At 40.0% G+C, this 57,671-nt stretch carries 49 protein-coding genes (2 of these 49 cut by a window edge); 35 read left to right on the top strand and 14 right to left on the bottom strand.

The annotated features are described in order from the left end of the window. The 7 genes from AN393_RS08690 to AN393_RS08660 all read left to right on the top strand — a co-directional run. Positions 1–1,023 carry the 3' portion of an acyltransferase family protein gene (locus tag AN393_RS08690; protein ID WP_055017856.1) on the top strand. It extends 36 nt beyond the left edge of the window, so only the last 1,023 of its 1,059 coding nucleotides appear in the window; its start codon lies beyond the left edge, outside the window; its stop codon occupies positions 1,021–1,023. 186 nt (positions 1,024–1,209) lie between these two features. Further along, entirely contained in the window at positions 1,210–2,613 is a 1,404-nt protein-coding gene (locus AN393_RS08685; RefSeq protein WP_055017855.1) for an undecaprenyl-phosphate glucose phosphotransferase, read from the top strand. Beyond that, complete coding sequence (locus AN393_RS08680; protein WP_055017854.1) at positions 2,597–3,811, top strand: outer membrane beta-barrel protein; 1,215 nt, start codon at positions 2,597–2,599, stop codon at positions 3,809–3,811. Before AN393_RS08685 ends, AN393_RS08680 begins: the two co-directional genes overlap by 17 nt. Further along, entirely contained in the window at positions 3,811–4,329 is a 519-nt protein-coding gene (locus AN393_RS08675) for a polysaccharide biosynthesis/export family protein (protein ID WP_055017853.1), read from the top strand. The genes AN393_RS08680 and AN393_RS08675 overlap by 1 nt, the downstream gene beginning before the upstream one ends. 23 nt (positions 4,330–4,352) lie before the next feature. Next, complete coding sequence (locus tag AN393_RS08670; RefSeq protein ID WP_055017852.1) at positions 4,353–6,560, top strand: polysaccharide biosynthesis tyrosine autokinase; 2,208 nt, start codon at positions 4,353–4,355, stop codon at positions 6,558–6,560. A 12-nt stretch (positions 6,561–6,572) separates the two neighbouring features. After that, complete coding sequence (locus AN393_RS08665; RefSeq protein ID WP_055017870.1) at positions 6,573–7,301, top strand: tyrosine-protein phosphatase; 729 nt, start codon at positions 6,573–6,575, stop codon at positions 7,299–7,301. Next, positions 7,294–7,989 carry a VpsP family polysaccharide biosynthesis protein gene (locus AN393_RS08660; RefSeq protein ID WP_055017851.1) on the top strand — a complete coding sequence of 232 codons (696 nt, stop codon included), beginning with the start codon at positions 7,294–7,296 and terminating at the stop codon, positions 7,987–7,989. The genes AN393_RS08665 and AN393_RS08660 overlap by 8 nt, the downstream gene beginning before the upstream one ends. A gap of 1,149 nt (positions 7,990–9,138) precedes the next feature. On the opposite strand, the gene AN393_RS08650 is transcribed toward AN393_RS08660, so the two are convergent. Further along, on the bottom strand, positions 9,139–11,076 hold the full coding sequence (locus AN393_RS08650; RefSeq protein WP_055017849.1) for an acyltransferase family protein: 1,938 nt from the start codon (positions 11,074–11,076) through the stop codon (positions 9,139–9,141). Between the two features lie 87 nt (positions 11,077–11,163). After that, positions 11,164–12,615 (bottom strand): 16S rRNA (cytosine(1407)-C(5))-methyltransferase RsmF, encoded by a 1,452-nt coding sequence (rsmF, locus tag AN393_RS08645; RefSeq protein WP_055017848.1) that lies wholly within the window; start codon positions 12,613–12,615, stop codon positions 11,164–11,166. Between the two features lie 265 nt (positions 12,616–12,880). Here rsmF and AN393_RS08640 point away from each other — a divergent pair, with 265 nt between their 5' ends. From AN393_RS08640 to AN393_RS08605, 8 genes are all read left to right on the top strand, one after another. Then, positions 12,881–13,567, top strand: coding sequence for a GntR family transcriptional regulator (locus tag AN393_RS08640; protein WP_055015052.1), 687 nt, complete (start codon positions 12,881–12,883; stop codon positions 13,565–13,567). 353 nt (positions 13,568–13,920) lie between these two features. Further along, positions 13,921–14,799, top strand: coding sequence for a methylisocitrate lyase (prpB, locus tag AN393_RS08635; protein ID WP_055015051.1), 879 nt, complete (start codon positions 13,921–13,923; stop codon positions 14,797–14,799). Between the two features lie 42 nt (positions 14,800–14,841). Next, positions 14,842–15,969 carry a 2-methylcitrate synthase gene (gene prpC / locus AN393_RS08630; protein WP_055015050.1) on the top strand — a complete coding sequence of 376 codons (1,128 nt, stop codon included), beginning with the start codon at positions 14,842–14,844 and terminating at the stop codon, positions 15,967–15,969. A 76-nt stretch (positions 15,970–16,045) separates the two neighbouring features. Continuing rightward, positions 16,046–18,655 carry a Fe/S-dependent 2-methylisocitrate dehydratase AcnD gene (acnD, locus tag AN393_RS08625; RefSeq protein WP_055017847.1) on the top strand — a complete coding sequence of 870 codons (2,610 nt, stop codon included), beginning with the start codon at positions 16,046–16,048 and terminating at the stop codon, positions 18,653–18,655. A 12-nt stretch (positions 18,656–18,667) separates the two neighbouring features. Further along, the gene (gene prpF, locus AN393_RS08620; protein WP_055017846.1) at positions 18,668–19,834 is read left to right on the top strand and encodes a 2-methylaconitate cis-trans isomerase PrpF; all 1,167 of its coding nucleotides are present in this window, start codon (positions 18,668–18,670) and stop codon (positions 19,832–19,834) included. Positions 19,835–20,356: 522 nt separating this feature from the next. Further along, positions 20,357–23,383 carry a hypothetical protein gene (locus AN393_RS08615; protein ID WP_055017845.1) on the top strand — a complete coding sequence of 1,009 codons (3,027 nt, stop codon included), beginning with the start codon at positions 20,357–20,359 and terminating at the stop codon, positions 23,381–23,383. 64 nt (positions 23,384–23,447) lie between these two features. After that, positions 23,448–24,539, top strand: a complete 1,092-nt coding sequence (locus AN393_RS08610; RefSeq protein ID WP_055017844.1) for a hypothetical protein — start codon at positions 23,448–23,450, stop codon at positions 24,537–24,539. A 9-nt stretch (positions 24,540–24,548) separates the two neighbouring features. Beyond that, positions 24,549–26,426, top strand: coding sequence for a hypothetical protein (locus AN393_RS08605; protein ID WP_055017843.1), 1,878 nt, complete (start codon positions 24,549–24,551; stop codon positions 26,424–26,426). Positions 26,427–26,498: 72 nt separating this feature from the next. Here AN393_RS08605 and glp read toward each other — a convergent pair whose 3' ends face one another. After that, complete coding sequence (gene glp / locus AN393_RS08600) at positions 26,499–27,713, bottom strand: gephyrin-like molybdotransferase Glp (RefSeq protein ID WP_055017842.1); 1,215 nt, start codon at positions 27,711–27,713, stop codon at positions 26,499–26,501. An 80-nt stretch (positions 27,714–27,793) separates the two neighbouring features. On the opposite strand from glp, the gene modA reads away from it, so the two are divergent. The 3 genes from modA to AN393_RS08585 are packed head-to-tail and all read left to right on the top strand — an operon-like array spanning position 27,794 to position 30,219. Further along, a complete protein-coding gene (modA, locus tag AN393_RS08595) occupies positions 27,794–28,513 on the top strand; it encodes a molybdate ABC transporter substrate-binding protein (protein WP_235575951.1) in 720 nt (239 codons plus the stop codon). Continuing rightward, on the top strand, positions 28,500–29,186 hold the full coding sequence (gene modB / locus AN393_RS08590) for a molybdate ABC transporter permease subunit (RefSeq protein WP_055015044.1): 687 nt from the start codon (positions 28,500–28,502) through the stop codon (positions 29,184–29,186). The genes modA and modB overlap by 14 nt, the downstream gene beginning before the upstream one ends. After that, the gene (locus AN393_RS08585) at positions 29,179–30,219 is read left to right on the top strand and encodes an ATP-binding cassette domain-containing protein (RefSeq protein ID WP_055017840.1); all 1,041 of its coding nucleotides are present in this window, start codon (positions 29,179–29,181) and stop codon (positions 30,217–30,219) included. Before modB ends, AN393_RS08585 begins: the two co-directional genes overlap by 8 nt. A gap of 26 nt (positions 30,220–30,245) precedes the next feature. On the opposite strand, the gene AN393_RS08580 is transcribed toward AN393_RS08585, so the two are convergent. Beyond that, positions 30,246–31,004 (bottom strand): molybdopterin-synthase adenylyltransferase MoeB, encoded by a 759-nt coding sequence (locus AN393_RS08580; RefSeq protein WP_055017839.1) that lies wholly within the window; start codon positions 31,002–31,004, stop codon positions 30,246–30,248. Between the two features lie 286 nt (positions 31,005–31,290). Here AN393_RS08580 and AN393_RS08575 point away from each other — a divergent pair, with 286 nt between their 5' ends. From AN393_RS08575 to AN393_RS08520, 12 genes are all read left to right on the top strand, one after another. Then, the gene (locus AN393_RS08575) at positions 31,291–32,760 is read left to right on the top strand and encodes a NarK family nitrate/nitrite MFS transporter (protein ID WP_055017838.1); all 1,470 of its coding nucleotides are present in this window, start codon (positions 31,291–31,293) and stop codon (positions 32,758–32,760) included. Positions 32,761–32,773: 13 nt separating this feature from the next. After that, positions 32,774–34,513, top strand: a complete 1,740-nt coding sequence (locus AN393_RS08570; RefSeq protein WP_055017837.1) for a bifunctional protein-serine/threonine kinase/phosphatase — start codon at positions 32,774–32,776, stop codon at positions 34,511–34,513. A gap of 9 nt (positions 34,514–34,522) precedes the next feature. Then, the gene (locus AN393_RS08565; protein ID WP_055017836.1) at positions 34,523–35,716 is read left to right on the top strand and encodes an alginate export family protein; all 1,194 of its coding nucleotides are present in this window, start codon (positions 34,523–34,525) and stop codon (positions 35,714–35,716) included. Positions 35,717–35,943: 227 nt separating this feature from the next. Further along, complete coding sequence (locus tag AN393_RS08560; RefSeq protein ID WP_082422690.1) at positions 35,944–37,434, top strand: FAD-dependent oxidoreductase; 1,491 nt, start codon at positions 35,944–35,946, stop codon at positions 37,432–37,434. Between the two features lie 21 nt (positions 37,435–37,455). After that, entirely contained in the window at positions 37,456–40,146 is a 2,691-nt protein-coding gene (locus AN393_RS08555; protein ID WP_055017834.1) for a nitrate reductase, read from the top strand. Between the two features lie 40 nt (positions 40,147–40,186). Then, positions 40,187–41,158 carry a GTP 3',8-cyclase MoaA gene (gene moaA / locus AN393_RS08550; RefSeq protein WP_055017833.1) on the top strand — a complete coding sequence of 324 codons (972 nt, stop codon included), beginning with the start codon at positions 40,187–40,189 and terminating at the stop codon, positions 41,156–41,158. A 1-nt stretch (position 41,159) separates the two neighbouring features. Further along, complete coding sequence (locus tag AN393_RS08545) at positions 41,160–41,786, top strand: molybdenum cofactor guanylyltransferase (protein ID WP_055017832.1); 627 nt, start codon at positions 41,160–41,162, stop codon at positions 41,784–41,786. Next, a complete protein-coding gene (gene moaB / locus AN393_RS08540) occupies positions 41,783–42,322 on the top strand; it encodes a molybdenum cofactor biosynthesis protein B (protein ID WP_004587753.1) in 540 nt (179 codons plus the stop codon). The genes AN393_RS08545 and moaB overlap by 4 nt, the downstream gene beginning before the upstream one ends. A 1-nt stretch (position 42,323) precedes the next feature. Next, positions 42,324–42,794: a cyclic pyranopterin monophosphate synthase MoaC gene (gene moaC, locus AN393_RS08535; protein ID WP_055017831.1), complete on the top strand. Its 471-nt coding sequence runs from the start codon at positions 42,324–42,326 to the stop codon at positions 42,792–42,794. Next, positions 42,772–43,071, top strand: a complete 300-nt coding sequence (locus AN393_RS08530; protein ID WP_055017830.1) for a MoaD/ThiS family protein — start codon at positions 42,772–42,774, stop codon at positions 43,069–43,071. The genes moaC and AN393_RS08530 overlap by 23 nt, the downstream gene beginning before the upstream one ends. Next, entirely contained in the window at positions 43,071–43,550 is a 480-nt protein-coding gene (gene moaE / locus AN393_RS08525) for a molybdopterin synthase catalytic subunit MoaE (RefSeq protein ID WP_055015032.1), read from the top strand. The genes AN393_RS08530 and moaE overlap by 1 nt, the downstream gene beginning before the upstream one ends. Further along, positions 43,551–44,195, top strand: a complete 645-nt coding sequence (locus AN393_RS08520; RefSeq protein WP_055017829.1) for an MOSC domain-containing protein — start codon at positions 43,551–43,553, stop codon at positions 44,193–44,195. A 66-nt stretch (positions 44,196–44,261) separates the two neighbouring features. Here the strand turns inward: AN393_RS08520 and AN393_RS08515 are convergent, their stop codons facing one another. Continuing rightward, positions 44,262–44,906: a bifunctional 4-hydroxy-2-oxoglutarate aldolase/2-dehydro-3-deoxy-phosphogluconate aldolase gene (locus AN393_RS08515; RefSeq protein ID WP_055017828.1), complete on the bottom strand. Its 645-nt coding sequence runs from the start codon at positions 44,904–44,906 to the stop codon at positions 44,262–44,264. Between the two features lie 102 nt (positions 44,907–45,008). Then, positions 45,009–47,030 carry a methionine--tRNA ligase gene (gene metG, locus AN393_RS08510; RefSeq protein WP_055017827.1) on the bottom strand — a complete coding sequence of 674 codons (2,022 nt, stop codon included), beginning with the start codon at positions 47,028–47,030 and terminating at the stop codon, positions 45,009–45,011. A gap of 187 nt (positions 47,031–47,217) precedes the next feature. On the opposite strand from metG, the gene apbC reads away from it, so the two are divergent. Both apbC and dcd read left to right on the top strand, forming a co-directional pair. Then, positions 47,218–48,294 carry an iron-sulfur cluster carrier protein ApbC gene (apbC, locus tag AN393_RS08505; protein WP_055015028.1) on the top strand — a complete coding sequence of 359 codons (1,077 nt, stop codon included), beginning with the start codon at positions 47,218–47,220 and terminating at the stop codon, positions 48,292–48,294. A gap of 2 nt (positions 48,295–48,296) precedes the next feature. Continuing rightward, complete coding sequence (gene dcd / locus AN393_RS08500) at positions 48,297–48,884, top strand: dCTP deaminase (RefSeq protein ID WP_055015027.1); 588 nt, start codon at positions 48,297–48,299, stop codon at positions 48,882–48,884. Between the two features lie 81 nt (positions 48,885–48,965). Here dcd and AN393_RS08495 read toward each other — a convergent pair whose 3' ends face one another. From AN393_RS08495 to AN393_RS08485, 3 genes are all read right to left on the bottom strand, one after another. Continuing rightward, complete coding sequence (locus tag AN393_RS08495; protein ID WP_055015026.1) at positions 48,966–49,625, bottom strand: type IV pili methyl-accepting chemotaxis transducer N-terminal domain-containing protein; 660 nt, start codon at positions 49,623–49,625, stop codon at positions 48,966–48,968. A gap of 96 nt (positions 49,626–49,721) precedes the next feature. Continuing rightward, positions 49,722–50,504: a CLCA_X family protein gene (locus tag AN393_RS08490; RefSeq protein ID WP_055015025.1), complete on the bottom strand. Its 783-nt coding sequence runs from the start codon at positions 50,502–50,504 to the stop codon at positions 49,722–49,724. Positions 50,505–50,520: 16 nt separating this feature from the next. After that, positions 50,521–51,117, bottom strand: a complete 597-nt coding sequence (locus AN393_RS08485) for a tRNA-uridine aminocarboxypropyltransferase (RefSeq protein WP_055015024.1) — start codon at positions 51,115–51,117, stop codon at positions 50,521–50,523. 137 nt (positions 51,118–51,254) lie between these two features. On the opposite strand from AN393_RS08485, the gene AN393_RS08480 reads away from it, so the two are divergent. Beyond that, positions 51,255–51,599: an Hpt domain-containing protein gene (locus AN393_RS08480; protein ID WP_055015023.1), complete on the top strand. Its 345-nt coding sequence runs from the start codon at positions 51,255–51,257 to the stop codon at positions 51,597–51,599. Between the two features lie 240 nt (positions 51,600–51,839). Further along, the gene (locus AN393_RS08475; protein WP_055015022.1) at positions 51,840–53,057 is read left to right on the top strand and encodes a pyridoxal phosphate-dependent aminotransferase; all 1,218 of its coding nucleotides are present in this window, start codon (positions 51,840–51,842) and stop codon (positions 53,055–53,057) included. Between the two features lie 84 nt (positions 53,058–53,141). On the opposite strand, the gene AN393_RS08470 is transcribed toward AN393_RS08475, so the two are convergent. The 4 genes from AN393_RS08470 to AN393_RS08455 are packed head-to-tail and all read right to left on the bottom strand — an operon-like array spanning position 53,142 to position 56,093. Further along, positions 53,142–53,609, bottom strand: a complete 468-nt coding sequence (locus AN393_RS08470; protein ID WP_055017826.1) for a glycine zipper 2TM domain-containing protein — start codon at positions 53,607–53,609, stop codon at positions 53,142–53,144. A gap of 56 nt (positions 53,610–53,665) precedes the next feature. Then, entirely contained in the window at positions 53,666–54,283 is a 618-nt protein-coding gene (gene lpoB, locus AN393_RS08465) for a penicillin-binding protein activator LpoB (protein ID WP_055015020.1), read from the bottom strand. 11 nt (positions 54,284–54,294) lie between these two features. Then, positions 54,295–54,720, bottom strand: a complete 426-nt coding sequence (locus AN393_RS08460; protein ID WP_055015019.1) for a YcfL family protein — start codon at positions 54,718–54,720, stop codon at positions 54,295–54,297. Between the two features lie 8 nt (positions 54,721–54,728). Beyond that, the gene (locus tag AN393_RS08455) at positions 54,729–56,093 is read right to left on the bottom strand and encodes a COG3014 family protein (protein WP_055017825.1); all 1,365 of its coding nucleotides are present in this window, start codon (positions 56,091–56,093) and stop codon (positions 54,729–54,731) included. A 375-nt stretch (positions 56,094–56,468) separates the two neighbouring features. Here AN393_RS08455 and AN393_RS08450 point away from each other — a divergent pair, with 375 nt between their 5' ends. Then, positions 56,469–57,332: a DMT family transporter gene (locus AN393_RS08450; RefSeq protein WP_055017824.1), complete on the top strand. Its 864-nt coding sequence runs from the start codon at positions 56,469–56,471 to the stop codon at positions 57,330–57,332. 6 nt (positions 57,333–57,338) lie between these two features. Here AN393_RS08450 and AN393_RS08445 read toward each other — a convergent pair whose 3' ends face one another. Then, positions 57,339–57,671 carry the final stretch of a M15 family metallopeptidase gene (locus AN393_RS08445; protein ID WP_055017823.1) on the bottom strand. The gene runs 354 nt beyond the window's last position, so the window shows 333 of its 687 coding nt (coding positions 355–687); its start codon lies beyond the right edge, outside the window — the gene reads right to left on this strand; its stop codon occupies positions 57,339–57,341.

The following is a 57,671-nucleotide window of genomic DNA, read 5'->3' as shown; positions in this document are numbered from 1 at the left end:
TGCAGAGCTATATTTATGGTACTTGGGGTTTTCTATCATACAGCACTTATTTATGAAATTGAACAAAGCTGGCGTGTAAGCTCATCGTACACATCAGAATTTTTTTCAACTATAACGATGTTCATACATGATTTTAGGATGGAAGCTTTTTATGTGATTGCGGGTTTTTTCTTCATGTATATATATAAGAAAAACAGGAAAAATTTTTTAACTGAGAGAGTTGCTAGAGCAATCGTACCTTTACTATTTTGTGGCTTTACAATTAACTATGTAATGAATATATATAGCTATAATTTTGTATTCGACTGGGGTGAGATAAATTATTATTTACATGGTCAATGGTTAGGTCACTTATGGTTTCTGGGAAATCTTATAGTTTATTTCATAGTACTAAAGCCCTTCTGTAAACATATAGATAAGTTGAGGGATATAGGAAGTTTAAGTCTTATTATATTGTTTGTTGTAATGGCACCCGTTTTATCTATATTATTACTGGGTGTTTCAAAGTACACGATTTCTTCCCAATATTTTTTTATATCTTTTCATTCATTGCTTGGCTACTTCCCATACTTTCTTCTTGGTTGCGCCTGCTGCACTTGGAAAAAAAGCTTCTTAAGTATATTAAATGTAAAGGTATTTTTCATCTCCTTACTATTGTATTTTTCTATCCTGTTCATTACCAACTATGGTGTTGTTTCTCCCTTACTTCAAAAAGCGTTGGAAAGGCTTTCTCATGGTACTCTGGCTCTTGCAATGATATCGATTTTCTATAATTGCGGGATAAAGGAAGGTAAAGTAATAAAAGAAATATCTCTTTCAAGCTATACTATATACCTCTTGCATCAACCACTTGTAGTATTGATATATATATTTGTTTTTTCAAAAACGACTATCAATATCTATTTAGAATATTTTCTACTTGTTTCATTAGTATTGTTAGCCTCCTATTCAGTGCATAGATATTTGGTTAAACCCAGCAAAACATTTTCGTTACTATTTAATGGTACATATAAAAAAGCTTAATTTAAGCAACAGTAAACTTGCTTAAATATGTTTATTGTTGTTTATCTATGTTTCTTTTTTATATGTAAACCGCGCTATGGGCTAAAATTCAACTACGGATTTTATTATATTGAATTGGTTTATTAGGTAAGGTAAAATTTAAACTTATGGATGTTTTTTAATTAACTTTGATATGGACAACTCAGTATGAACTCCTCAAGGACGTTTAAGCCTACGAGCTCTTCAGATGCTAACTTTTATCGTTTGTTTGATATTTTTGCAATATTCTTAGCGTTTCAATCTTCTGCGCTTTTTTACGCATTCGAGCATAATCCTTATTATATGGTTGCAGTGCTTGGAATTGCATTAAGCTATTTATACAGTGCTGAACTTTTTTCGACCTACCGGTCGTGGCGTGCAGGCAAGTTTAGAACCATGGTGTTGTGTGCTTGGGCTAGCTTGTTAACAGCCTTTGCATTCCTAGTGTTTGTTTCGTTTGTATTTAAATTTTCTGAAAACCTTTCGCGTATAGGTATAGGCTTATGGTTTTTACTTAGTATCATATACTTGTATACTTGGCGTTTTATTGTTCAGTTGTATAAAAAGCAGAGGCGCAAGTTAGGACTAAATTTGCGTAATGTGGCGATTGTTGGTGCTACTGAGTCCGCAGTGTACTTATATGACGAAATATCAAAAAATGATGAGTTGGGCTTTAAGTTTTTAGGCTTTTATGATGATCGTCAGCCAGAGCGCTTATTTGAAAATTCAATAAAGCATGATGTTGCAGGTAAAATTCAAGATGCAGTTGATGCTGCGCGAAGTGGCCATATAAGTGTTTTATATATAGCCCTACCTATGAAAGCAGATAAACGCATAGCGGATATATTGCTGCAGTTAGGTGACACCACAGTTGATGTACATATTATTCCTGACTTTTTAATGTCTAACCTAATACATGCACGTATAGAACATGTTGGAGATGTTGATACGCTAAGCGTGTTTGAATCCCCCTTTATTGGTGCGCGAGAATTTATTAAACGAACGGAAGATATAATTGTTGCTAGTATCATTTTACTGTTGATCTCGCCTATTTTAATTGCCATTGCATTTGCTGTTAAATTTACATCTAAAGGGCCTGTTATTTTCAAACAAGACAGGTATGGCCTTGATGGGCGCAAAATTAAGGTATGGAAGTTTCGCTCAATGAGCGTTACTGAAAATAGCAATGTAGTAACACAAGCTAAAAAAAATGACGCCCGCATTACTCCACTAGGTGGTTTTTTACGCCGCACTAGCCTTGATGAATTACCGCAATTTATAAATGTTTTAAAAGGCGATATGTCGATTGTTGGGCCTAGACCACACGCTGTTGCCCATAATGAGGAATATCGTAAAAAGGTTGAGTTTTATATGCTGCGCCATAAAGCTAAACCAGGTATTACCGGGTGGGCACAAATTAACGGCTGGCGCGGCGAAACCGATACCTTAGATAAAATGGAAAAACGTGTAGAGTTTGACTTACATTATATTAAACATTGGTCGCTGTGGTTTGATATAAAAATTATTTTTATGACAATTTTTAAGGGATTTAAAAATGCAAATGCATACTAAAAAACTTGTACCGCTTAGCGCTTTATTGAGTGCCATGATCGCAGCACCTGCGACTGCTAATTTAAAGCCGGGTAGCGTTATGACTAAAGATGGGGCTGAAATTACCCCAACGTTACAAACTGGTATTAGTAGTAATAGTAACTTTTTTAGCACCCCGAACGATGAAGAGTCTCGATTAATTTGGACTATAACCCCAAATGTTAAAGCGGTTATTGAAGATGGCCCAGATATCTATAACTTAGACTTAGGCACTAGTAGCTCGCTACACAATAAAGATACTGCCGATAACTTTACCCAAGTTAATATAGGCGCGGGGGTACATAAAGAGTTTACCAGTCAGCATAGGTTAGATATTAACGGCGATGCTGATTGGTTATATGAACCTCGTGGTAGTGGTTTAACCGAAGGCTTAGGCGATGTTATTAATGAACTTGTAAAATATCAACAACAAAATGTTTTAGCGCGCTACGAATATGGTGCGCAAAGTTCAAAAGCACAAGTTGCTTTAAGTGCTGGTTTTTTTAGTAAAAAATATCAAAGTTTTAGAGAAGTATCGCAGTACCGTGACTACGATAAGTCACTATTAGCTGTTACTGGTTATTATAATACCCAAGCCGCAACACGCACCTTTTTAGAAATTAAACAAGAAAACTACCGATACGATGTGTTAGCGAGTAGTGGTATATCGCGTGACAGCGACGATATAAAAGTACTTGCAGGTATGGAGTGGGAGGCTACAGCGGTTACTTCTGGCTCGTTTAAAGTGGGTTATCAAAATAAAGACTTTGACTCGAGTGAGCGTGAAAATTTTAGTGGTTTAAGTTGGGAGGCAGCTATTAACTGGCAACCACTTACTTACTCTACCGTGCAGTTTATGACCAGTCGCGCAGCAAAAGACCCATTAGTGCAAGGCGATTACATTAAAGAAAGTGTTTACGGTGTAAATTGGACCCATAGTTGGAGCGATTATTTAAGCTCACTTGCAAGTGTTAATTATATTGACGAGCAATACACTGGTGACGTTGGCCGTAAAGATAAAACTAAAAACCTCCGTTTAGGTTTAAATTATGTAGCTAGCAATTTTGGCATGGTTTCTACGTATGTAGATTTTATGGATAAAAACTCTACAGTAAATGCTATAGAGTTTGACCGTGTAATTGTCGGTGTTAACTTTACTTTTGCGTTAAAGGCTAATTAATGAAGTTTATTTTTAGTTTAATGCTGCTTTTATTTAGCAGCATTTGTTTTGCTCAATCTGCACAAAATTATGTGTTAGGTGCGGGTGATAAGGTTGAAATTAAAGTGTTTGGTCAACCAGATTTAGAGGTTACCGCTTTATTAGGTAACAGTGGTGAGGTTAACTACCCATTTTTAGGAAAAGTTAAACTTTCAGGTTTAAACACCTCAGAGGTTGAGCAAATTATTACTGATGGTTTAAAACCCGATTATTTAGTAAACCCCAATGTGTATGTACAAGTTATAGAATATAGGCCTTTTTATATACATGGCGAGGTGGAACACCCGGGTGCCTACCCTTACCAACCGGCCATGACAGTTAACCAAGCAATAGCCCTTGCTGGCGGGTTAACCGAGCGCGCATCTATCGATAAAATTTATATTTTTAAAGAACAAACTAAACAGCAGCAACAAAAAGGCAGCTTAAATAGCCAGATTGCGGCAGGCGATACCATAAAAATAGAACAACGCTTGTTTTAAAGCAGTTTACAAGGCAGTAATTAATGAATTATCAAGATGAAAAAGAATTAACACATGGTCCTAGTGTAGATTTTTTGTATTACCTTAATGTTTTCTTAAGCGTGAAGTGGCGTATTTTAGGTTTTGCAGTTGTAGTTACCTTATTGAGTATCATGGTCACTTTAACTATAGTACCTAAATATATTGCAACTGCTACATTGCTGATAGAATCAGAACAAGCTCAAGCTATTTCATTTGATGAAGTCTATGGTTTAAGCTCTGCTAAAGAAGAATACTACCTCACTCAATTTGAGGTAATTAAATCGGATAGTATTGCACGAGAAGTAATTCAAAAATTAAATCTACAGTCGCATAAAGACTTCACTCAAAAGCCTTCGTTAGTTGATGAAATTAAAAATTCAGTTAAATCGTCAATACCTTTCTTAAACGTGAAAGATAAGACCACTTTCTCTGAAAAAGAAGTAGCAGATAGAAAAATGCTAGGGCTTTTGTCTACCTTTAAGTCAAAACTCTGGGTTACTCCTATACGCAAAACCCAGCTAGTTAGAATAAGCTTTGAATCAAGCGATCCGAAATTAGCCGCGCTTGTTGCGAATACAGTGAGCGAAGTATATATAGAAAGTCAAATGCGAGCCAAGATGGGCGTGACTCAAGAAGCCTCTAACTGGCTAAATTCAAGGCTATCAAAATTACGTTCCCAGTTAGATGACTCTGAGCTAAGGTTACAAAACTTTAGAGAAGATCAGCAGCTTGTTGATATTGAGGGTATAGCGGGCCTTGCAACGCAAGAGCTTGAGCAAATATCACAGCAACTAGTAGAAGCGCGAAACGAAAAAAACAACCTAGAAAGCATTAACCGCGTAATTAGTGAATATGGCAACAATAACTTAGAGTTATTAGGCAGTATGCCTGAGATAACATCGCATCAAGTGGTACAAAATGTTAAAAGGGAAGTTGTTATAGTTGAGCGTAAATTAAGTGATTTAAGCGAGGTATATGGCCCTAAACACCCTAAAATAATTTCTGCTAAGGCAGAACTTGCTACTGTAAAAAATAACTTAAATAAGCAAATTAAAGGCCTTGTTACCGGCATTGAAAAAGAGCTAAACCGAATAACACGTACTGTTAGTGCGCTTGAGCGCGATTTAGTTAAAATACGCGCTGAATACCAGGATATTACCCGTAAAGAAACCAAATATAACCAACTTAAGCGCGAAGTTGAGACTAACCGTAATATATTTAATACGTTTTTATCTCGCTCTAAAGAAACCGAGGTAACAAGCGATTTTAGCTCAGCTGCTGCACGATTTACCGACCGAGCCTACGCACCTAAAGATCCTGCTAAACCAAATAAAAAACTTATTGTTGTACTTGCTTTTGTTGCAAGTTTGGGTTTTGCAGTTGTGATGAGCTTTATATTTGATGCCTTAAACGATACCGTTAAAACCAAAAACGATGTTGAGGGTAAACTTGCTCAGCGTATGCTAGGTTTATTACCTAATGTACCAATGCCTAAAAAGAGCGTATTCCCCATACATGCTTACCTTGATGATAATTACAGGCGCTTTGCAGAGTCTGTGCGTACATTCCGTACAAGTTTATTGCTAACCCAATTAGATCGTGACCATAAGGTTATTGCAGTTACATCGAGCTCTCCGGGTGAGGGTAAAACAACTACCTCAGCTAATTTAGCAATGTCGCTTGCGCAAATGGGTAAAGTATTACTTATTGATGCCGATTTACGTAAACCAAGTATAGCAAAGCGCTTTGATATACCGGTATTTCACCCTGGGCTAAGTAATTTAATTATAGGCACCGAACAGTTTAGTGAATGTGTACATGTTGATGGACAGTCGGGTGTAGCTATTATGCCGAGTGGGCAAATTCCTGGTAACCCGTTGGAACTACTATCAAGCTCGCGCTTTAACGAAGTGCTCGATGTGCTAAAAACTAAGTACGATCATATTATTATTGATACACCGCCTACCCAAGCAGTGAGTGATGCACTTGTGATTTCGCAAAGTGCTGATTCGGTAATTTATGTAGTTAAATCGGACGTTACCCGCATTAAACCTATAAAAGCCGGCATTGAGCGACTTTTTGAGTCTAAAGCGCATGTTGCGGGTATTGTGTTAAATAAAGTTGATATGAGTAAAAACAAAGATGAGCATAGCCATGGTTATTACGATTATTACGACTACTCGCAAAAGCCTGAGCAACCAACCTCTTAATTGCTAAAAATTATGTTTGATATTCACTCTCATATTTTACCAGACATTGACGATGGCGCTAAAGATTTAAGCGAATCTTTAGCGCTATTAAAAATGGCGCAAAATGATGGGATAACACACATGGTGGCAACCCCGCATATTCATATAGGTCGATTTAATAACTCAGCAAAAGCACTTAATAATGACATTGATGTTTTAAAGCAAGAGGCTTTAAATACAGGTATTGATTTAAAGCTTGCAGTAGCTGCAGAGGTTAGGCTCGACATTGAATTAATGGCGATGGTTATGGCAGGGCAGTTACCTTTTATTGGTGCGTTAGATTCAGTTAATTATTTGTTGTTAGAGTTACCGCATTCCCACGTACCGCAAGGCTACGATAAGTTTATAAATTGGCTATCTAAGCAAAATATAAAAGCGATAATTCCTCACCCCGAACGCAACAGAGATATTCAAGCAAACCCATTTTATATTGAGCGTTTAAAGCAGTTAGGTTGTGATTTTCAGTTAACGGCCTCAAGCATAGAAGGGGCGTGGGGCGATACTGCTAAAGCAATTAGTATTGATATGTTACAAAAAGGCTTGGTTAGTTATGTTGCAAGCGATGCCCACTCAGTCAAACGAAGGCCTCCATTATTAAGTAATGCAAAAAGGCTCGTTACAGATTTAATAGGTGAGCTAGAAGCACAAAACTTGTTTGTTAACAATCCACAGCGTTTAACAGAGTCTTTGTTTGATGAGTAATTTAAAAAAACTAACTCAAATTACATTGCTTGCAATTATTACTTTGTTTATTAGTTTTGAAAGCATACAAAGTATGCGCGCTAATGCGTGGTATTTTAATGCATTAAATACGCTAAAACAGCCTCGTGATTTAATAACACCTCAAGAGCTTAATCTCGCAAACGAGGCAATAACACTCGCTACACAACTTGAGCCTCTCCAAGCGCATTATTGGCAGCTAAGTGCGTATATAAAAATGCTTAGCCTAACTAAAAATAATGTAAACGTTGAAAGCGCTCCTAAAGTATATAAGCAAATAGAGTCTTCCCTTTTAAATTCGTTAAAGTACAGAACGTCGTGGGCCGAAACATGGATGGACTTAGCTAAAGTAACAAGTTATCAAGAGGGACCAAGTGATCGTGTGTTTGGTTATATTCAGCAGGCTAAAAAAGTAGGTCCTTTTAAAATAGATGTTCATTTAGGTGTTATTGAAATAGCGCTTACTAACTGGCAGCAACTCCCTCCAAAATATAAAGCTTTGTATGTTAGCGAGCTTAGGCTTGCAGCGAAGCATGGTTATAAGTTTTCACGTGCGTTTGACATAGCTAAACAGACAGATACACTCCCTACTTTATGTTTGTCTCTTCAGTTTGGTGCACAATTTGAATCAGCCAGAAATAGCAGGATGTTTAAAAAATACTGTAAATAGGTTCCTTCTTTAGGAAACGATTTCAGCTATTAGTTATTTAACCTCACCTCCGTGAGTAAAGTGAAATTGCGTGTATTTACTTTAGGGCGTTGCTTCTCACGTTAGTAGCATAGCTTCTTTTTTAAAAGATCATGTGTACAAAGAAGCAAGTGAGAAGCCATTGGCCAAGCTGCTTAATAACTTTGTTCTTCAACCCTCTAAAGCGGAGCGTCTCTTAACCTCTTTGTGAATAGTTTTACTGTGAGTCTTCCTTGCTGGCGCTTTAATTTTCAAAACCGTTTGTTTTAAACAATGTTGCGTGAGCAATTTTTCACGCCTACGGGTTATATGTTTAAGCCGATTATGTAAACGTTGAGCTTGCTCACGTTAGAAGCGCAGCTTCTTATTAAAAGAACATGTGCACAAAGAGTAGCAAAAGAGGAGTAAATGAGAAGGCATGACCACTGGATACTTTTACTTTGTTGTTCACTTCTCTTAAGCGCAGCGTCTTTAAACCTCTTTGTGAGTAATTTTACTGTGAGCCTTTCGTATTGGCGCTTTATTTATAGGTATGTAAAAAGCACTGCTTTTGAACGCCAGCAAGCTGCGCGTCTACAGTGTAAGGTTTGGTATTTACTTGTAAACGTTGCGTTTTTGCACGTTAAAAGTGTAGCTTTTTTTAAAAAATCATGTGCACAAAGAGAAGCAAAAGAGGAGTAAATGAGAAGGCATGACCACTGGATACTTCTACTTTGTTGCTTACTTCTCTATAGCGCAGCGCCTCTAAACCTCTTTGTGAGTAATTTTACTGTAGGCGCCTTGCTTGCTGGTGCTTTATTTATAAATATGTAAAAGCGTTGCTTTTAAACGCCAGCAAGCTGCGCGTCTACAGAGGAAGGTTTGGTATGTACTTGTAGGCGTATAGTTTACTTATGTTAAAAGCGCAAAAGAACATATGCAGCCTATTTAAAAATCACTTAACTTAGTTGTATGAAAACGCCCAGAGCCATTGTAAATAGCTCTGGGCTATAAATGGCTCTTAGTTGAGCCTTGCGCTAACTAAATACACTTTCGTAATTCTTAGGGAGAAGAAGAAAGTTCTTATAAGTGTAGTCAGTGCTCCAAATCTTGCTAATTTAATACTGAAAAAATTTACAAGCATGCTACGGCCTATTTAGATTCTTTTACAATCGTTAAGAACATAGGGGTTAATAGTTTATTTCCGAACTCACTCAAATGATCACCGTCAAAGTAAATTGGCCTATTTTGTATTTCAGCTATACATTTATTATCACTGCATAAGATTTTGGCTGGATCCAAAATAACAGCGTCATTGGTGTAAGCTATTTTGTTTAATAAATTTCGTATCTTAGTATTTCTTTGGAGGTATAAACTTTCATCTATCGCGAATTCAGTAGATTTATTCTTAAGCAAATAGTTCTTAGCAATCGCTTTAGGAATATTTCTTCTCATTTCAGGTGTTGGTTGAACAATATATATAGGATGTTTTTTTCTTAATTTTGAGATGGTTTCATTTAAATTTTCTTCTAACTCAATGAAGAAATCTTCATTTGGTATATTATATTTTTCTTTAAAAAATATTGATGGTTGAGTATCTAGCTTATTGTTTATTCTTTTTTTATTGGATTGTCCATAAATATATACTCCAGTTCGAGCTGCCCATATCACGGGTATATTTTCGTAGTTATTTAGTAGGAATGCCTCTCTTTTTTGGTTTTCAATAAAGCACTCATTTCCAGATTTTGTTGATAGTGCGTTAATGATATAGGGACAGGCTGATTTGGTTAACGCTATTATTCCTTCTTTATTTAAGTTGAACACTGATGCTAAAGAGGTGGTCAGAGCATCGGCGTGACTATCACCTATTATGATTGCTTTAATATTTTCTTTATTTCCGATATAGCAAGGAAACTTATTCTCAACCATACATTTAAATGGGTTTTTGTTGGAGGATTCTCTATCAGCAATCAAAACATTTTCGTCATAATGTCCTGAAATACCATTGGTAATGTATATACTTGAAGAAAGTACGCAAGTAAAAAATGCGATATGAAGTGGCTTAGACTTAACTAGATCCATCGGTTTATGAAAAGTAGTTATAAAATTTATTCGCTCAATATACTTATAGCTTAAGTAACCTAATAGTATAGTTAAAGTAATTCCTGCGAAAACCGTATAAATGTTGTAAATAGAAAAGTATGCTAAACCAACTACTATAGGCCAGTGCCAAAGGTAGATAGAGTATGACCAACTACCAATTTTTTGAATGAAGATATTCTGAGATATAAAACTGTTACTGTTTTGTGCTTGTATGACTAAAAATGCCCCTAGCACTGGTACTATCGCCATATAGCCAGGCCACGGTACATCTTGAGTTATAAAGACACAAGAGGTAATAATTAGACAATTTCCAATTACCCCGATGTTCCTTTTTTGCTTTTCACTCATATTATTTAAAGAAAACAGGTAGGCTAGACCCCCAAACATCATTTCCCAAGCCCGAGTAGGAAATAAGTAGTATGACATATTGGGCCAAGTGAATGTTGCATAAATACAAAAAATAAAACCTACAAGAGTTAAGTGGATTATGCAATTTTTTAAAGCTGTCACTGACAACACTCGGCTTAGTAATACTAATGCTGCTGGGTATATAATGTAAAATTGCCATTCAACAGATAGAGACCAAGTATGTAGCAACCACTTTTCATGTGATGAAGAGTCGAAGTAACCAGATTCTGTCCAGTAAATTATGTTTGACAAGAAACTTGTGCTTGTTGCTGCGTGCTTAGCTAAAACTTTATAATCTGTTGGTATTAAATAAAACCATCCGAATACTAATAAGGTTAAACATAATACTCCAAGTGCTGGAATGATTCTGTTTACCCGAGCTATGTAGAATTTTGATATTGAAAAGTTTTTTTGCTCTATACCACGGAAGATTATACTGGTCATCAAGTAGCCAGAAATGACAAAAAACACATCTACACCCGCAAATCCTCCAGGTATCAAATTAGGATTAAAATGGAATAAAACTACTGCAATTACAGCAATAGCTCTTAGACCATTTATGTCTTTTCTAAATTTCACTAAAAGTCCTTTTCTATTTTTAATAAATTATACTAACTAAAATTATGAGTTATTATACTGCTTTTTTTGAATTATATATTAATTTTATTATAACCAATCAATTAACTGCGTATTTTGCACTAGATCGCGTGGCAAAGAGTTTTTGATCTTATTTTTTTGCCATTTACCCAGCCCAATAGGGCAGCCACACAAAGTTAATATTACTTCGCCGGTGGCTTTTGTAACGTCTTCTAGGCGCACATCTTTACCATTAAAGTAGTCGTTTGCTTGCTCGTTTGTTAAAGCATAGGTATTGCTTTTGCATTCATTACCAAACACGGTTGCAAATTCGTGAGTAAGCCTTACACCGTTTTTGTGAATAATACCTAGCTGAATACCTAAACGTGCGTATTTAATTTTACTTTGCACGGCTTCAAACCCATCAGGAAACAACCACAGTTCTTTATCACGTTGCATTAATTTACCTGGCAGCGCTTTTAAACCAAACTGCTTTTTAAGCTCGCTCATAAATAACGTGGTTTGCTTTTTATCAAACTCGTTAAACGGAAACGCACCTTTTTTAACTGTTTGGGCTGGGTTATTACAGCTTGCTCGTTTTTTAAATTTAGCAATAAAAAAGCCTTCACTGTCGTACGTCTGTGGCCACACATGTAAGTAGCCCTCGGCGGTGGTGGCTTTTTCTGCGCCTTCAAATAAATCACTAAGCGACTGCGGCTCAATGTAGTCGCCAAATTCACTGAGTAAATAATCACATACTTGTTGGTTTTCAAGAGGGGTGAGCGTACAGGTTGAATACACCAGCGTACCGCCTGGTTTTAATGCGTAAAAGGCGCTTTTAATTAAGTCTTTTTGTACTTGAGCAATTTCAATATTTGATTCTATTGACCAATTTTTAAGTGCGTCGGCATCTTTTCTTACTGTTCCTTCGCCTGAGCAAGGCGCGTCGAGCAAAATGCTATCAAAGCATTCAAACATGTAGTTACCAAATATAACACCATCAAAATGCGAAAGCGCACAGTTACCTACACCCATACGTTTAAGCGTTGCGCTCAGTACTTTTAAGCGAGACGACGAAAGTTCGTTGGCAACCAGTATGCCTTGGTTATTCATGAGTGCGGCAAGTTGTGAGGTTTTAGAGCCTGGGGCTGATGCCATATCTAGCACATAGTTATTATTTTCGTCTGTGTTTTCAATACTTTTCTTAAGTGCCATAGGCGGTAGCATTGAGCTTGCCTCTTGCACGTACATGGCACCGCTTAGGTGTAGGTCGGTATTGCCCAGTGCTAAATTTTGCTCTTCATCGCTTGGGCGCTCTAGCCAAAAACCCTCGCTACACCAAGGTATAGGGGTAAGTTGCCAGTTTTTTTGTTCTGCGCGCTTTAAAAATTCTTCAATCGAAATTTTTAATGTATTTACACGAATAGACTTTCTGAGCGGGCGACGACACGCGTTTATAAAGTCGTCTAAATTGAGGTGAGCAGGTAAATAGGTTTTTACGTCGTCAATAAAGTGCTCAGGAATATAAGTGTTGGCGTTCACGCAGTGGCTCGTACATTAAAAAATAAAGCGTGATATTAGCACTTTTAAAGTGTTTTTTCAGCGTTAAATAGCGGTTTTATAATTTGCTAGCATGTCGACATATTGTGTTTTTAGTTTAATTTTAAAACAGTTTTATACGACTTTAGATTAACAGTGTCGACAATAAGTGTGTTTTTTACTCATTTTCAACTTATTTGGGGTTGACATGTTTTTTTATTAAGCACATAGTTAGCTCATTAATTGTCGACAATTTATTTATAAAGCCATGACGCAACCTTTTTTAATCGATACACCAATTACTACAGCTTCTGATCAAGTGTTTGTAGATATGCGCCGTGAAATAGTAGAGGGCAGCATAGAGCAAGGTAGCAAAATTTCAGAGCCAGAACTTGCTAAGCGTTACGGTGTAAGCCGCGCCACGCTTAGAGAAGCACTAAACCGCTTAGAAAGCTGTTACTTAGTAGAGCGTAAAGCAAACGTGGGCTGCCGTGTAGTGGCACTCACTGCAGAGCGTTTAATTGAGGTTTATCAAGTACGCAGTTCTCTTGAAGGTTTAGCATGTAGGCTTGCTGCCGACAATATGGAACCCGATGAGGTTAAAGGTTTAAAGCAATTACTTAATCAACATTTGCAAACTCAACGCGTTAAAGAGGGCGAGTCCTACTATCAAGAAGCGGGCGATTTAGACTTTCATTATCGCATTATTAAAGGTAGTAAAAACGCGCACCTTATCCATTTGTTGTGTAATGGACTTTACCAGTTAATACGTATGTACCGCGTGCAAATGGGTATGGTGGGGCCGCGTGTATCTAAAGCGTTTGACGAGCATTTAGCCATTATAAACGCAATAGAAAACCACGATGGTGAACTTGCTGAAATGCTGATGAAACGCCACATTAGTGCATCGCAAGCTAATATTCAAACCAAATTTGATGTATACCAATCAATATGAGTATTCGAACAATTTAACTGATTAAATCGCTCTATAACGTCGTTAAGAATTTTTTATTTAGAACCACTAAACATAAAAATTATTGCCTAGTTACAGAACGATTTTCTTAGCGTTAAATAGACCTCATACACATACAGATTGGTATTTGTCATAAACAAAAACTTTATAAAAGCTAAAGGTTAAAAGTTAAAGGTTAAAGGTTAAAAGCTAACAGCTAACAGCTAACAGCTAATAGCTAATAGCTAATAGCTAATAGCTAATAGCTAAAAACTAAAAGCTAAAAAACAGTCACAATTTAAAATTAAAACACTAAGTTACTCCATGTAGCAACCGTTCAAAGTCAGGAGAAAGTAATGTCAGCAGGATTAAAATTTAAACAGGCTATTGCTAATAATCGCCCATTACAAGTTGTAGGTACTATTAATGCTTACACAGCGATGATGGCTGAAAAAATGGGTCACCAAGCTATTTACCTCTCAGGTGCCGGTGTGGCAAATGCCTCTTACGGTATGCCCGATTTAGGCATGACCAGCCTTGATAACGTACTTGAAGATATTCGCCGTATAACCGGTGCCAGCGATTTACCACTACTTGTAGATGCCGATACCGGGTGGGGCGGCGCGTTTAATATTGCGCGTACCGTTAAAGAAATGACTAAAGCCGGTGCGGCGGGTTTTCATATTGAAGACCAAGTAGCGCAAAAGCGTTGTGGACACCGCCCTAATAAAGAAATTGTAAGCCAAGGTGAAATGGTTGACCGCATTAAAGCGGCCGTTGATGCTAAAACCGATAGCGATTTTTACATTATGGCCCGCACCGATGCATTTCAAAAGGAAGGCTTAAATGCCGCAATTGACCGTGCCGCTGCCTGTGTAGAAGCGGGCGCAGACGCTATTTTTGCAGAAGCCGTGCACGACCTTGCCGATTACCAAGCGTTTTCGGATGCGTTAAACGTGCCTATTTTGGCTAACATTACAGAATTTGGCCAAACGCCTATTTACACCAAAGAGCAATTAAGTGAGGTAGGTGTTGAAATGGTGCTTTACCCACTTAGTGCGTTTAGAGCCATGAACAAAGCCGCGCTTAATGTGTACTCTGCCATTTTAAATGAAGGTTCGCAGCAAAGCCAAATTGAAAACATGCAAACACGCGCAGAGCTTTACGAATTTTTAGATTACCACACATACGAAAACACACTTGATAACCTTTTTTCATCAAAATCTGACAAATAATAATTATTAAAATCACACACAAATTTAAGATAGGAGAAGATCATGGTAGATAAAGCATTAGGCGGTGCAGGCTTACGCGGTCAAGTAGCAGGGCAAACAGCATTATGTACAGTAGGGCAATCAGGCTCGGGTTTAACGTATTGTGGTTACGATATTAGTGAACTTGCCGAAAAAGCGCAGTTTGAAGAGGTGTCTTTTTTACTTTCTCGTGGTGAGCTACCTACAGCCAATGAACTAGCTGACTATAAAGCTAAATTAAAAAGCCTACGTGGCCTGCCAGATGCACTAAAAACCGTGCTTGAAAATATTCCTAAAGACGCGCACCCAATGGATGTTATGCGTACCGGTTGCTCTATGCTCGGTAACCTAGAAATGGAACTTGATTTTAGCCAAGCAAACGATGCGATTGACCGTATGGTTGCAGTATTCCCAAGTATTATTTGTTATTGGTACCGCTTTACTCACGATGGTGTACGCATTGATACACAAACCGATGACGACTCAGTAGGCGCGCACTTTTTAACTTTATTGCACGACAAAGCACCGAGTGAGTTGTTTGCACAAGTAATGAATGTGTCGCTAATTTTATACGCAGAGCATGAGTTTAACGCCTCTACGTTTACGGGGCGCGTATGTGCATCTACTTTGTCTGATATTCATTCTTGTGTAACCGGTGCAATAGGCACACTGCGCGGGCCACTGCATGGTGGTGCAAACGAAGCAGCTATGGATATGATTCAAGGTTTTACAAGTGCAGATCATGCCGAGCAAGAAATTATGGGTATGCTAGAGCGTAAAGATAAAATTATGGGCTTTGGCCACGCTATTTACCGCGAGTCTGACCCACGTAACGTTATTATTAAAAAGTTCTCTGAAAAACTAGCTAAAGAGGTGGGCGATGATGTGCTTTACCCTGTGTCGGTTAGGTGTGAAGAGGTTATGTGGCGCGAGAAAAAACTGTTTTGTAATGCTGATTTTTTCCATGCATCGGCGTATCACTTTATGGGTATTCCCACTAAGTTATTTACGCCAATATTTGTGATGAGCCGTGTTACAGGCTGGACGGCACATGTTAAAGAGCAGCGCGCTAATAACCGTATTATTCGCCCAAGTGCAGATTACACAGGGCCAGAGGCACGCAGTTACACGCCAATTGAATCAAGAGGCTGATTAGTCAGTATGTAAGGTGAGCAATACGCTCACCTTTTGCCTTTTATTTCCCGTCACTTATTAGCGAACCTGTATTATGACCATAATTAATAACACCCAATACCGAAAACCCTTACCCGGCTCAAATGTAGATTACTACGATACGCAAGAAGCCGTTGATGCAATAAAGCCAGATGCGTATGCCACTTTGCCTTACACCTCACGCGTACTGGCCGAAAACCTAGTGCGCCGCTGTGAGCCTGATATGCTAACCGATGCGCTTACTCAGCTTATTGAGCGTAAACAAGATTTAGACTTTCCGTGGTACCCGGCGCGTGTAGTATGCCACGATATTTTAGGCCAAACCGCCTTGGTTGATTTAGCAGGCCTGCGCGACGCCATTGCTGCAAAAGGTGGGGATCCGGCAAAAGTGAATCCGGTGGTACCTACACAGCTTATTGTTGATCACTCTTTAGCGGTAGAGCACGCAGGTTTTGACCCTGACGCATTTGAAAAAAACCGTGCCATAGAAGATCGCCGTAACGATGACCGTTTTCATTTTATAAACTGGACTAAAACCGCCTTTAAAAATATTGATGTTATTCCGCCTGGTAACGGCATTATGCATCAAATTAACCTTGAAAAAATGTCGCCGGTTATTCAAAACCGCGATGGCATTGCATTTCCTGATACCTTAGTGGGTACCGACAGCCACACCCCTCATGTTGATGCTCTTGGCGTAATTGCTGTAGGTGTAGGCGGGCTTGAAGCCGAAAGCGTTATGCTTGGCCGCGCCTCTTACATGCGCTTGCCTGACATTGTTGGTGTTGAGCTAACAGGCACTCGCCAACCTGGTATTACTGCTACAGATATAGTATTGGCTATTACCGAGTTTTTACGCGAGCAGCGCGTGGTATCGACCTATTTAGAGTTTTACGGCGAAGGTGCAGATGCACTAACCCTAGGCGACAGAGCAACTATTTCAAACATGACGCCAGAATTTGGTGCCACTGCGGCCATGTTTTACATAGACGATAAAACAATAGACTATTTACGTTTAACAGGGCGTGATGAAGAGCAAATAGCGCTGGTAGAAAACTACGCTAAAACAGCTGGTCTTTGGAGCGAGAGCTTAAAAACAGCTAAATATGAGCGCGTGCTTAAATTTGATTTATCAAGTGTAGGGCGCAACATTGCTGGGCCTTCAAACCCGCACCGCCGAGTATCTACTAGCGATTTAGCCAAAGAAGGTATATCTGGCACGGTTGAAAACGAGGAAGGCTTAATGCCTGATGGCGCATGTATTATCGCGGCTATTACAAGTTGTACTAACACCAGTAACCCGCGCAATGTAATTGCTGCAGGCTTACTTGCGCGAAACGCAAATGCCAAAGGGTTAATGCGCAAACCCTGGGTTAAAACGTCATTAGCGCCAGGTTCTAAAGCGGTGCAATCATACCTAGAAGAGGCAAATTTACTCCCTGAACTTGAAAAGCTCGGCTTTGGTATTGTGGGCTTTGCTTGTACTACCTGTAACGGTATGAGCGGCGCACTTGACCCTGTAATTCAGCAAGAAGTAATTGATCGCGATTTATATGCAACAGCGGTACTTTCGGGCAATCGTAACTTTGACGGGCGTATACATCCGTATGCTAAGCAAGCGTTTTTAGCCTCACCGCCATTAGTGGTGGCTTACGCTATTGCCGGTACTATTCGTTTTGATATTGAAAAAGATAGTTTAGGGCAAGATCAAAACGGCAACGAAATAACCCTTAAAGATTTATGGCCAAGCGATGAAGAAATAGACGAGGTAATAAAGCAAAGCGTTAAGCCAGAGCAATTTAAAAAAGTGTACGAACCTATGTTTGATTTAACCGTAGATTACGGTGAAGAGAACGATCCCCTTTATAACTGGCGCGAGCAAAGTACGTATATTCGCCGCCCGCCATATTGGGAAGGTGCCCTTGCTGGTGAGCGCACTATGACGGGCATGCGCGCCCTTGCTGTACTTGGCGATAACATTACAACGGATCATTTATCGCCTTCAAACGCCATAATGGCAAGCAGTGCGGCGGGTGAATACTTAGCTAAAATGAACGTCCCTGAAGAGGATTTTAACTCGTACGCAACGCACCGAGGCGATCATTTAACAGCACAGCGTGCCACGTTTGCTAACCCTAAATTACTTAACGAAATGGTACGTGATGAAAACGGCGAGGTTAAACAAGGTTCATACGCACGTATAGAGCCTCAAGGTACTCATACCCGTATGTGGGAAGCAATCGAAACTTACATGCAACGTAAGCAGCCGCTTATAATTGTAGCGGGCGCAGATTACGGCCAAGGCTCGTCTCGCGACTGGGCTGCAAAAGGGGTAAGGCTTGCAGGCGTTGAAGTGATAGCCGCAGAGGGCTTTGAGCGTATTCACCGCACAAACTTAATAGGTATGGGTGTATTGCCGCTTGAATTTAAACCCGGCACTACCCGCAAAACGCTTAACATTGATGGCAGCGAAAGCTTTGATGTAAAAGGCGAACCTACACCTGGCGCTACCATTGATTTGGTGATTACGCGTAAAAATGGTGAGGTACTAACGGTACCTATGAAATGTAGATTGGATACCCAAGAAGAGCTTTCTATTTATGCTGCTGGTGGTGTATTACAGCGTTTTGCACAAGACTTTTTAGAAGCAACCCAATCAGCATAAGGAGTGTGCATTATGTTTAAACCACAAATAAAAGTACCGGCAACTTATATGCGCGGCGGCACGAGTAAAGGTGTATTTTTTAAATTAACCGACCTACCCAAACCTGCCCAAGTGGCAGGTGAGGCACGCGACAATTTATTGTTGCGCATAATTGGTAGTCCCGACCCATATGGCAAACAAACTGATGGTATGGGTGGTGCTACATCAAGTACCAGTAAAACGGTTATTTTAAGTAAAAGCGAGCAAAGCGATCACGATGTGGATTATTTATTTGGCCAAGTGGCCATTGATAAAGCCTTTATAGATTGGAGTGGTAATTGTGGTAATTTAACCAGCGCAGTGGGTGCGTTTGCAATAACGAATGGCCTAGTTGATAAAAGCAGAGTACCCGATAACGGTGTAGCCGTGGTGCGAGTGTGGCAAGCTAATATTAAAAAAAGCATTCTGGTTCACGTACCTATTACTAATGGCGAAGTGCAAGAAACAGGGGATTTTGAACTTGATGGCGTAACCTTCGCCGCTGCCGAGGTAAAGCTTGAGTTTTTAAACCCTGCCGACGGTGAAGGGGCGTTATTCCCTACAGGTAATGTAGTGGATGACTTAGAAGTACCAGGAATTGGTACCTTAAAAGCCACGATGATCAACGCGGGTATTCCTACTGTGTTTATTAACGCAAGCGATATTGGCTACAGCGGCACTGAGCTGCAAGATGACATAAATAATGATATCGACGCACTTAAAAAGCTTGAAACAATACGTGCCCATGGTGCGGTAAAAATGGGCCTGATCAGCAATATTAGTGAAGCACAAACACGACAGCATACACCTAAAGCCGCTTTTGTGGCAGCGCCATTAGACTATAACGCGTCCAGTGGTAAATTTATTGAAGCTAAAACAATTGATTTATTAGTACGTGCTATGTCTATGGGCAAGCTGCATCACGCTATGATGGGCACAGCTGCAGTGGCTATTGGCGCTGCCGCTGCTATTGAAGGTACACTTGTTAATGTGGCCGCAGGTGGCGGCTCATTGAACGAAATTAATTTTGGACACCCCTCTGGTACATTAAAAGTAGGAGCCGAAGCTCAACAGATAGACGGCGATTGGCAAGTAACAAAAGCGAGCATGAGCCGCAGTGCGCGCGTGCTGATGGAGGGCGTAGTGAGAGCACCTCAATAGTACTTTCAACATTTTTTATTGAGTCATTAACGGTGCATACTGCGCGTTAATGACTTTTTAGCGTTTAGTTTTAATATAAAGCTAAATAAACATCCTGTTTATATATTTCATTTCAAAACACCACCTAACCCCATCCTTTTTCATTATATTAGCTTTGGCGGGCGTTTTTTTTAGCGTATCTGTCGCAATTACTTGAAGAATATTATTAACAAACTAAATTAAATGTAATATTCACTTAATATTGTGGATATATGGTACGCCAGAGCGATGCTTCTTAATGGTTTTAACATATGTTATTGAAAATATAGTAAAGCCTATGAAGAAGCGTCGTTTAAAATTAGATAAAAACTTGTACTCAAAACGTATAAAAATGTAGCAAAAACTCGTTACTTAATGTTACTTTAATTTATAAGTAACAAAGGTTGTTATTGTGTGTCTGTTTATGTTGTTTTGTAAACTTTCGCACGTATATTTAATAAAATAATTTTCTGATACTCATTGCAGGCTATCAAGGAGAAATAAATGGCACAGCGTATGACTAAAATTACCCCGATTGCAGCATCTGTTGCACTTACACTAGGTTTGGCGGGTTGTGGTTCAGACAACGACAGAAACACTTATGTTCCTCCAGTTGAATCGGTTACATCATCTGATGACGCTCAATTTAACGTAGAAATAACAGGTAAAGCTGTTAAAGGTGCAATGAAAGGTGCCGTTGTTAGCGTAATGACACTTGACGAAACAGGTCAAAGTGTTCCGGTTGCATTTAGATTAGAGGCTTCAGCAGAGGCTGAAACATTTACCGGCGAAGCAACGTCTCAAGATGCGGCTGATGCAGCAGTAGAAGCAAGCAAAATAGCGGGCAACCCCGATGCGCTAGTAACTGGCGATAATGGTAGTTACAGCATTTACCTTGAAGATGACTTTACAGGCCCTGTGTATATTACAGTTGCAACTGCTGAAGAGGGTGACGATAGTTATTTACGTTGTGATGCATATGTTGGCTGTGGAACTTACGATGAAGCGCCAGAAGCAGACGATGTAAACGATGGCGACACTAACATTGAATTTGGTGAATGGTATAAAGCTGATCTAGAGCTTTCGGTTGTTAAATATATTGCTGCAGCGGACGCTGATTCGTCTGATACAAGTGGTGCAGCAGGCGATGCAAATGTTGCTCGTTCGTTTAAAGCCAATGTAACCTTTTTAACTACGTTGGTTGCTCAAGCACTACTTGAAGCTGAAGCTGACGTTGACGCAGGTGCAATTGCATCAACAAGCTTAAATACGGTTATTCAGGTAATGGGTCCTGATGCAGCAGTATTATTATCTGCACTGTTAGGTGATGTATCTAACGGCGGCGCTGTTGATTTAAGTGATGTAGACGGTGAAGAAGCACTTTCACAAGGTGTATTGGCAATTGCTCAGCTGTCGTCGTCTATTCAAGGCTTATCTTCAATTAGCGAAGTAATGACTAGCATTAAAGAGGGTATTAAAGCAGGTACTTTAAGCACAACCGACGTTGCAGCAACTTTACAAACAGCTGTTTCTAGTACGGCGAGTGTGTTTGTAGCAATTGCAACAGGTGATGAAGCAGCAATTAAAACAGCCCTTGAAGCGGCTTATGCGGCTAAAGTCCCAGCACCTTCGGCGGCAGAGATAGCTGCATTTGCTGAAAACTCAGCAGGCATTGCTACTAAAGCTAAAGAAGCAAAAGACAATGCAGTTAAAAACGGCGCTGCAAGTGATGCAGAGCTGGCTGAAATTGCAACGGCTGTTCAAACAGTGTTAGAAGAACTTGGTTGTACAGGCGATGAGTGTGTAGCGGGCGATGACTTTTATGCTGATTTAGCAGTTGCTCTAAATGCTCAACTTGATGCATCTTCTACTGAGCTTACAGAACTTCAAGCATCGGTAGATGCTGCTGAAGAAATGCTTGCTGATGTTCAAGCATTAGGTGGTGATGCAATTACCGATGCAGACTCTGCAATTGAATTTGTTGCTGCTGTTGCAGCGCTTGAAAACGAAGCAGAAGCTGCTGACTTATCAAATATGGCTGATATTTTATATGTTAAATCACAGGGCTATGTTAGCACAGCTTCTTTACTTGTAGAGCAAAGCTCTGACTATCAAGGTGTACTTGATACTGCAACTGATTTACAAGACGCAGCCTTAGTAGAGGTAGAAAACCTAAGCGATTACGATGCAGCAATTGCGCAATTAGTAACTGATGCACAAGACGCTATCACTGAGTACGAGATTGAAGTAGCCGCTGCTAAAGAAGTTGCTATGAACACTGCCGATGTTGCAGGTGAAAAGAAAACAGCTGCTAATACTGCAGAAGCTGCATCAACAAGTGCGCTTGCTGCTGCACAAGCTGCTGTTGACTCGGGTGACGATGCACAAGCAACGGTTGCTTTAGTTGATGCTGCGGTAACTGCTGCTTCTGATTTTTCTGCTGCTGTCGATGCGCTTGAGCTTGCGATTGAACAAGCCTTAGAAGCTGCAACTGAATATGAAGCTGTAGCAGTAACTGAAGCTGATATGGCTGAAGCCGCTGATTTAGTTGAAAGCGCAGAAATGATGGCCGAAGCTGCACAAACTCAGGCTGAACTTGCAAACGAGCAACTCGTAACAGCGCTTAGCTTACAAGCAGAAGCAGACCTTGCAGTGGCGACAGCATCAGTTAAAGAAACGTCAATGTCACTTTCTACAATGACGGTATTAACTAGCACGGGTGGCGATGCTCTATACAACACAGCCGAAGTGTTATTTGATGTGTTTGAAGAGCTTGCTGATATGGGTAACTCTGGCGAAGGTACTTCAACAACTCATCCTGAATGGGCATACGACTACAGCCTAGACAACTTGACGCTAATGCTTACAAACTCAGCGACCGGTAGCGAAATTACCGCTTCGGCAGCGTACCAAGATGATCAACTTGTTGTTGCTTGGGGTGGCATGCTAAATACACAAAGCGATGCAACTGTTGAGCTTGTTACAGGCGATGTAGCCGCGGATGCACTAGAAGAGTGTCAAGCATTTGCTGATGGTACTATTACCGATTCAACACAAATTGATTCGTGTTTAGTATTTACTTTTGACGGTGCTGTAAATGCAGATACCGTTGATGACGCAGAGCTTACTATGGCGCAAGCGTGGAACCGTGTTGAAATTATGGACGGTGACTCAGGCTTTATGGGTAACCTAAACTTAAGCGGCATGGATGAAACTGATTCTGCAATGTTAGAAGCTATGGGTATGTCTGGTGACTTAGACTTTAGCGTAATGTCTGAAGTGGATAGCAGTGGTGATGAAGATATGACCATGCTTGAAATTAAAGTTAACGGTGACGCAGCAATGGGTTACACGCTGTCTATGTCGGGTACCGAATCAGCTGGTTACACGGGTGATGTTAAAGCGATGTACGATGGCATGATGATGACCTTTGGTACCGCAACTAAAGTAACAAACGGTGTTTCGATTACTTACATTGATGATGAAGTAATTGAGTACACAGATGTGACTTTAATTGACTCATCTAACTAATACTTAAACTATAAAAGGGAAAAGCGGTGCGCTTTTCCCTTTTTTTATAGAAAGCGATTAAATTATGAAAAAAAAAATTCTCTTGTTAGGATTTTCAACTGCTCTACTTTCACCTCTAGCTTCTGCAAATAATCAATTTCAAATATTTACTCACTTTGACGCCGAAATCTACACTGAGGCACAGCCAGTACAGGCATTTGTAGATGACTTTGACGAGCCTATTAAATCTGGCGATAGTGCATTTACTTATAATATTTTTGAAATTGGTGTGGGCTATAATAATTTTAAAGTGGGCCTGCAGAGCCGTTATGATTATGTACTTAATTTTGACCCAGACACTGCACTTTATACTTATTTAGAAAAAAACGACTTACCCTTTGAAGAACGATTTTACACATATCAGTTAAATGCAAAGCAAGTGACCTCTAATGGGGTATTTGTTTCATACGATTTTAAATTTTTTGATAAAAACGCGCTCACTATTACGCCAAAAGTGTCTGTTTTTGCCAGTACACATTTTCAAGATGCTTCTGTAGATGGGCGAGTGTTTAGTGACGATGTTGAAGGCAGTATTACTGCTGATTATAATTTTTCGAAAGATATTCTATTCAAAAAGTTTACCCCTTCTGAAAACCCTGAAGGCCTAGGTTATAGTTTAGATATTTTTGCCGATTGGCAAATAAATGATGATTTAAAAGTAGGCCTAAGTGTAAAAGATTTAGTTTATAAAACTGACTTTGATGATACTGGCTCAGTAAAAGGGCAAACGACCGAAATTCCTTTCAGTGAAGATGAGAGTGGTAATGTTACCTCTACACCTACTGTATCTCTTCAAACCTCAGCTTTTGGGAACACCCAGTCACATACACTTGATATGGAAATGCGTATTACGGCTTTTGCCGATTACAGAATAAATAACCGCTACTCAACTGCTTTTACAGTAAAACAGTACGATAAAGATACCTTTAGTCAGTTAAAAGGGCGTATTCATTTTTGGGATCATTGGAAGGTACAAGCTGGCTATGAAACAAAAAGTGAAGCGTTTTTAGTTGGTATTGAAAACGAGTACTTTGGTCTTAATTTACAAACCGACAGCTTAGATTTAGATAAAGCTTATTATGCGAATGTAAATTGGTACATGAACATTAAGTTTTAAGGAATGAAGATGTTAAAAAAACTTTTACCTTTGTCAGTTGCTCTAGCACTTAGTGGCTGTGGTGGCTCTTCAAATGATAGTAGTGACGAAGCGATTGAAATAAGCGTAGCATCCACCTCTACCGTAAATTTTTATGTGCCTAAATGGCAATCAGTTAAAGGTACGCTTAATCAATTAGACGGCCAAGGCAATGTAGTAGAGTCTGTTGCAGTTGAAAACATAAATACTGCGAGCGTGAGCGTATCGCCTCTTAATTTTTATACATTTGAATTTATACCTGACGATAGTGCCTTGCCATGCCCACGCTTTACAGGTTGCGGCAGAACGCTTCGCGGCGATGTAAACGATATAAATGAAAACCGTTTAATTGATTTTGAAGAGATAACTGGCGTTAATTTAAACTATGCTGCTCGCGCTTATGTTGCACCGGGCGTTAATGAAGTATTTTTCTCGCCGTTAAGTACCGCAATTACGAATGCAAATGTTGACGCGACCCTTGCAAGCTTATCGGCAAGTCCTTTTTATCAGCTTACACACAGCAGCCTAAGTAATACACTAGAGGCAGAAATTGTGGCTGATGCATTTACTTATGGGGCTATTGTAGCTGGTGTGTCTGTTGAAGGGTTTGATTTAGCCACTGCATTTGATGATTTTATTACCGAGCAAGATGATACCAGTGCGTGGCAAACTTACAGTAATTTAGCTGATCAATACATTGCAGATAACCTTTACAGTGAGCTAGGTAATGGTTTAATTCAAAGTGTAGCAGGGCAGGTCAAGCAAACTATTGCGAGCGTGACTAGCTACACCAATTGGCAACAAAAGGTTGAAACTGAGCAAGCACTCGAGTCGCGCGAATTACTCGAAAATATAAGAGACGCACTGGGTGTTATTCGCTTACAGGACACAACCTACGCAGAGGATGTAGATGCTAAACTTGCGCAACTAGAAAGTGCATTTGATGATGATACTCAAAAAGCGATCACTGTGCTTGCTGAAGTACTTAACGAAGTGATCATAAATTATTCGCCCCTTGCGGAAGTTTCTGCAAGCGAAGGACAATACAGGTTACGCGATCTTGATATTAGCTATTCTACATCCCCTTACGAATGGCTAATTACGGGTACTTACGACGGTTTACCAGTTAGTATAGATATGTCTATTCCTACTTTTAGAATAAGTGGTGTACTGGGCGATAAAGTCGAAGGGGTCATGAGTGCTTCTGTTATCAACGACGATACTCGTTTAGATGTTGATGTGAGCGAATTACTAATTGAATTTGATGGGGTAAGTGAGCAAAGTGAGTTATTACCTGATGCGCAAACAGGCATAGCTAATATTATCACTGATGTTGTTATTGCTAAGCAGTCTGGCGAGCTAACAGGTGAGATATCATTAGATTTAAACCGTTTTGTATCTGCGTTTGCACAGGAAGTTACTTCTCTTTCTTCATTTGATTTTGAAGGGCAGTTTCAAAGCGATATTCAAACAACACCTTTTCATATTACCGCGCTTGAGGCTTCACCACTTAGTGGTGAGGAAAACGACGATTTAATGTTTGGCCTTGAGTTGTCGCTGCCCTTGGGTGGTGCGAGTGATTTTAGCCTGGCGTATGTAGGTGATGTTATTGATTTATCGCAGCTTACTAGTAGCGATGTCTTTATTAGCGTAAAACAAAAAGCCTTAGATTTACGCATTAGAGAAGTAAATAGCAATATTAGTTTAACTGCAAAAGGTGAAAACGGCCGTTGGCTCGACGTAAAACAAGCTGGCAGTAACTACAGCGGTGGCTTGTACTTAGGCGATACAAAAATTGCGGATGTAACTGCAGTACGTGGTATCCCCGGGGTGTTATTTCCTAATGGTGATTTTGAGTCGTTGTTTTAAACGCGACTTAACCCAATTTTAAGCCCAGCAAATTTAGTAAATGTGCTGGGCTTTTTTATGGACAAGGTTTTTTTATAATAGCTCTATTTCTACGGTTTCGTTTTTTTCAATATTGCCACTTTCTGCGGGCACTACAATAAGGCAATTTGCATGACTAAGCGATGAGAGTACCCCTGAGCCTTGCTTATTTATAGGCGTTACCAACAGGTTATTTTTTTCGTCGGTACTGGCAATACCGCGTTGAAAGTCGGTACGGCCGGGGCGCTTTTTAATCAGTGTGGTTGTAGTCGCTTTTAAACGTAACTTAGCAGTATGCTCATTTCCTGAAAGCTTTGTAAGGGCGGGTTTTACAAGTCGATCAAGCGTTACAGCCGCTGATACTGGGTTACCTGGTAAGCCAAAAAAGTAGCTGTTAGGTAATTGACCAAAAGCAAAAGGTTTGCCCGGTTTCATGGCAATTTTCCAAAAATGGATATCACCAATCTCATTTAATACTTCTTTGGTAAAATCGGCTTCACCAACCGATACGCCTCCAGAGCTTATTACAGCATCAGCTTGCTCATTTGCTTTTAAAAACGTGTTTTTAATCAGGCTTTTATCATCAGCGATAATGCCAAAATCAATAACTTCTATATTGCTATCATTAAGCTCGCTTAAAATAACAGCTCGATTACTTTCATAAATAGCGCCAGCAGGAAGCGCATTGCCCGGCTCTATAAGTTCATCTCCGGTAGAAAACACCGCAACTTTAAGTGTTTCATATACGCTTACTTGGCTAATGCCAATAGAGGCAAGTAAGCCTACATCGACTGCTTTTAGTTTTCTGCCAGCTTTAAAAACAACACTATTTTTTGCAATGTCTTCACCTGCAAAACGTACGTTAGCATTGAGTTCAATTTTGCCTGTAAATGTTATTTCGTCGTTATTTACAGTGGCGTTTTCTTGCATCACTACCGCATTAGCGCCAGAGGGCAGGGCTGCACCGGTCATAATTCTCACGCATTGCCCAGGGGTTAAGGTGCCCTCAAAGGTTTGCCCAGCAAATACACTGCCTACTTGCTGATAAGTTGTTAAGTCTTCACTTAGGCAAAGCGCATAGCCATCCATTGCCGAATTATCGTGACCAGGCACATTTATATCAGATTTAATATCGCGTGCTAGAACACGGCCCACACTGTGCATTATAGAAATGGTTTCTGCGGCTTTATTAAAGTTAATGGCGTTGAGCATATTACTTATTGCGGTATCTACTGGTAATAAACCAGGTGCATTGCATACATCGTTCATATATATTGTTTTTTATAATGTGTCTGATTTTTAAAACAATACTTATAATGTTAAAGCTTTACAATACATGGTGCGGTTATTTGTTGTTACTGTTCGTGCTATTTAGCAACTGCGTTAGCGCAAAAGAAACACTGCATATAGCCGTTGCGAGCAATTTTAAACCAGTGCTACAAAAGCTGATTACTGATCCTGCACTTAAAGATATAAATTTTAAAATATCGGCAGCATCTAGCGGTGTATTACACTCGCAAATTATGCATGGAGCGCCGTACGATGTTTTTTTATCTGCTGATGCGTCGCGTCCACAAGCACTTATAAAAGATGGTTTTGCAATTAAAGACAGTTTAACAACCTATGCAATAGGTTTATTAGCACTTTGGCAACCAAGTAGCAGCGTTATGAATAATAAATTAGCCATTGCGAACCCACGTTTTTCGCCTTATGGGAAATCATCAATGCATTATGCAAAAGCGTTTATAAAAACCCCCTATGAGTTTGTCTATGCAAATAATATTACTCATGCGTTTCAATTTGTTGAAACAGGCAATGCCGCTAAAGGTTTGGTTGCGTTATCTACGTTAAAGTCGGCTTATGGTAAAACTAAAAATAAAAAATATTTAAACTACACGCTTATCGACACTAAAAATTACCCTGAAATAACACAGCAAGGCGTTATTATTAGCGCGTCAAAGCATTTAACTGTTGCTAAAAAGTTTATGGCTTTTTTAAATGCCCCCGCAACCGCAAAAACATTATTAGCACTTGGCTACAAAGCAAAGGACAGTGATGCTAGCAAGTGATTTAACAGCGCTGTGGCTTACAATTAAACTTGCCTTTATAACAGCCGCTATCTTGTTAGTGATATGTATTCCGCTTGCGTGGCAACTTGCCAGTTACAAAGGTAAGTTAAAACCAATTTTAGAAGCACTTATAGCCATGCCTTTGGTACTGCCGCCTACGCTAATGGGTTTTTATTTATTGGTGCTGTTTTCACCTACGCATGCATTTGGCCAGTTTTGGTTTTGGCTTACTGGTACGCAGCTCGCATTTAGTTTTCAAGGGGTGGTTATTGGCTCATTATTTTATTCACTTCCGTTTGTGATGCAGCCGCTACTAGCGGGTTTTAAGCAAATAAATACCACCTATGACCAAGCAGCTATTGCTTTAGGAATAAGCCCATTTAAACGATTTATGTATTTAACGTTACCGCTATTAAAGCCAAGTATAGGCAGTGCCTTTGCGCTGGGCTTTGCCCATACATTGGGAGAATTTGGTTTAGTATTAATGATTGGTGGCAATATACAAGGCGAAACCCAAGTGGTGTCTATTGCACTTTACGATCATGTTGAGTCGCTTAATTATGGGGCTGCGCATCAATTATCGTTGGTGTTGCTCGCAATGGCGTTTGCGTGTTTAGTGTTGTTGTTTAAATTTAATAAAACCGTGATAAACGGAGCTGCTAATCGTGCTTAAAATACAATGCCATCAACGTTTGGACGATTTTGAACTCAATGTTGACTTAGCTATAAACCAATTTGATATTTTAGGGGTGTTTGGTCCTTCGGGCTCAGGTAAGTCGAGCTTATTAAAGGCGATAGCGGGGCTTACTACGGCGAAAAAGGTGTGTATAAATAATCATAATATTACCCATCTAAAGCCAGATAAACGCCTACTTACTTTACAGCTGCAGTCGTGCCCGTTATTTCCACATTTAAATGTGATGGGTAATTTACTGTTTACTCACACGCATTGTAAAAATAAAAGTCACAACCTAACGCCTGATCAGGTAATTGATTTGTTAGCACTAAATCCATTACTTAATCGTGATGTGGCGGGACTTTCGGGCGGTGAGCGTCAGCGTGTAATTTTTGCCAGAACACTGCTAAGTGGGCAATCTGTTGTTTTACTTGATGAGCCATTTAGTGCATTAGATTGGTCAACGCGTTTTACTATGTTGGCGGGAGTGCAACAACTTAATAAATCCCATGGTATTAAATTTATTATTGTTAGCCACTCTTTAAAAGAGCTGCTTTATTGTAGCGATACATTAATACATATGGCGAAAGGTAAGGTGCTTAAGTGCGGTGCCACACAAGACGTGGTGCACAGTATTTATACAAATAAGAGCCAAACACCACTGAGTGTACTTAGTTTTAGTAAGTCTGAATTTAATGATGCATTTGGGCTATGTAAGCTAACCCTTAGTAACAGCTTACAACATGTATATGCAGTGCCTTCGCTGGTAAAACAAAGTCATAGGTTAATTATAGAAAGCGGGCAAATAACTTACAGCAAAGTAAAACCGTCTAACCAGTGCAGTGCAAACGTGCTAATAGGTATGCTTGAAAATACCCAGCAGCTTGATGAGCAATGGCTACTTACTGTTAATGTAGATACGCAGTTGCTGTATTGCGCGGTATCTAAAAGGCAATGGCAACAAAGTAATGTGCAACTGGGTGAGCAGGTTTACCTAACAATAAATAATTTAGAAACGTCACATTATTAGTCGGTATACAGTTTAAGTGCATCAAATTAAGCACTGCAAACTGGGCAGTGCTTATTTTTAACAATGTTAAAACGGTTAAACTCCATACTCAAACCATCTACTAGTAATAGTTGCTCAGTGAGTTTACTGTTAAGTCCTGCAATAATTTTAAGGGCTTCAGTCGCTTGAATACTGCCAATAAGTCCTACAATAGGGGAGAGCACGCCTGACTCGGAGCAGCTTTGAGTTTGTTCGCCAAAGAGCTGTGACACACACCCATAGCAATGGCTATTAGGCGCCATTGTAAAGCAAGCAACTTGCCCCTCAAACCGAATAGCAGAGCCAGAAACCAAAGGCGTGCAGGTGTTATAGCAGGTGCTATTGAGTAAGTTACGCGTTGCTAAGTTATCAGAGCAATCAATAACAACATCCACTTTGCTAAGTAAGTGCTCAAGGCGCGCGCTTTCATCTAAAAATTCATCAATCGTGTGTATTTCTATTTCATTATTCAACTGAGTTAATTGTTTTTTTGCACTGTGGGTTTTTAAGCTGCCGATATCAGTGTGTTTGTAAAGCACCTGCCTTTGCAAGTTTGTCGCATCAACCACATCGTTATCGACAAGTGTTAATGTTCCTACTCCTGAGGCAGCCAAGTACTGTGCAACAGGGCAACCTAGTCCACCTAGCCCAACTATAAGCACATGGCTTTGCCATATTTTTTCTTGCCCATCGATATCCAGCTGAGGAAGCATAATATGGCGTGAATAGCGTAATTGCTGCTGATAGGTTAAAGGCGGTTTTTGCATTTATTTTTTCTCATAATTTTTTTAAACAATACCAATTAGTTAAATCTTAGAGCAAGTAAAGCTTAAAATTTCTTTGCACTGTTTACGCTCACAGTGGCTGCTTTAATAGTGCAAAGCAAAAAAAATAACATTTCCAAAAAATATAAGTGCATGAAAAGCCTAACTAATAATTATTGGCTTAGTAATTGCTGAAGGCGGTTAACGTTAATTTAACAATCGCCGCAGTGTTTTTACTACCAAAGTTGTATTCGCTGCGTAAAACAATAATCGTTACAAGGAAAAAAACATGCAACCGAGTACTGGGTTTAATCTCATATCGTTTAGCGGAAAAATGAAAATACTACATTTAAGCTGGATGGTGTTTTTTATCTCTTTTTTTGTATGGTTTAACCATGCGCCATTATTAGGTGCCATAGCGAGCTCCCTAGGAATATCCATGGCACAGGTTAAAACGCTACTAATTCTAAATGTCGCTTTGACCATTCCTGCACGTGTGGTGGTTGGCATGCTAACCGATAAATTTGGCCCGCGTATTGTTTATGCGGCTTTACTTATTTTATGTAGCATACCGTGTTTTATGTTTGCCATGGCGACCACGTTTGAACAAGCCGCTATTGCCCGTTTTGCACTTGGCTTTATTGGTGCGGGTTTTGTCGTGGGCATTCGTATGGTGAGCGAGTGGTTCCCAGCAAACGAATTAGGCACAGCAGAGGGTATTTATGGTGGCTGGGGTAACTTTGGCTCTGCAGCAGCTGCAATGCTGTTACCAGTATTAGCATTGATGTTTGGTGGCGAAGATGGCTGGCGTTATGCGATTGGCTTAACAGGTGTGTTAAGTGTCATATTTGGTGTTATTTGGTACTTAAATGTATCGGATACACCTAAGGGTGGCACGTACTTTAAGCCCAAAAAGGTTGGGGCAATGGAGGTAACCAGTAAAGGTGACTTTGTATTACTACTTATTATGAAACTGCCTATGTACGGCGCATTGGCGTTACTTACTTGGAAACTTTCGCCAGCGGGCGCCAGTTTACTGTCTGAAAACGTTGTAATTTGCACCTATGCCTTTTTAGTACTGCTTTATTTATACGAGGTATATAAAACCTACGATATAAACGGCCATATTTTTAAACAAGCAGTGCCAGAGTCGCACCGTTACGAATTTAAGCAAGTGGCAGTATTAAATATTCTTTATTTTACTACTTTTGGATCAGAGCTGGCTGTTGTATCTATGCTGCCATTATTTTTTAGTGAAGTGTTTGGCCTTGATATGGTGTACGCCGGTTTACTTGCATCTGCTTATGCATTTATGAACTTAGCCTCTCGCCCTGGTGGTGGTTGGATCTCAGATAGAATGGGTCGTCGTAAAACACTTATTGTACTAACTGCAGGTTTAGCTGTTGGTTACTTTGTAATGGGTTTAGTTGATGCTAGCTGGCCACTTTGGCTTGCGGTAGCAGCGGCTATGGCGTGTTCGTTCTTTGTGCAAGCAGGTGAAGGCGCTGTTTTTGCTGCTGTGCCACTCATTAAACGCCGTTTAACAGGGCAAATTGCAGGTATGACAGGCGCTTACGGTAACGTGGGAGCGGTTGTGTATTTAACGGCGTTATCGCTGGTGGACTACCAGACCTTCTTTATGATTATTGCAGCAAGTGCATTGTTAGGTTTGGCTGCATTATTTTTCATGAAAGAACCCGACGGTCATATCACAGAAGTTAACGAAGATGGCACCGTTGAACTTATTTCAGTGACTTAAGGTAGCGTTTAGTATGTTTGATGAAACCCAAAAAGCCAGCGCACTCACCAACGAACTTAACGTTGAGTTTGGTGGGCACAGCAGTAAAGGTATAAAAACCGAAAACCAAGATGCGTTTGCAGCCCTTAATACTCAAGCACAGGAAAAAGAGTCAAAAGGGGTGATTGCCTGCTTGGCCGATGGGTGTTCATCAGCAAAAAATGCTAAACAAGCGTCACAGTTATCGGTAACGCATTTTATAAATGAGTATTTAAATACACCACCCAGTTGGGCCGTTAAAAAGTCGGTATCTAAGGTATTGGCCAGTTTAAATCAGTGGCTGTATTCGCAATCGGTTAACTACAATCATGTTGGCCAACGCCAAGCTGATTGGATGACCACGTTTACAGCGCTTATTTTAAAATCGGCAACGGGTTATATTTTTCATTTAGGTGATACCCGAATTACGCGTTTACGTGAAAAAAATATGGAAGCAATAACACGCGACCATAAAGTAAACGATACCCTAACGAGGGCTTTAGGTGCGCAGCTTCATCAAGAAATTGATGTATACGAAGTTGAACTTAAAGCGGATGATATTTATATACTTACCTGCGATGGTGTACACGACGTGTTGCCATACAGTGATATACAAAAGCTAATTGATGAGCATACTAATTTAGAGCACGCAGCAAAAGCAGTGACAGAGCTTGCCATAGCAAGAGGCAGTGACGACAACGTAAGCTGCTTGCTTGTAAAAGTAAATAGTATTGCAAAACAAAATTTAGACGAGTTATATCACTCTTTAACGAGGCGGAAAATTCCGCCACCGTTAAAGGTTGGGCAAAAAATTGATGACTTTACTGTTATCCGCGAATTACACGCCAGTAGCCGTTCGCACATTTATTTAGTGCAACAAACACCCGATACGCCGCCAGTTGTATTAAAAGCGCCTTCGGTAAATTTTGAAGACGACGTGCACTACCTTCAAGGCTTTATAAGAGAAGGCTGGGTGGGGCAACGTATTAACCATCCCAACGTTATGAAGGTTTTAAATACCCAATCGCAAAGCCGATTTTTATATCATATTTGCGAATACATGGACGGGCAAACACTGAGTGATTGGAAGCATGATGTACCGCATCCTGAAATTACCCAAGTGCGCAGTATTATTGAACAAATAGTGCACGCACTGAGAGCATTTCAGCGTTTGGATATGGTGCATCGTGATTTAAAACTCGATAACGTGATGATAGACGCCCACGGCAAGGTAACATTAATTGATTACGGCACGGTAAGTGTTGCGGCAATGGATGAGTCAGTAAAGCAAATTGCTGATGATTGCCCACAAGGGACGGTAGATTACACCGCACCAGAGACACTTATTTCGCTGCATGCTGATTTTAAAAGCGATATGTTTTCGCTTGGGGTGATTGCTTATGAGCTACTGTGTTCAAAGCTGCCCTATAAAACATTGCCGATAAATCATACCCCTATTGATTACAGCCATTGGCAATACACAAGTATTCGTAAATACAGAGCCGATATCCCGTTTTGGTTAGATCAGGCTTTAATGAAAGCATTGGCGCCAAAACCAGAGCTCAGATACCACGCATTTTCTGAGTTTTTAGCAGATATTAATAAACCTAATCCACTTTTACAGAGTTCAGCCAATAAAATTTCAATAATGAAACGCGCTCCAGTATTAGTTTGGAAGAGCATTTCGCTGTGCTTATTTATCATTTTATTGTGCGTACTCATAATTAAAAATTAAGAGATAAACATGTTAAATTATAAAAATAACTTACCTATTATTTTAATGATAGGGTGCATTGCTGCGCCTTCAATAAGTCATGCAGCACAAACCGACCTTAACTTTAGACTGCGCTTTGAAAGTGCAGAGCAAGATAACGCGTTAAAAGATGCAAGTAGCTTAACGCTGCGCACACGCCTTACGCATAAAACAGATGAAGTGAACGGCTTTTCTGCCCTTATTGAAGTTGAAGACAGCCGAAGCCTGTTAGGTGTGGACGATTACAATAATACACTAGGTAAAAATACTGATTATTCAGTAATAGCCGACCCAGAAACCACAGAAGTAGATCAAGCTTTTGTTAAGTACGCTAAAGATGCGTTATCTATTAAAGTAGGCAGGCAAGTAATAGCGCTTGATGGACAACGATTTGTGGGTCACGTTGGCTTTAGGCAAGACAGACAAACCTTTGATGCAGCAACAGTCAATTACACATTTAATGATATTAACCTCCATTATAGTTACATAAGTAAACGCAACCGTATTTTTGCCGATAGCAAAGATATTGATGCATCCGATCACCTTATTAATGCACGTTTTAAAACAAGCGTAGGTAAAGTGGTTTTATACGGTTATTTATTAAGTAACGACGCAGTAGATGACGACAGCTTAGATACTTATGGTGTTTCATTTACTGGGAATAAAACGCTCAGCGACACAAAGGTTTACTATAAGGCAGAGTACGCCACGCAATCTGCTTCAACGAGCATGAGTGATTTTGATGCTGATTACTATGCCCTTGAGGGTGGCGTTGATTTAGGCGGTTTAGGTATTAAAAACGTGACATTAAAAGCCGGTATTGAGTCGTTAGGTTCTGATAATGGTGAGTATGGTTTTGCTACGCCGCTTGCCACAATGCATAAATTTAATGGTTGGGCTGATTCGTTTTTAGCAACCCCAGCACAAGGACTTGATGATATTTATGTAAGTTTAAATGGTAAAGCCTTTGACGGTAAATGGTTAGTGGCTTATCACAACTATGATACCAACGATAATGCGAATGGGGTTGATGATTTAGGCTCAGAGCTAAACGTGCAATACGTTAAGCCTATTAATAAAACCTATGCTGTTGGCGCTAAATATGCCGATTATTCAGCAGGTGATAGCGCTGCAGGCAAAGTTGACACTCAAAAACTATGGGTGTGGGTAAGCGCTAAATTTTAAACGCTTAGGCACAGTTTAATCCTCGTAATTTAAAGCGTTACAAGTTGGTGCAATAACGCCAGCTTGTGGTGCTTTCACTTCTTTTTTACTGCACCAAGTTGGATAACTTACTGAAATATATTGATTATATATCTGGCTTGCATATTGCTATAACAGCTACATAACAAATTATATGTTTGAAGTACTAATGTATGCATTGAGAACTTTAAACAAAACAGGTGAATTTAATGCCAAGCAAGCAGCGTGTAGTCGTCGTAGGAAACGGAATGGTGGGGCATCATTTTGTACAGCAACTAGTAACGCAACAAGGTGATAGGAAAAATATTGCTATTACAGTGCTCAGCGGTGAAGACCGTCTCGCTTATGACCGTGTTCAGCTCTCGTCGTTTTTTAAAGGTAAAACCGAAGACGACTTAGCGCTTACCTCAAATAAAACCTATCAAGTTTGGCAAGTGAGTTTTCATACTCACTCTAAAGTGGTTGATATAAACCGCGAAGAAAAAACAGTGACTACCTCAAAAGGTGAGTCATTTGCTTACGATAAGTTAATACTGGCTACGGGCTCATATGCATTTGTGCCACCCATTCCAGGTAAAGATCGTGAGCATTGCCTTGTTTACAGAACTATTAACGATTTACACGCCATAAAAAAATCAGCACATGCCAGTAAAGTGGGCGTGGTTATTGGTGGTGGTTTATTAGGGCTAGAAGCCGCAAATGCCTTAAAGCAGCTTGGCTTGCAAACTCACGTGATAGAGTTTGCCCCCCAACTTATGGGCGTACAAATAGATGGTGCTGGTGGGCGGTTACTAAAAAATAAAATTACCGACCTTGGCGTTACAGTGCATACCTCAGTGGCGACAGAGCAAATTATTGAGGGTGAAAACAGCCGTTATAAAATGTGCTTTAAGGGTGGTCAAACTTTAGAAACCGACATGATTGTATTTTCGGCTGGTATTCGCCCATACGATAACTTAGCGCGTGAGTTTAATTTAGAAATAGGTGAGCGCGGCGGTATCGTAATAAACAACCATTGCCAAACGAGTGATGAAAACATATATGCGATAGGCGAATGCGCCCTTTGGAATAACTTTATTTTTGGCCTTGTTGCACCAGGCTACGCAATGGCAAAAGTAGCCGCAGGGCATGTTTTAAATCATTCGAGTTCAATAGATGTTGATGAATTTAGCGGCGCTGATATGAGCACAAAGCTTAAATTAATGGGTGTTGAAGTAGGTTCAATCGGCGATGCCCACGCACGCACTGAAGGCGCAATTAGCTATTACTTTGAAGATCAGCCAAACGGTATTTACAAAAAAATAGTCACTAATGAGCAAGGCAACAAACTTATAGGTGCTGTACTGGTTGGCGATACCAGCGAGTACGATAATTTATTGCAGTACCACTTAAATAATATAGAGCTTAGTGTGCCTGCAGAGTCGTTAATAATGCCGCTTGCAGGTGACGCGGGTGAACTAAGCGCTGATGATTTACCACGTGATGCCATTATTTGTGCGTGCCACAAGGTGACAAAACACACCATTGAGCAAGCTGTTATGCAAGGCTGTAGTGACTTAAATGCAGTGCAACACGCTACTAAAGCAAGTACGGGGTGTGGAGGCTGCGAAAAACTAGTGCAAAGCGTTATTAGCAGTGCACTTAAAAATAAAATAGCCACGTTAAACCCAGTAAATGAGCCTGTATCACAGAGCGCTTAACGCGAATAATAAGAGAGCAGTATGGAAACTTTAAACACATGTTCAAATAAGCCTTTGCTTAAACAAACTACTTGCGCTTATTGCGGTGTAGGGTGCGGGGTTGATATTTCATTATTAAATAATACCCCCACAAAACTTGAAGGGACGCGCGAACACCCCGCTAATTATGGCCGCTTATGTGTTAAAGGCATGCATTTGTTAGATACAACCGGCACAGACAACAGATTAACATCGCCCCTTATTGATAACGAGCCTGCCAGCTGGGATGCTGCAACCAGATATGTGGCTAATAGATTTAACGCCATTATTAAAGAGCACGGGCCAGATTCGGTTGCGTTTTATGTATCGGGGCAGTTACTTACCGAAGATTACTACGTTGCCAATAAATTAATGAAAGGCTACATAGGCTCAGGCAATATAGATACAAACTCAAGGCTGTGTATGTCATCGGCGGTTGCAGGTTATAAACGTGCGTTTGGTGAGGACGTAGTGCCATGTACCTACGAAGATTTAGAACAAACTGAGCTACTTATTTTAATTGGCTCTAATGCAGCGTGGACGCATCCGGTGCTTTATCAGCGTATGGAGCGCGCAAAAAAACTTAATCCAAACATGAAAGTCGTGGTTATCGACCCGCGAAAAACCGATACAGCCGAACTTGCCGATACTTTTTTAAATATAAAACCAGGCAGCGACGCAGCACTTTATAACGGCTTACTTAATTATTTAAATGAACATGACTATTTAGATACGCAGTTTATTAACGCGCATACAAATGGCTTTGAAACCGCGCTTGCAGAGGCGAAAAAGTGGAGTATTAATGAGGTAAGTGACTTTTGTGATATTGACGCGCAGCAAGTGAAAGAGTTTTACGCCTTATTTGCAAAAAGTTCAGCTGCTATTAGTTTTTATTCGATGGGTATTAACCAATCAAGCTCAGGGGTTGATAAGTGTAACGCCATTATAAATGCGCACTTAGCGTCAGGTAAGTTGTTAAAACCGGGCTGTGGTCCGTTTTCAATAACTGGGCAACCTAATGCAATGGGGGGGCGTGAAGTCGGTGGCTTGGCTAATCAATTAGCGGCGCACTTAGATATAGAAAATGAAGAACATCAACAGTTAGTACAGCGCTATTGGCTTTCACCAAAAATAGCTAAAAAAGCAGGCTGTAATGCGATTGATATGTTTGATGAAATAGCCAAAGGTAAAATAAAAGCGATTTGGGTAATGGCCACCAACCCTATGGTGAGCCTACCTAATAACGCAGCAATACAACATTCACTTGAGCAATGTGAGCTGGTGGTTGTGTCTGACTGTATTGCCAAAAGCGATACCCTAAAATTTGCTAATGTGGCGTTTCCATCTACCGGGTGGGGTGAAAAAAACGGCACAGTAACTAACTCAGAGCGCAGAATATCAAGGCAGCGGCCGTTAGTTGAGCCTTTCTCGGGGGCTAAAAATGACTGGCAAATAATATGCTCAGTTGCTCAAAAAATGGGTTTTGAAGGGTTTGACTTTACAGACCCAAGCGGCATTTTTGATGAATGGGCTCAGTTAACTAATTTTGAAAATAACGGCAGCAGAGCGCTTAATTTATCAGGCCTAGTAGGGCTTACGCAGCAGCAATACGATAATTTAAAACCGGTTATGTGGCCGGTACTAAAAAATGAGCCTTATAAAAATGGGCGGGTTTTTACTAATAAACAATTTAGCACCGCAGATAAAAAAGCTCGCTTTATACCTATAACGCCTAAACTTCCTGTGCAGCAAACATCAAGTGATTACCCTTTTGTAATGAACTCAGGGCGAATACGCGACCAGTGGCATACAATGAGCCGCACCGGAAAAAGTACTGCGCTTTCAACACATATTACACGCCCGTATATTGAAATAAACCCCATTGATGCCAGCAGACTAAATATAAAAGCAAACGATTTAATAACTGCCAATGCTAAAACTGGGCAGGTTACGGCTCATGCAAAAATAACGGATGCCGTGCGTAAAGGTGAATGTTTTATGCCTATTCACTGGAACAAGCAATTTGCCTCATCCGCTACGGTAAGTGGGCTTTATCAATCGGTTGTTGACCCTATATCGGGACAGCCTGAATGTAAGCATGGTGCTGTTGATTTAGTTAAAGCGCAGTTTGCTCAGTACATGCAAATTTTTAGCAAAACAGAGCTTGAAATAACCAGTGATTTTTGGCTTAAAGTTAACGCAAGTAATTGTGTTAACTACCAATTAGCGCTGAATGAGCCGCAAAATGATTTGCTTTATTATTGCCAAACATTGACAGGGTTACAAGGGCAGTGGTCGGCAATGGGCAGTGCAAAAGCCATGCATATTCAATGTATTCAAAACGAGCAGCTAGTGTTTGTTGCGGTTGTTTCGTTAGCTCAAAAAGATATATCACTTGAGTGGATAAATCATTTATTTGCAGAGCCTTTAATAACCTTTATCCAATTACAGTCATTGCTGTATGCCACGCCCGATGAAGAGTTCACCCAAGGCGCGCAAGTATGTAGTTGCTTTAAAGTACGTGAGCAGCCCATTATAAACGCCATTAAATGTGGTGAAAATACAGTGGAACAATTGGGGGCTAAATTAAAATGCGGCACTAACTGTGGTTCGTGTAAAACGCAGTTAAGCCAATTAATAAAGCAACATGGTACAAAAAACGCTAACAGTATTGATGTTGCGGTTGTCATTTAAAGTGCTATTTAGAAAAATAACATAAACACCAAGGAAGCATATGCTTAATGATCAATTTGGTCGGCAGTTTAACTATTTGCGCCTCTCAATTACCGATGTGTGTAACTTTAGTTGCACTTATTGTTTACCAAACGGGTATCAGTGCGATACCCCGCGTAACTTTTTAAATAAAAACGAAATAAACACCTTAGTAAATGCGTTTGCACAACTTGGCACAAAAAAAGTGCGTATTACAGGCGGCGAACCGTGTTTACGCAGTGATGTAACCGACATTATAAAGCAATGTAAAAACACTCCAGGCATAGAAAAAGTCGCCATAACAACGAATGGTTTTAATTTATTTAATAAAATTGATGAGTTTTACAGCGCTGGCCTAGATGCGCTAAACATTAGTATAGATAGTTTAAACCCGAGCATGTTTAAATTAATTACAGGACACGACAAGCTAACCCATATTTTAAAAGGGATAGACCGGGCAATTGAGCTGGGTATAAAAGATATAAAAATAAATGCAGTGCTGGCTAAGCAATTTAATAAAAACCAATTGAGTGATTTTTTAGACTGGGTGAAACATAAAAAGGTAACGGTACGCTTTATTGAATTAATGGAAACAGGTAATGGTGCCACCTTTTTTGAACAAAACCATTTAAGCGGGCAAAGTGTTAAAACGCAGCTTTTAGCACAAGGTTGGTTACAGGTAGTGAGAGGTAAATTAAATGGCCCTGCAGAGGAGTTTTGTCATCCCGATTTTGAGGGTCGCATTGGCTTAATTATGCCCTACAGTAAAGATTTTTGTAAAAGCTGCAACCGATTAAGAGTATCGTCATTAGGCAAATTGCATTTGTGCTTATTTGCCGAGCAAGGGATAGATTTACGCCAGCATTTAAATGCGCAAGATATGCCAGCCACTGTAAACGCGATTCAAGCGGCAATGGGTAATAAAACCATTAGCCATGAGCTTGATAAGCGCTTAACAGGCGCCACAACCCATTTAGCTATGTTGGGCGGCTAAAATGAGCAATAAAGCCGTGTTTACGGGCGTTGTACTCGCTGGTGGGCAATCATCAAGAATGGGCAGCGATAAAGCCAATCTAATTTTAAAAAATAAAACCTTACTGCAAAATGCATGTGAATTATTAAAAGCTGCAGGAGCAAGTAATGTACTTATAAGTCGTAATGTAAAAAGTGCTACTGCGCAATACATACCCGACATTTACCCAGGTTCAGGCCCGCTTGGCGGGATTTATTCAACCTTAATGGCAACAGAGCAAGATATACTTATAACCGCTGTTGATATGCCATTACTTACTTGCACGTTGTTATCGCAAATTGCATCAGCAGCAAGCGATAATTCCCACTTTCAAACAAATCAACCACAAATACATGCGTGGCACTTTGAAAATGAACCGTTACCCCTGTATATTCGTAACACCCAAAGCGTTAAACGTCATTTAAAACAATTACTCATAAACGTAAATAGTCATAAATCAATTAAACAGTTTACCCGTAGTATTGGTGTGCAAACGTTAAAATGTAATAAAGCGCATGCACTTGTTAATACCAATACACCGGCGCAATTTAAAGCTGTTAACGAGCAATTTGACCAACACAAACCTAATTTACTGAGAAGAACCCTATGAGCCATACCACAGAGTCACAAATCGCACTAAACATTGCCGTAATGACAGTAAGCGATACACGCGATGAAATTACGGATACTTCAGGCCATTATTTAATTAAAGCCCTTACTGAAGCAGGCCATCACTTAGCGGATAAAGACATAGTTAAAGATGATGTTTACCAAATGCGAGCAGTTGCATCGCAGTGGATTGCCGATGACACCATTCACGCTATTTTAGTAACCGGTGGTACGGGCTTTACTGAGCGCGACTCAACACCAGAGGCATTTGCACCGCTGTTCGATAAAAGCGTAGATGGATTTGGCGAGCTATTTAGACATATTTCGTACGGCGAAATTGGTAACTCAACTATTCAATCGCGTGCGTTGGCGGGCCTTGCCAATAACACTGTTATTTTTTGTATGCCTGGCTCTACGGGCGCATGTAAAACAGCCTGGACAGGTATTATAAAAGATCAGTTAGACTCAATGCACAAGCCATGTAACTTTGCCCCGCATATTACTATTGGTAAAAAATGCGAATCGCGAGAGCAATAATATGCTGAGCCACGTAGATGAAAACGGCCAAGCAAACATGGTTGATGTATCGCTAAAAGAGGTCACCCTGCGCGATGCATCCGCCGAGGCCTACATTAAAATGAGCAAACAGGCTTTTGAGCAAGTGTTGCTTAATCAAAATAAAAAAGGTGACGTGCTAGGCGTTGCCCGTATTGCAGGTATTCAGGGCGCTAAAAAGTGCGCCGATTTAATTCCGCTTTGTCATCCGCTGGCACTGAGTAAAGTAGCCGTTGATTTTGAGCTTGATGAAGCACATAGCCAAATTAAAGTCACCAGCTACTGTAAATTAGCAGGTAAAACGGGCGTTGAAATGGAAGCGCTCACCGCTGTATCTGTGGCGACCCTTACACTATTTGATATGTGTAAAGCCGCCGATCCGCTTATGGAAATACACGGTATGCGTGTCACGCAAAAAGCAGGAGGTAAGCATGGCGGCTGGCAGCGAGACTAATTTCAATGATACTGATGCAGCTGCAGGGCAGGTAAATGTACTATTTTTTGGCCAACTTAAAGAGCGCCTAAAGTGCGATAAGCTAACCGTTGAGATAGCGCACCCCCTTAGCGTTGCAGCGTTTAAACATATGCTGGTTGAGCAAAATCCACATTGGCAGGCATGGCTTGAAGAGCGTGATGTATTGTGTGCGCTTAATCAAACTATGTCATCAAGCGATGAGCTTGTAAAAGCAGGGGATGAACTTGCTTTTTTCCCACCCGTTACAGGTGGCTAATGAGTATAAGCATTAAAGTACAAACCCACGATTTTTCAGTCGGTGAGCAACACAATGCACTTTGTAGTAATAACAAAAGCGATGGTGCAGTAGTCACGTTTACAGGGCTTGTGCGAGAATTTAGCAGCGGCGATAACGTAATCGCCCTTGAGCTTGAGCACTACCCAGGTATGACTGAGCAACTACTGCAATCAATAGCCGAGCAAGCACAAACACGCTGGCAACTTGCCCGCATAAGCATTATTCATCGAGTCGGTTATTTAGCCCTTGGCGAGCAGATTGTATTTGTTGGCGTAACCTCCCGCCACCGCCAAGCTGCGTTTGAAGGCGCACAATTTATTATGGATTACTTAAAAAACCACGCTACGTTTTGGAAAAAAGAGCATTTTAAAGATTCATCAAACTGGGTTGAGTTTAAACAAAGCGACAAACAAGCACTGGATAAATGGCAAAGTATCGAACAGGATGCAATTGAGTAAATGCAGATAATCTCTACCAATATCTCTAAAATAAAAACGGTTGTTCATAACGGCAAAGAAGTTAAAACCGGTATTTTTAAAACGCCAACCAGTGCGCCTGTTGTTATTGAAAAGCTAAATATAATAGGTGATGAACAAGCAGATTTAGTTAATCACGGTGGGGTGGATAAAGCGGTTTATGCGTTTTCACATAATCATTATGCTTACTGGAAACGCACCCTAAAAAATGATGATTTAGCAGTCGGTGCCTTTGGCGAAAACTTTACAATTTCAGATCTTGATGAGCAAAACATTCATATAGGCGATCGTATTCGTGTAGGTACTGCACTGCTTGAGGTAAGCCAGCCGCGTGTGCCTTGCTTTAAATTGGCTATTGCACTTAATAATAAACAAAGCCTAAAACTGTTTACGCAGTATTATCACACGGGTGTTTATTTTAGAGTACTTGAGCAGGGGGTGGCTAAAACGGGTGATACAGTTACTATTGAATATAAAGCTTCGCATAATATTTCGGTTAAAACGTTGTTTCAGGCGTTCTTTGATAAACAATACCCAGATTATGAAAACGTATTATTAGCGGCACTTGAATTACCCGAACTTGCACTCGAGTGGCAAACTAAAATCAAAAAGAAATTAGGTATTTAAAAGAGCGTTATTAAAGCTGGATTACCCTTAATAAAAGCTCACTTTTAGCCAGTATTATTTAGTTTGTTAAGCAAGCGCTGATATGTATTTGCACACCAATTGGCTTAATGTGTCGTATTGATGGTTGTTGTTTATCGGCTTACTAAAATCACTACTTACTGCCACTGCGCTTGCCCCCGCTTCAAACCAATCTGTTAGGTTGTCTAAGTTAATGCCGCCTACGGGCATTAATGGCACATCAGAAAAAGGCCCCGTTAGCGCTTTAAAGTAATTAACCCCCATACTACCTGCAGGAAAAACCTTAATAATATCGGCGCCATAGTCTATAGCATTGGCGACATCGGTAGGGGTGAGTGCCCCCATTAACACAGGTAAACCATGGCGGTGGGCAAGCTCTACAACGGCTTGATTAGTATTGGGTGTAACTAAAAATTGCGCACCAGCATCAATCGCTTGTTGCGCAAGGGCGGTGTTAATTATTGTGCCAGCGCCAATCAGGGTATTTTTATAAGCAGCACGTGCTTTTGTTATTTCTTGCTCAAAGCCTGGTGTATTTGAGGTGATTTCTAGTGCGTTAATGCCTGCATTAACTAAGCAATTAATTAAGGGGGCTACATCGCTTTGTTGCTTTAAGCGAATAATAGCCACCAATTTATCTTGCCTTATTTTCTTGCTTATTTTTATTCTGTGGGCATTTAAAATTTGGCTCATAATTTTAATTCACTTTATTTTATTAAGAGACTTATCTATCAGCGTTTTTTTTAACTATAAAAAAAACCGCTGAAATATCAGCGGTTTTTTATAAGTAATAAATTACATTACACGCATACCAGGCTCAGAGCCATCATCTGGGTTAAGAATGTAAATTTCTTTACCGCCAGGGCCTGCAGCTAATACCATACCCTCTGACATACCAAAGCGCATTTTACGTGGTTTAAGGTTTGCAACCATTACAGTAAGTTTGCCCTCAATGTCTTCTGGTGCGTAGGCCGATTTAATCCCCGCAAACACTTGGCGAGTTTCGCCGCCTAAATCAAGTGTAAGTTTAAGTAGCTTGTCAGCACCTTCAACGTGTTCTGCTTTGGCAATTTTGGCTACGCGTAAGTCTACTTTTGCAAAGTCATCAAATTCAATTTCATCCGCAATTGGCTCTTTTGCAAGTGGGCTATTAGGGTCAATTGTTACTTTTGATTCTAAGCTTTCTTTTGATTCTTCTACCATTTTGTTCACTTTGTCCATTTCTACACGTTGCATTAACGGCTTAAACTTATTAATAGGGTGGTTTACTAGTGCATTTTGAACACCATCCCACGCTAAGTCATCGTTTAAAAAGGCTTCTACGTTTGCAGCCATACCTGGTAATACAGGTTTTAAATAGGTAATTAAAACACGGAACAAGTTAAGGCCAAGCGAGCACACTTCGTGCGCTTCTTGTTGTTTTGCTTCATCTTTAATAAGTACCCAAGGTGCTGCGGCATCAATAAATTGGTTTGCTTTGTCGGCAAGGGCCATAATTTCACGAATAGCGCGGCTGTATTCACGGTTTTCATAATGAGCAGTAATGCTTGGAGCAGCAGCTTGAAATTCTTCAAGTAGCTCTGGCTGCATGATTGTACTGCTTAATTTACCGTCGAACTTTTTAGTAATAAAGCCCGCACAACGGCTTGCTATGTTAACTACTTTACCTACTAGGTCTGAATTTACACGTTGTGCAAAGTCTTCTAGGTTTAAATCAAGGTCAATAATGCCGCTGTTTAATTTAGCTGCGTAGTAATAACGTAAATATTCTGGGTCTAAGTTATCAAGGTAAGTACGCGCTTTAATAAACGTACCCTTAGATTTAGACATTTTTTCGCCATTTACGGTTACAAAACCATGAGCAAATACATTGGTTGGTTTTCTAAAGTTAGCGCCTTCTAGCATGGCTGGCCAAAATAAGCTGTGGAAGTAAATAATGTCTTTACCAATAAAGTGGTACAGCTCAGCATCAGAACCCTCAGCCCAAAATGCATCAAAGTCGAGGCCTTTTTCGTCACACAAGTTTTTAAAGCTGGCCATGTAGCCAATAGGCGCATCTAACCACACGTAAAAATATTTACCAGGTGCGTTTGGAATTTCAAAACCAAAGTAAGGTGCATCGCGGCTGATATCCCACTGTTGCAGGCCATCGGTAAACCACTCATCTAGTTTGTTAGCCATTTCTTGCTGAATAGTACCTGAGTGTAACCACTCTTTTAACATGCCTTCAAATGCTGGCAGGTCAAAAAAGTAGTGCTCTGAATCTTTTAAAATAGGTTCAGCACCTGACATTACCGAGCGCGGGTTTATTAATTCGGTAGGACTATAAGTTGCGCCACACGAGTCACAGCTATCGCCATTTTGGTTTTCAGACTTACACGTAGGGCAAGTGCCTGTTACAAAGCGATCGGGCAAAAATATGCCTTTCTCAGGGTCGAATAACTGTGAAATGGTGTGCTTTTTAATATGACCAGCATCGTTTAGACGGTTATAAATAAGCTCACTCAATTCTTTATTTTCTGAGCTGTGGGTGCTGTGGTAGTTATCAAACTTAATGTTAAAGTCGGCAAAGTCGCGTTGGCGTTCAATGCTTACATTTTTAACCATTTCTTCAGGCGTGATCCCTTGCTTTTGCGCATTAAGCATAATTGGCGTGCCGTGAGCATCGTCGGCGCAAACATAATACGCTTCATGGCCTTGTAGTTTTTGAAAACGTGACCAAATATCAGTTTGAATATATTCCAATAAATGGCCTAAGTGGGTAGGGCCATTTGCATAAGGTAATGCGCTGGTAATGAGGATCTTTCGCTGCGTCATAATCATTCCGAATTGAGGATAAATCACCCTTTTTACTACAAAAAAGGCGATTATCATTAATTTATCAATAAGCTTAGGACTAATAGGTCGCTTAGCTTATGGATTTTTGTTAATTGACTGGTGTTAATGCCCTGAATGTTACATAATTCTGTGGCACTTTTCATCAAAGAAACGCTATTTAATTGCTATGTTTGGACTGTCGAAACTATTCTCCTCTAAATCGGTTCAAAAACAACCGATTATTACCGCTTTAGCGGCGTATCGTAGCGCGGCGTTTGCCGTGGGTATTGATGAAAGCTTTATTGATAGCATTTCACAAAATGACGATAAATCAATACGTATAAAACTGATACTGCCTTTTGCAGCGCAATCAGAAATGCCACTTGTTGAGCAGCATGTAAGTGAAAGTATAAAAACACCAGTAACCATAGACTCTTCGGTTATCATAAATGAACCTGCAAAATTTAAAGCCATTAAACATATTGTGCTGGTTGCCTCGGGTAAAGGCGGTGTGGGTAAATCAACTACCGCGGTAAATTTAGCGGGTGCGCTTAAAAATGAAGGCGCTAAAGTAGGGATTTTAGATGCCGATATTTATGGACCATCTATTCCTATGTTATTGGGGCTTGTAGGCGCAGAGCCACAAACTAAAGATAACAAACTATTACAGCCGTTTAACGCTAATGGGATCAAAGCCCAGTCAATCGGCTTTTTAGTGCCAAGTGATGACGCAACAGTGTGGCGAGGCCCCATGGCATCTGGAGCGCTTAACCAATTGTTAAACGAAACAGATTGGGGTGAACTTGATTATCTGATTGTTGATATGCCGCCAGGTACCGGTGATATACAGCTAACTATGAGCCAAAAAGTACCAGCCAGTGGTACGGTTATTGTGACTACGCCACAAGATTTAGCTTTAGCCGATGCGCAAAAGGGCATTGCTATGTTTAATAAAGTAAACGTACCTGTGCTTGGTTTAATTGAAAATATGAGCCATTACATTTGTACTCATTGTGGTGAAGCAAACCATGTGTTTGGTAAAGATGGCGCAGAAAAACTGGCCCATAAACACGGCGTACCGGTGTTAAGCCATATTCCACTTGCTATAGATATTCGTGAATATTCAGAACAGGGTAAACTTATTGCCAGCGATACTAGCGCAGCTATTAGCGACACATACAGTGCTGCGGCAAGACTGATTGCCAGCACGCTTTTTTATCAGCAACACCAAAGCAGTGTTGAAATTGTGATTACAGAAGATTAAAAATGAGACTTTCAGACACACATATAAAAGAATACCTAAATGACGGCCGTATTGTTATTGAGCCTGCGCCAACGAGCGAGATGATTTCGGGCGTAACAGCAGACTTGCGCCTAGGGAATAAATTTAGAACTTTTAACGCACACAATGCAGCGTACGTAGATTTAAGTGGCCCTAAAGATCAGCTTAATAAAGCTATGGAATCAATAATGAGTGAAGAGATTGAGCTTGCTGATGGGGAAGCTTTCTTTTTACACCCAGGCGAGCTTGCGCTGGCCATTACCCATGAAAAAGTAACATTACCTGCTGATATAGTCGGTTGGTTAGATGGGCGTTCATCGCTTGCCCGCTTAGGTTTAATGGTGCATGTAACAGCACACAGAATCGACCCAGGTTGGAGTGGCAATATTGTTTTAGAATTTTATAACTCAGGTAAGTTACCACTAGCGCTGCGCCCAATGATGAAAATTGGTGCAATGAGTTTTGAAATGCTTTCAGGCCCGTGCGAAAAGCCATACAACATCCGTAAAGATGCAAAATATAAAGATCAAAGCAGTGCAGTAGCAAGCCGCATTAGTGATGATAACTTATAACAATATAAAGTTTTTAAGCGTTTAAATGGCCGTGTTGTTAGCTAGTTTAAACGCTTAATTACTTAACTGAGCGAACTAATATTAAATCTGTTTTTTATTTCTGGCTTTATAAACGAGTAAAAGCTCTACTACAATAGATAGTAAAATTACAATAATTACAATACCTTGAATAGTATGTAGTTTTTTAATTCGATCAACACTTTCTTTTTCGTACTGTATAACCACCGCATTAAATGCTTTTAAAAGCGGCTCTTTTGCTAAAGAAAAAAAGCTTTCTTGAGCTGTATCTAAATTAAGTGTTTGTGTTTTTATTTTCAGTACCTCTTCAACTCTATCTGAAAACATCCTTAATTTTTTATCAACATTAATTGGCTCTTTAAAATACATTGCTAATAGCTCGTCTGATAGTGGGCTTTCGTTACCTAATACTTGCGCCCCGTAGTGCTCACTCAATAAGTACTTATGATTATTTTTTAAAGAGTTTAAAGCATTAATGGCCAGTAATTTTGAATCCTGCGAGCCATACATTAAATACTCTAATGTAAACATGCTTACCCGTTGTGAGAGCATTCTTTGTTGGCCACTTACATTAACTATTTTCCCCGTATCGGATTGCGCTTCAATGACTTCTTCAAGCATAAAGTGTATACAAATAGATAAAATCGCTATAACAGTTAAAGGAACAATATAAACAAAAGAGATAGCACTGCGCTTTTTATATGTAGGATCAGTATTTACCATTTAAATGCTACTTATTTAAACTATTTATTCTTTAGGATAGGATAGTTTAAATATAAGATTTTTCACGTAAATAAAATTTACAAGGTAGCTTGTGACTTATTGAAATTGATGAAGTGCATAACCTAGTAGTTCAAAATAATGGTTAAGCGCTTTATTTGCTTTATTAACATGTTCAGCACTTGGATATATTAAATTACTGCTTTTTAAGCCACTGACTAAAAAGCTATTTTGAATAGTGCTGTGGGCATCTATGCAGGCTTCAAAGCAGCGTGCTGCTAACTCCTCAGGCATGCTCATGTAGTTCATGTTATGCGCTTGGTCGTGTTTAATGCATGTTTGTACAAATTCATTTGCATCTTCTCCATGACAATCTAAAAATACTTCTTTGTAAAAATCGTTTAGCGCTTTATTTAGAGGGTGAGCTAAGTTAGGTGTATTTGAAAGCCATAATTTTGATGCAAATCCAAAGCGAGGTTTAGCTGCAAATAAATGCTCGCTTATATGGTGGTCAAATGCATGAAACCACTCGTGAGCAAGTGCGCCACCGCCCGCGTTTTTAGCAAGCGCAAGGGTTTGTGAGGCTGCGTTATAATGCGCTTGCACACCTTTTTGTCCACCGTGCCCAAAGGCAAAATTTAGTTTGCCGCGCAGGCCAATGGCTTTGGGCGGTAAATGCAGTATTTGAGCAAGGTCGGCGAGGGCATCGTAAATTAAGTTTGCACTAATAAAACGCTCTTCTTTGGTTACCCATTTACCGATCACCATAGACCTAAAACCAAAGGTGTCTCTAATATCGCTAAAGTCGACTTGGTCGTCAAAGCGGTAATCGGGGCCTTGGCGAGTAAAGCCTCGTTTTAGTCTGTTTGGGTAACTACGCATTATAATTTAAGTGTGGTTAATTTAAGTATCGGGCTTTTACGTGTTCAGGCATGTGTTGGGTTTGTTTTTTTATTAATTCGTCTAATAAATTATAAAGTGGAGCAGGGTCTAGCTGCTCTAATAAAGACAAACTATGTGCAACGGCCTCAAGTGTAGAGAGACTATCAGCTCTGGGGGCTTTTCGAATAGCATAACGGTTTTTCGGCAACTGCTTAAAGCTCACGGTTTTGAACTTACTTAGCAATGGGGTGAGCTGTAAAATTTTATAGGCTTTTTTCCATGTGCCGTCTATCACAATTAAATGAGTGATATTGTTTATCTCAGCGCTGCGAGCTTTCTCATCTAAATTTATAGCCTGCTCATTAGGGTAAAGTAAAACTGTAGATTCTAAAGGTAGGCTTTTTAGTATTGCAAAATCGTTATTATTTTCACCTTTGACTATTTCGCAACCAGTAAGGCTTAAATTAACTAATTTTGCAGTGTTTTTAGCTATTTTTTCTTCGCTTGGGTGTTGTAGAATAATAACTCTAACTTTGTTATTTATACGTGAAACAGCCTTGCATATACAGGTTGAGGGCGTGAACTGACAGCGTTCACAAATTTTGCGACTCATTACTTAAACTTTTTATAGTGAGAGTATTCTGATAATTATACATTTATAAAGCAATAAAGTTGGATTTTTTTACGCATAGATATACAGTAATACTATTAATTATAAAATGACACGGAATGTTAAAAAGGGCTTAAAATATGACAGAAATACAAATAGATGACGCTGCCTTGCAAAGTATGCAGTCGTTACTGGGCGAGCAGTTTAAAGATACACTTGAATTTTGCTGTAGTGAGTTCGAGCGCCTTGCAAATGAAGTAATAGCGACTATTGGTAACGATAAAGAAGCGGCTATACGTCACGCCCATAGTTTAAAATCGAATGCAGCTCAGTTTGGTGCGACGAGTTTATCTGAGGTGGCCCGAGAAGTTGAGCTTAATTTAAATCAAGATAATGTAGAAAAAGCAGTTAACGCATCTACTGATTTGTTAGCTCAAGTAAGTGGTTCACAAGCGCAGTTAAGAGCTTGGCTAGAGGCTAACTAGCATTATTTGCCAACGTGAATTTATTTCAGTACTAAGCAACTAATTACGCTAGCATTTTACGCCTTTACTAGGGTAGTCTTAGAACCGTTTAGTGCGTGTTTGGCCTCTCGATAATAAATTAAAGATCGCATAGCCTAAGGAGCATCCTTGGGCTGATACCACAATTTTAACGATTATACCCCTCGCATTACTAAGTTTAATTTTTATACTATAAAGCCAGTTCGCCGCAAAGAGGTAAAAATGTCAGATATTAAAAAGAGTCACAAATTAGAAGGTGTATGCTATGACATTCGTGGGCCGGTTTTAGCGCAAGCCAAAAAAATGGAGGACGAGGGTCAGAAAGTACTAAAACTTAATATTGGTAACCCTGCTGCATTTGGTTTTGATATGCCAGAGGACATGCACCGCGATATTATTCGTAATTTGTACTCGGCTCAGGGCTATTGCGACTCTAAAGGTTTATACTCAGCTCGTGTAGCGGTTTATCAGCATTATCAGCAACGGGGTTTACATAACCTTGATGTTGATAATATTTATATTGGTAATGGGGTGAGTGAACTTATTCAAATGATCACCCAAGCGCTATTAAATAACGATGACGAAGTGCTTATTCCAGCACCTGATTACCCGCTGTGGACTGCGTCAGTTAAATTAGCGGGCGGCAACCCTGTTCATTACTTGTGCGATGAAGAACAAGATTGGTTTCCTGATATTGCAGATATAAAAAGCAAAATTACGTCAAAAACCAAAGCACTTGTGCTAATTAATCCCAATAATCCTACTGGCGCGGTTTATAGTGACGATTTATTAAAAGAGTTAATTAATGTAGCACGCGAGCATAAGCTGTTATTGCTTAGCGATGAAATCTACGAAAAGATTTTATATGATGGCATTACCCATACCTCTATTGGTGCACTGTGTGATGACGTACCTATCATTACCTTTAATGGGTTAGCTAAAACTTATCGTGCGGCAGGTATACGCATGGGGTGGATGGTACTAAGTGGGCGCACCTCAGCAATGGAAGATCTAAGTAAAGGGCTAGATATTTTATCGTCTATGCGCTTGTGTGCCAATGTGCCAGCTCAATATGCAATTCAACAAGCATTGGGTGGCGTACAATCAATAGACAGCTTAATAGACCCAGGCGGGCGATTGTATGTTCAACGTGATATTGCTTGGCGTGGGCTTAATGCGATTGAAGGTATAAGTTGTAAAAAGCCAAAAGGGGCGCTTTACGCGTTTGCCAAAGTAGACACAGCGCATTTTAATGTCACTGATGATGAAAAAATGATGTTTGATTTACTCAAAGCAGAAAAAATATTACTCGTACATGGGCGAGCATTTAACTGGCCTGAGCCTGATCACTTTAGATTGGTGTTTTTACCTAATAAGGATGATTTGTCTAGTGCCATGCTTAAAATGCAGCGCTTTTTTAAAGACTATCGCCAAGTTTAGTTAATTCAAACTAACGCGTTGTAAAATAAAAAACGAGCTTAAATAGCTCGTTTTTTATTAAAGTGAAAATGCTGGTACGGTTTGTTAGTAAGCGCGGTCTACTCTTACAGTATTATCACTTAAATAAACAAGGCGTACGTTATCACCTTTACTAAAGCGCATTGACTGATCTTGGTCTTGTACCACCATGTATTGGTCGCCGTTTTCTACTTGAATCAGTAATTCGACTAGGTGCGTTTGTTTATAATAACTGTTTTGCTGATTATTATGGGCAACACTACCACCAATTACAGAACCCAAAATAGTGGCGACCGTTCGCCCGCTTCCACCACCAAACTGATTACCTACAACACCGCCAAGTAGGGCACCGCCAAAGGTTTTCCAACCACTGTTCTTATCTTGGACGAGTTCTTGCTCAGTTATTTTGCGAACAGATTTTACATCACCAAATAACACTTGCTGCACGGGCACGGCTTTGTTTCGCTCATAGTTTGCAAAACTGGGTGCACTGAGTGTGAGCAATGCACACATTGCTATGGTTAAGGCTTTCATAGATGTCTCCTGTTGGTGCTACGCAAAGGCAATATTTAGCCTTTGCGTGGGGGTTATTACCAACCAAATGTCGATTTTTCTTTCGTTTTACGAATTTCAGTTTCGTCTGCCCACTCTACTAGGCCACTTTCCATATCCATTAAGCGCATTGTAAATTTGTAATACACATCAGATTTATCGGCATTTGACTTAACAATGCTCGAAAGGTTGCCATATAGCATGTATTGCGCACCAATTTGTTTTCCAAAGGCTACAGCTGTGGCTGGGTTTACGAGCGCATCTTCATTTTGAAAGTTAAGCTGCTCACGTACTGATTCAACGCGGGTCATGTCAACAAAACGAAATTTACCGCTGCGTAATAACTGCGTTGAGATTGAGTCGGTGATAGATTCGGTATCTATGTGTTCGCTAGTTTTATTTTTAATGCGCTCAACAAACACCACTGGGCGTTTATTTTGTGTCATTGTGCCAACAACGGGCGAGCTAAGCAGTGAGTCGGTCATTTGGCTGGCTACTTTTTGCAAATCGGTAGAGCCAAAGTTTATATCGGTGGTTTCTACAGCTTGTGCATCACCGTAACTGACTACGGCTTTATTAGCACAACCGCTTAAAATGAGTGCGCTAAGGCCAATAGCAGCATAACTTGATAACGTTTTAAATTGCGTAGTGATCATCTTTATAACCCTTATTCTTTAAATTCTTGTGCGTCGGTCGACACTTCTCTTACAGCAAGCGAAAATGTAACCGCATCCGGTGTAGGCGCTAAGCCGGCTAATTGTGTTTTAGAAAAACCAAACAGTGTTAAGGCTTGCCAAGGTGAGTGGTTTCCTTTAATTACAAAACCATCTTTGTCGTACCAATTAAACTGATACTGTAAATATTGCGATTTTTTATATTGGCTGCTTAGTGTTACTACCACGTCGGTTAACTGGTTTGTTTGGCGTGTTTTCACATCGGTAATGGCAAGCTTTTCACCTAGAGCAGGATTATCAACATGTAACTGTTCGTTAAATGTATTTTTGCTTTGCTCAACCGAAATACCTGATGTATCAGGTTGGCTTGCACATGCCCCAAGCATTAATGCGGCCACTAATGGCAAAGTATATTTCATGATGACTCCTAAAGTTGAACCACATGGTAGTTAAAGTAGTTATTAATAGAGGTTAGGTAAATTAAGGTTAACCCTTGCTTACTAACGGTAAAATTAATAGGCGCATGGTTGCCTATTAAAAGTGAATGCGACCCTGCATTTAAACTGCTTCGTGCCACGCTTATTTGATTAGGTAAAGTAAGCCAGCTGCGTGTATCGGCCTGCTCAGACGCCAAATTGTAAATATTAGCAATAATATTGCCTACATCGCCTGTGCTACGCGCAAGCTCTGCGCGCACTTTTTCTTTGGCTACCAAACGCAATACTTGCCTAGATACACGAGCCGGTATTTGCTGCTCTAATGTTTTAGCTGCTAATGCTTCTATATGCACTAATGGGTCAAGTTCTAAATTTTGCGAATTTATATTTACGCTATTAATATTAGGTACAAACGCATTATCTTTATAAACTGGCATGGCTAAACTGTAAAAACGCGCATCGCCACCTGAGGTGTAAATAGGTAAGCGTAGTTTAAATTCATCTTGTTTAGGCACTAAGCCTTGTTCAACCAATATAACCACTTCACCGTGTGCAGAGGGGAAGGGTTGTAATGGACTAAAGCGGCGTTCAAACTCTTCTAAATCTTGGCTAAAACCTTGTTTTTTTGCTAATCGCATTACATCTTGCTGTAAGTAGTGATTATCAGGTTGAATCTCTAATGCTTTTTTATAGTCGATGTAAGCGTCATCATATTGTTTATCACGTTGGTACAACAGTGCAGATAAATAAAACGTAAAAGCATTTTGAAAACCATTTTTTATATCGCGTGTCACATTACTCATACTTGGGTAATGCTGTTGTGCTTGCTCTATTGTGTCGTTTATTTGTGTTTGATTATCAGCAAGTGCATCTACTTGTACTTTGTTAGCGCGGCGTATCTCAACCAAGGCGCTTTCTAAATCATTGTTGTATACATAATTAAGCGCTTTGTAGCTATGTAGCATGCTCATTTCATATGCCGGTGGTACATAAGTAATGGCAGAATCGTTAGTAAATAAAGCATTACTTTGTTCAAGCCCAGCACTTAGTTGAATTTTGGCAGCTTCTCGTTTTGTTTGTACCTGGGTGTATACATTTTCAAATTGTTGTTGTGAAACACTTTGCTCGTTAGCAAGGTCTTTCAAACGGGCTTGCTCTAATTGGTTCAGTAAATAGCTACTGTGTAATTTACTGTTATTTGCAATAAGTGATTTGGCCTGTTCAATATTGTTATTTTGAATTGCGTTTCTTACGGGCGTCATTTGGCTTGCATAGTCGTTAAATAAATCATTAAAGCCTATGGTGCTGCATCCACTTAATATAAAACAAACACTTAAAATTATACTTTGGCGCACTGAGCACTCCTATATAGTTAGGTTTTAAAGATTAACATACTCTGGTTTTAGATTTGTGTGAAATAGTGTAAAAAAGCGTAGCCTACTTTAGGGCATATAGACCGGTGAGGATTAAAAGCTATTCTCCCTAAGGTCAGCACGCGTAGGGCGTGTATTTAAGGTAGGCAAATCATCATGAATAGCCTGTGAATATGTGAGGAGAGGCGTGTAATTACAGCAATTTGGCAGTATAGAAAGTTATAAAGAATCGATTAAAAGTATAGTAAATACAATAATGCGGCTTTACAGCTAAATGGCTCAGCTGCTTAAATACACAGCTGGCTAAGCAAGCCAATTTAAAGCATCTCATTGTAAGGTTTTAGCTAAGGAGCGATTTTGAAAGCCACGTTATACACCCTAGTTGCATTAATTGCCTTTGCGGCAAACTCTTTACTTTGCCGTATGGCGCTCGCGCAAGGGTATATTGATGCGTGGAATTTTACTCTAATTAGACTACTGAGCGGAGCCATTTGTTTAGGGGCAATTATGGCTGCATATACGTATAATCTAAAACGTAAGGGCATGCTTAATAACGCTATTTTAAGCGATACGGGAAGTTGGCGTAGCAGTATTAGTTTATTGATATATGCACTTTGTTTTTCTATTGCTTATATAGAGCTTGATACGGGCACCGGTGCGCTCATTTTATTTTCGGCGGTGCAACTTACCATGATTGGTTGGGGCATATATAAAAAAGAGCAGCTGAGTAAGTTGCAGTGGGGGGCTTTTTTTGTCGCATTAGCTGGATTTATATATTTAATGTTGCCCTCTGCCGCAGTGCCTTCTTTGTTAGGGGCATCGCTTATGGCGCTCAGTGGCGTTGCATGGGGTGTTTACAGTATACGCGGTAAAGCGTGTGTATCTCCTTTGCGTACCACCGCCTTTAATTTTATAAGAAGTTTAGTGGCTATTCCTGTTTTATTAATTGTAGCAATAAGTTATTTAAAAACAGTGAGTATAGAAGGCGTGCTGCTAGCCTGCGCTTCGGGCGCTATTGCATCAGGCATAGGTTACAGCATTTGGTATGTGGCCATGCCACTACTTAAAAGTACACAGGCGGCGGTTGTACAGTTATGTGTGCCTGTACTTGCAGCATTTGCTGGGGTTATATTTTTATCTGAGCAACTTACTTTTGAGTTTTTAATAGCAAGCTCGCTGATTTTAGGTGCTGTTTTGGTCTTTATTTTAAACAAAAAATAAGCCCTATTAAGGTGGGCTTACATTTGTTATGAAGCGTTTATAGAGTGCGGGCAAATTATTTAAAATAGCTGACTTACCCTCTAAATCGCTGTTGCTTATACATTCGTAAAGCATCGCTTCGCTCAATGCACTTACTAACACTTGAGATTGCTTAATATGGCTAATATGCCAAAGCTCAGGTGCTACACCGCCTAAATCCTGTTTGTAGGGGCGATAAAAACCATATTTTGCTAAATTATTATCAAGCCACTGGCTCAGTGGTGCAAAGGGTCCTTCATGTTGGTATTCATTAGGGGTAAGTTGCAGCTTATAGTCATCGTCAATTGCGGCGCTATCATA

Origin of the sequence: Pseudoalteromonas sp. P1-25 (assembly GCF_001401805.1) — a bacterium.
In the GTDB taxonomy this organism is placed as follows: Bacteria; Pseudomonadota; Gammaproteobacteria; order Enterobacterales; family Alteromonadaceae; genus Pseudoalteromonas.
This window is presented reverse-complemented; position numbering and strand designations above follow the sequence as displayed.

Bases quoted from the DNA above. Each gene is read 5' to 3' on its own strand.
- AN393_RS08460 (WP_055015019.1), bottom strand. From the start codon at position 54,720: ATGAAATATACTTTGCCATTAGTGGCCGCATTAATGCTTGGGGCATGT.
- AN393_RS08680 (WP_055017854.1), top strand. From the start codon at position 2,597: ATGCAAATGCATACTAAAAAACTTGTACCGCTTAGCGCTTTATTGAGT.
- AN393_RS08660 (WP_055017851.1), top strand. From the start codon at position 7,294: ATGAGTAATTTAAAAAAACTAACTCAAATTACATTGCTTGCAATTATT.
- glp (WP_055017842.1), bottom strand. From the start codon at position 27,713: ATGAACGATGTATGCAATGCACCTGGTTTATTACCAGTAGATACCGCA.
- prpB (WP_055015051.1), top strand. From the start codon at position 13,921: ATGTCAGCAGGATTAAAATTTAAACAGGCTATTGCTAATAATCGCCCA.
- AN393_RS08665 (WP_055017870.1), top strand. From the start codon at position 6,573: ATGTTTGATATTCACTCTCATATTTTACCAGACATTGACGATGGCGCT.
- AN393_RS08575 (WP_055017838.1), top strand. From the start codon at position 31,291: ATGCAACCGAGTACTGGGTTTAATCTCATATCGTTTAGCGGAAAAATG.
- AN393_RS08580 (WP_055017839.1), bottom strand. From the start codon at position 31,004: ATGCAAAAACCGCCTTTAACCTATCAGCAGCAATTACGCTATTCACGC.
- prpF (WP_055017846.1), top strand. From the start codon at position 18,668: ATGTTTAAACCACAAATAAAAGTACCGGCAACTTATATGCGCGGCGGC.
- AN393_RS08605 (WP_055017843.1), top strand. From the start codon at position 24,549: ATGTTAAAAAAACTTTTACCTTTGTCAGTTGCTCTAGCACTTAGTGGC.
- AN393_RS08610 (WP_055017844.1), top strand. From the start codon at position 23,448: ATGAAAAAAAAAATTCTCTTGTTAGGATTTTCAACTGCTCTACTTTCA.
- AN393_RS08490 (WP_055015025.1), bottom strand. From the start codon at position 50,504: ATGCGTAGTTACCCAAACAGACTAAAACGAGGCTTTACTCGCCAAGGC.
- apbC (WP_055015028.1), top strand. From the start codon at position 47,218: ATGTTTGGACTGTCGAAACTATTCTCCTCTAAATCGGTTCAAAAACAA.
- moaE (WP_055015032.1), top strand. From the start codon at position 43,071: ATGAGTATAAGCATTAAAGTACAAACCCACGATTTTTCAGTCGGTGAG.
- AN393_RS08485 (WP_055015024.1), bottom strand. From the start codon at position 51,117: ATGAGTCGCAAAATTTGTGAACGCTGTCAGTTCACGCCCTCAACCTGT.
- lpoB (WP_055015020.1), bottom strand. From the start codon at position 54,283: ATGATCACTACGCAATTTAAAACGTTATCAAGTTATGCTGCTATTGGC.
- AN393_RS08545 (WP_055017832.1), top strand. From the start codon at position 41,160: ATGAGCAATAAAGCCGTGTTTACGGGCGTTGTACTCGCTGGTGGGCAA.
- moaA (WP_055017833.1), top strand. From the start codon at position 40,187: ATGCTTAATGATCAATTTGGTCGGCAGTTTAACTATTTGCGCCTCTCA.
- AN393_RS08475 (WP_055015022.1), top strand. From the start codon at position 51,840: ATGTCAGATATTAAAAAGAGTCACAAATTAGAAGGTGTATGCTATGAC.
- AN393_RS08670 (WP_055017852.1), top strand. From the start codon at position 4,353: ATGAATTATCAAGATGAAAAAGAATTAACACATGGTCCTAGTGTAGAT.
- AN393_RS08470 (WP_055017826.1), bottom strand. From the start codon at position 53,609: ATGAAAGCCTTAACCATAGCAATGTGTGCATTGCTCACACTCAGTGCA.
- moaC (WP_055017831.1), top strand. From the start codon at position 42,324: ATGCTGAGCCACGTAGATGAAAACGGCCAAGCAAACATGGTTGATGTA.
- dcd (WP_055015027.1), top strand. From the start codon at position 48,297: ATGAGACTTTCAGACACACATATAAAAGAATACCTAAATGACGGCCGT.
- AN393_RS08640 (WP_055015052.1), top strand. From the start codon at position 12,881: ATGACGCAACCTTTTTTAATCGATACACCAATTACTACAGCTTCTGAT.
- AN393_RS08685 (WP_055017855.1), top strand. From the start codon at position 1,210: ATGAACTCCTCAAGGACGTTTAAGCCTACGAGCTCTTCAGATGCTAAC.
- AN393_RS08565 (WP_055017836.1), top strand. From the start codon at position 34,523: ATGTTAAATTATAAAAATAACTTACCTATTATTTTAATGATAGGGTGC.
- modB (WP_055015044.1), top strand. From the start codon at position 28,500: ATGCTAGCAAGTGATTTAACAGCGCTGTGGCTTACAATTAAACTTGCC.
- acnD (WP_055017847.1), top strand. From the start codon at position 16,046: ATGACCATAATTAATAACACCCAATACCGAAAACCCTTACCCGGCTCA.
- AN393_RS08495 (WP_055015026.1), bottom strand. From the start codon at position 49,625: ATGGTAAATACTGATCCTACATATAAAAAGCGCAGTGCTATCTCTTTT.
- AN393_RS08530 (WP_055017830.1), top strand. From the start codon at position 42,772: ATGGCGGCTGGCAGCGAGACTAATTTCAATGATACTGATGCAGCTGCA.
- AN393_RS08570 (WP_055017837.1), top strand. From the start codon at position 32,774: ATGTTTGATGAAACCCAAAAAGCCAGCGCACTCACCAACGAACTTAAC.
- AN393_RS08515 (WP_055017828.1), bottom strand. From the start codon at position 44,906: ATGAGCCAAATTTTAAATGCCCACAGAATAAAAATAAGCAAGAAAATA.
- AN393_RS08520 (WP_055017829.1), top strand. From the start codon at position 43,551: ATGCAGATAATCTCTACCAATATCTCTAAAATAAAAACGGTTGTTCAT.
- moaB (WP_004587753.1), top strand. From the start codon at position 41,783: ATGAGCCATACCACAGAGTCACAAATCGCACTAAACATTGCCGTAATG.
- prpC (WP_055015050.1), top strand. From the start codon at position 14,842: ATGGTAGATAAAGCATTAGGCGGTGCAGGCTTACGCGGTCAAGTAGCA.
- AN393_RS08560 (WP_082422690.1), top strand. From the start codon at position 35,944: ATGCCAAGCAAGCAGCGTGTAGTCGTCGTAGGAAACGGAATGGTGGGG.
- AN393_RS08480 (WP_055015023.1), top strand. From the start codon at position 51,255: ATGACAGAAATACAAATAGATGACGCTGCCTTGCAAAGTATGCAGTCG.
- metG (WP_055017827.1), bottom strand. From the start codon at position 47,030: ATGACGCAGCGAAAGATCCTCATTACCAGCGCATTACCTTATGCAAAT.
- AN393_RS08555 (WP_055017834.1), top strand. From the start codon at position 37,456: ATGGAAACTTTAAACACATGTTCAAATAAGCCTTTGCTTAAACAAACT.
- AN393_RS08675 (WP_055017853.1), top strand. From the start codon at position 3,811: ATGAAGTTTATTTTTAGTTTAATGCTGCTTTTATTTAGCAGCATTTGT.
- AN393_RS08615 (WP_055017845.1), top strand. From the start codon at position 20,357: ATGGCACAGCGTATGACTAAAATTACCCCGATTGCAGCATCTGTTGCA.